This window comes from Hahella sp. CR1 (assembly GCF_029813005.1).
Classification (GTDB): domain Bacteria; phylum Pseudomonadota; class Gammaproteobacteria; order Pseudomonadales; family Oleiphilaceae; genus Hahella.
In genome coordinates this window covers 518,113-573,489 of the sequence record NZ_JAPELK010000003.1, presented here as the reverse complement: position 1 = coordinate 573,489, position 55,377 = coordinate 518,113, and the positions used below count along the sequence as shown (strand labels likewise).

The window sequence follows — 55,377 nt, the reverse complement described above, 5'->3', positions numbered from 1 at the left end:
TGAATCTTGGGTTTGTCGTGGTGGAGGTGATTTATGGACTTATCGCCGACTCATTGGCGCTGATCACTGATGCAGGGCACAACTTAAGCGATGTGCTGGGTTTACTTCTGGCCTGGGGCGCCTCTTATCTGGCGACGCGTACGCCGACCTCCCGACGTACTTACGGTTTTCGTCGAGGAACGATTCTGGCTTCCCTGTTGAGCGCGATTCTTTTACTGCTGGCATTGGGAGCGATCGCCTGGGAAGCCGCCCACCGAATCAATCAACCTGTCAGGGTGGATGGCGTGACCGTAATTGTCGTGTCGCTCATTGGCGTGGTTATCAATACCGCGACTGCGTTGATGTTTCTGAGTGGTCAAAAGCACGATCTCAATATCAAAGGCGCATTTCTACACATGGCGGCGGATGCCGGCGTTTCATTTGGCGTGGCGGCGGCGGGAGTCGTTATCATGTTTACCGGCTGGTTGTGGCTTGATCCGGTGATCAGTCTGGTCATTGTCGCCATTATCCTGTTTGGAACCTGGGGGCTGTTTCGGGATTCGCTCAATCTCGCCATGGACACAGTGCCTTCTCATATCAACCCTGATGAAGTGGAGGCGTTCTTGCGCAGCTATGCCGGCGTGACGGATATCCACGATCTTCATATCTGGGCGATGAGCACCACGGAAGTTGCGTTAACCGTTCATTTACTTATTCCCCATCAATCTGTGGATGACGCCTTTCTCGGCGAATTGGCGTTTCAATTGAACGAGCGCTTCCGTATTGGCCATAGCACCGTCCAAGTCGAAAGAGGGGACGGAGCGTCCTGTCATTTGGCTCATCCTGGAAGCCTGTAACTCCCCACAGAAATCACCTTTCTATTTTCACTCGTAAGGTCTAGGCCAAAGAGGTTCGCCTACAAGTCCTAGCTTATTTGGGTGATATTCATCCTCTCAGACCAGTGATAAGTTCTTCCGTATCACGACGGCATCCCGACTGCGCGAGTGTTGTTATGTGTTCTTGCGGCAGATTTCCGAGTGCATCCCCCCGTTCACTTAGGTCATCTGCCCGCTTTGAATCATAATATGAAAGCGCTTTCATAAAAGCGGGTGTGACGCACGTCGCAAATTTTTGATTTAAAAGGTTTTTGGTCCTGTACCGCAAGCCTCCCGACGGGGAGGCGTTGTCATTTCGGTTACAGGCTGTGCGCACTGATCAGGAGTCAATCGACCATGAAAAAAACACAATTATTAGTTTGGGGCGCGGTAATCGGCGGTTTATGCGCTGTGACATACCAATTCATGCCAGGCGGGGAAAGCGCGTCGACGACACAGGAGCAACAAGCCGCCGCCGGCGCTCAGAATCCCGCTACAGCGTCGCCTGCGCAATCAGTTCAATCCTCACAACAGGCGGCCTCTAAGTCGGCTCCGGGCGCAGCGAAGTACTCCGAACCGGAGCTCCCCGATTACGCCATGAACAACGAAGAATATCCCTCCATTGAATTTCGCATGACGGAAATTGAAGCACGCCGCGATGGTCGCGCTTTTGATCAGGAAGAAGTCGTACGTGCGATGTGGGAGCCCTCTGCATGGAAGAGCGATGACGGTATCGCCGACCAGCTCGAATTGAGCGATGCGGATCGTTTCGACGGTCGGGAGTTTATTCGCTTCAGCCCGATGAAGCTGGAGTCCCTGATGCCAGGGGATGAGATGGAAGTGCCTGTGCTGCCGCAAAACGCGACTTATCAAATGGTGGTGGATCGGGTGGAGTCCCATGGCGACGGCAACGTCACCTGGTACGGGCATTTGAAGGATTTCGAACAGGATAATCAGGTTTCTTTTACCCGCGGAGAAAATCTTACCTATGGCGGCGTTACCACCCCGGAAGGGCTGTATGTCGTTGAGGCCCGTGGCGACAAAGGATGGATCGTCAATAGCGGCACCTTGTTCAAAGGTGAAGATTTGCACGTTGAAGTACCCGAATTGGCGGATGTGAACAAAGCCGATGAAGGAACGGCGTCTCCGGATCAAAGCACCGGTGGGCCTATCGCTCAATAAGGATAAGTGTTAGCGCCCGGGGTAGGAGGCCAGGTCGCACAGTGGCTGGCTAAAAAAAAACAGACAGAGAGAGTAATAACGATGAAAAGGAAATTAACCGGAAGTATGTCTAAATGGTTGTCCTGCTTGACTCTGGCGGCTGCTCCCCTGGGCGCGCAGGCGGTGACAGTGGATATTATGGTGGTGTACGACGCCTATTCCGCAGGACGCTTTGGCGGCGAACCGGCAACGGCCATTCGTAGCTGGGTAGACCAAGTAAACGCCATGTATCAAAACAGCCAGGTAGACGTACAACTGCGTTTGGTCGGCGCTTTCGCTCATGAAGAAAGCGGTTCCAGCATGGGAGAAGTGCTTGGAAACCTGCGTGTGGATAACTGGGTTATCCAGAAGCGTGAGGAAGTCGGCGCGGATTACGTTACGCAAGTACATAAAACCGGTTCCTGCGGCGTTGCATACGTCGCTGTACATAAGGATTGGGCGTTCAGCGTCACAGGTCCAGATTGCGGGCCTCAGGTACTGGCTCACGAAGTCGGACACACCATGGGTCTTAACCACTCCCGTCGTCAGGGCGATCAAAGCGGATCGCGTTATCGCTACGGCCTCGGCCATGGCGTTGACGGCGCTTTCGGCACCATTATGACGTATGAGTGGTTGTTCAACGCCCCGAAAGTCGCCAAATTCTCCAACCCGAGAGTGCAGTGCAACGGGCTTCCCTGTGGCGTTCCTGCCGGTCAGGCGCAAGAGGCGGATGCGGCTCAGGCGATCAACAATGTGCGTAATGAGATTGCTGCGTTTAAACCGACTAAAACCGACGGCGGCAACACTTCCGGCGACAAAGTGTCTGTATTCCAGCATTACAACTACGCGGGTTACAGCGCTGCGTTGGGCGAAGGCCAGTATCGCCTGAGCGACTTGACCTCCCGCGGCGTTCGCAATGATGATCTGTCCTCAGCCCGCGTGCCTCCCGGCATGGTATTGGAACTGTATCAGCACGATAACTTCGGCGGCGCGAAAACCGTTTATACCTCAGATATATCTGGCTTCCCGCTATCCGGCGTGAATGACACGACTTCCTCGATTATCGTCAAGAAAAGCAGCGGCGGCGGTCAGAGTGGAGCGCAACCAGTTGATAACGGCGTATACATGCTGCAAGCCAAACACTCCAGCAAGTGCGCAGATGTATACGGCGGCAAGCAGGAAGCGGGTACGCCTGTCATTCAGTGGAGCTGTCACCAGGGTAACAACCAGCGCTGGAACTTCACCCATATCAAAGATGGGTACTATGAAGTCAAAGCGGTGCATAGCGGCAAATGTCTGGATGTCTCCAACTCAAGCAGAAGCAACGGCGCCACGGTGCAACAATGGTCCTGTAATGGCAGCGCTGCTCAGCAATGGAAAGCAGTGGACAACGGCGACGGCACGTTCCGTCTGGTGTCTGGCGTAAGCGGCAAAGTGTTTGATGTTAAAGAAGTCTCAACGGCTAGCGGCATGGCTATCCATCAGTGGGACTGGGTTGGCGGCGACAACCAACGCTGGTATTTGAAGCGCGTGAAGTAAGCGTTTTGATATTCAGTTATTGAAGAAATCCCCTGGCGCGCTTTGACTGGCGGCTGGGGGATTTTCGTTATGGAGTGTGCGTTTATCTGATTGTTCGAAATGGGAGTTACTTTCCAATTAGCTGGATGTCCATCGAGTTTGCGAAGGTCGCAAGAGTGGCTTTGCATCCAAACTGAGAAAACAACATGAGGGCGATGTCACTCGCACTGGCCGATTTTAAGCTTGCTGGAATAGTGTAAGGCCAGGGGCTGTTCAGGGCGTGGGTCATTATCAGGGAGTGAATGTTTTGCCTGAGCAGGTTGGGATCATCTGTATCCGCCGCCACAATGCGATCGAGTATTAATTCTGAACCGGTGTTCTGATAGTGGACCTTGTACATGAGAACAGAGGTCCAGCTCCTTACGAAATAAAACCACTCGCCGAAAGCATAAATATCCCATTTCACGTCCATGGACTCGGCTTTCGACACAATTCCTTCGAGCTGTTCTCCGCCATGTCGGTAGTGGATGTCACAAGGAATTTCTTTGCCGCCTTCGATAACTTGGTCAATGTACCGCCTGCCATCGTCGGCACGGCTGGCTACATAGTTTTCCGCGATGGATTTGTCGGCAGTAGTGGCGATAATTTTTAAAGTGATGCAGCGAATATCCAAAATAGGCGCGTCAAATGGATTACCTTCGCCTACTTCGATCCAAACCGGCTGTTCAAGAGAGCGGGTATCCACATGCTCGGCTTCGCTCTTTTTCTCCGGCTGTTTCTTTGTACTTTTGCGTTTAAAGAATTCGAACATTGTTAGTGCGCCTTTTATCCATATTTTAACCAACCAGTACTTGTCATTATAGGTCGATGAGCCTGATTAACGTTTACTCTAAAGCATCACTATCGATCGGGTCTAAGTCGCGTCGTTTTGTCTAAAAAAACGGCAAATACTTATTATTTGTGATTGTCTCCTCAATTTAACGATTTTACTGACTTTTATGTAACGTAAATATTAATAGGCCTATATAGATTTATGTGATTTATTTCATTGTTAATCAATAGCTTGAATTATTCGTAGGCTCTAAGTACTAGCTGCTTTAGGCGATGGTGGTTAAAAGGCTGCAATGATAGATTTTCTGCGCCGTTGACGTTCCGTCGAGTTCTGGTTTGTGATCTATTTTCCGTTTTCCACGCTGCGGAAGTCCTATCCGGATAATAACGAAGTTCGTTATCGGGAAACTCCCATAAATGGAGCAGGAAAGTTGGTATAAAAAATGAAAAACAGCCTCAAAAAAATTCTGGCCGCTGGCGTTCTCGCGACGGCTGCATCCACTTCCCAAGCCGTCACCGTCGATCTGATGGTGGTGTATGATTCTTATACCTCAAGCTACTTCAAAGGCGATGTAAACACCGCTGTGCGTAACTGGGTCAGTCAGGTGAACAATATGTACACCAACAGCCAGATTGACGTGCAATTGCGCCTGGTTGGCGCATACGCCCACGAAGAGACTGGCTCCAACATGACGGAAGTGTTGGGCAACCTGAGAGTGGACTCATGGGTAAACCAGAAGCGTCAGGAAGTGGGCGCGGACTATGTGACTCAATTGCATCGCACCGGCTCTTGCGGCGTGGCTTATGTCGCTGTCGACCGCAACTGGTCATACGGCGTGGTTGGACCAAGCTGCGGACCCACTACGTTGGCGCACGAACTCGGCCACACCATGGGCCTGAACCACTCCCGCCGTCAGGGCGATCAGAGCGGGTCGCGTTATCGTTATGGCCTGGGTCATGGCGTTGATGGCGTATTCGCCACGATCATGACTTATGAGTGGCTGTTCAACGCACCTAAAATCGCCAAATTCTCCAACCCCAACCTGCAATGCAACGGTTTGCCTTGTGGTGTTGCGGCGGGCAACTCCAACGAGGCGGACGCAGCACGCGCTATCAACAACGTGCGTAGCGAAATGGCGGGCTTCATGCCGACAAAGGTCGGCGGCGGCAACCCCGACGGCGGCGATAACAATGGTGGGGACAATAATAACGGCGGCGACAACAACAATGGCGGCTCCAATATTTACACCATGAAAGCCAAAAACTCCGGCAAGTGCGCCGATGTCTACGGCGGCGATCGTCGTGATGGCGCTTCCGTCATCCAGTGGAGCTGTCACGGTGGCAACAATCAGCGCTGGCAGTTTATTCACCTGGGTAACGGCGTTCATCAGATCAAATCTGTGAACAGCGGCAAGTGTCTCGATCTGTTCGGCGCGAGCCAATACAACGGCGCGTATGCGGGTCAGTGGACCTGTAACAACTCCAACAACCAGAAGTGGCAGGCGTTCAAGAACAGCGACGGAACTTATCGTCTGATCGCGGTTCACAGCGGCAAAGCGCTGGACGTTGACGCTGCGGGCGGCACCTACAATGGCGCAAGACTGCGTCAGTGGGATTGGGTTGGCGCTAATAACCAGCGTTGGATTATTACCAGCGCAGGCCAATAAGCTTCATCTGGCTAAGCCTTATAAAAAATCCCCGCGAATGCGGGGATTTTTTTGTCTTAAGCAAAGCAACCCGGTTGATAAACGCTTAGTCCAGAAAGCGCGCCAGAATCAGATCGTTGATTTCCGCCACATGAGTAATCGGCGCCATATGGCCCCAGGGCGTCTGCTTGAATTCAAGGTTGGGCAGATTTTCCTTCAGGCGTTCACTGATGCGTCGGGATGACAGTGGGCTCTTCTCGCCCGCCATTAGGTAGGTGTTGAATGGAAAGCTGGCGTAATCCTGCAGTCGGGTGGGCTCTTCTATTAGCGCCTTGAAGTCCAGCGCCACTTTTCTGATCTGTCCGCTTAGCGCGTTACGAATGTCCGCAGGGTAGCGTTTGAATGCGCCAGGGCCGGACCAGTAATCAATAAACTGCTGAGTCGCTGACATCTCGTCGTTTTGCGCGAGGGTCCGCTCCAATCCTTTTACGACTTCCACAATCTCCAGAAATGCCGGCTCCTCGGGCGATAGCAGATGAAACGCGACCGGCTCGTAGATGGTCAGGCTGAGAATGCGTTCGGGGTATTGCGTCGCAAACCTCAACGCCGTGGCTGCGCCATAGGAGTGACCGACCACATGCAGCGGGGCGTTGTCCTGCTGTTCCTGCTCCAATACAGCGAGGACGCGATCCACTTCGTCCTGTAAGCAGAAGTGCTCCGCCAGATGAGCCGGGTAGGGGGCCTCGCCATATCCCCATAGATCCACCGCCAGGGTGCGGTAGTTTTCCTGCAGTTGGCTGGTGAGCATTTTCCATTGAGCTTTGGAGCTCATTGAGCTGTGCAGGAGCAATATAGGCTGGCCTTCACCGCCAACCTTGTATCCAGTCAAAGACTGCATAGTGACCTCGCAATTTCCACAATGTTTTATATTTATTCAATCTCGGGTTCTATCCATGAAAATTCCGCGTATATTACCTATCTGTAAGGAAATATTGATAGTTAAAACATTATCTCCCGAGTATTACGTGTTACGGTAATTAATACATAGGATTTATTCGGAAGTGCAGGTTTTTAAATGAATTTCCGGATTATTTCCAGATTAGAGGACGCGGTTGAACGCGCTATGAACGGCATAAACATCGTTCCCATGGCGGATATATAACCCATCCCGCCGGCGTTCAGTCCTTGGTTGAGTTCGCAAACCCCAAGGAGGAGAACATGACCGTTTTGCTTCTGTTATTGGCGGCGTTGGCGTTGGCTTATTTCGGCGCTGGCGCGTTGTCCTGGACAGTCCTTTTCACTATCGCCGCTCTGGCTTTCTCGTTCACCGATCCCGGCTTCGCCGGTTTGTTGGTCGTCTGGGGGCTGTTTATTGCGGCGGCGGTGTTGCTTAACTCCTCTTCCATTCGGCGGCGTTATGTCACTGCGCCGATCCTCGCCTGGGTGGGCAAGACGCTGCCGGGGATTTCCGATACCGAGAAAGAAGCCATCGAAGCGGGCACCGTTAGTTGGGACGGCGACTTGTTCACCGGCATGCCCGATTGGAACAAGCTGCTCGCGATGAGCAAACCTACCCTGACCAAAGAAGACAAAGCCTTTATCGACGGACCGGTAGAGCAGTTGTGCGAAATGCTCAACGACTGGGAGATCACGCACCAACGCTATGATCTGAGTCCGGCGACTTGGAAATTCATCAAGGAAAATGGCTTCTTTGGGATGATCATTCCCAAAAAGTATGGCGGGCTGGAGCTATCCGCGCTGGCGCATTCTACTGCGGTGATGAAAGTCGCTACCCGCAGCATCACTGGCGCAGTGACGGTCATGGTGCCCAATTCGTTAGGGCCTGGCGAGCTTCTGCTGCATTACGGCACAGAGGAGCAGAAGGATTATTACTTGCCCCGTCTGGCCAAAGGTGAAGAAATTCCCTGCTTTGCGCTGACGGCGCCCAAGGCGGGTTCAGACGCCGGCGCTATCACCGACAAGGGCATTGTCTGCAAAGGCGAGTGGGAAGGTAAGGAAGTCATTGGTCTGCGTCTGACCTGGAACAAGCGATACATCACCCTGGCGCCGGTTGCCACTGTGTTGGGATTGGCGTTTAAAGTCTATGACCCGGATCATCTGATTGGCGATGAAGTCGAGCGGGGCGTCTCCTGCGCTCTGATTCCCACCAACACTCCGGGCGTAAAAACCGGCGCGCGCCACTTGCCCCTGAACACCGTGTTTATGAATGGGCCGACCTGGGGCGAAGATGTCTTTATTCCCATGGACTTTCTGATCGGCGGCGAGAAATACATCGGTAAAGGCTGGGCGATGTTGATGAACTGTCTCTCCGTGGGACGCGCTATTTCGTTGCCGGCATTGAGCGCCGGGGCTGGCAAACTGTCCAGCCTCACCAGCGGCGCCTATGCCCGTATTCGTGAGCAGTTCAACCTGCCGGTCGGGTACTTCGAGGGCGTTCAGGAAGCCTTGGCGCGAATTGGCGGGCTGACTTATTTAATGGATAGCGCCAGAGTGATGACGGCGGGGTTACTGGATAATCACGAAAAACCTGCGGTGCCTTCTGCCATCTTGAAATATCACAACACTGAAAAAATGCGCGCTGTGGTCGGCGCGGCGATGGACGTGCACGCCGGACGGGGCGTTATCAAGGGGCCGCGCAACTACATCGCGCGGGTGTATCAGGCGATTCCCATCAGTATCACGGTGGAGGGCGCCAATATCCTGACGCGCAGTCTGATGATCTTCGGGCAGGGCGCCATTCGAGCGCACCCTTATCTGTTGCAGGAAATGGAAGCGGCGCAGAATCCGAACAAAGAAAAAGCATTGGATGACTTTGATCATCTCTTCTTCAAGCATGTGCGGCGCAACATGCAGCTCACGGCGCGATCTTTGGTGCTGGCTTTTACTGGCGGCACGGTTGCATCAGCGCCTGAATCGGCGAGGGAAACCAGACCCTATTTCCGTGATATGACGCGTCTGGCGGCGGCGTTTGGTCTGGTCAGCGACGTGACGCTGGCTTCCCTGGGGGGAGAACTGAAGCGGCGCGAGATGATTTCAGGGCGTCTGGGCGACTGTCTAAGCTACCTCTATCTGGGCTCAAGTGTCTTGAAGCGTTTTCATGATGATGGCTGTCCTAAATCGGATGCTCCGCTGATGCACTGGGCGATGCGCTACTGCCAATATGAAATTCAGAATGCGTTGCATGAAGTGCTGCGCAACTATCCGGTGAAGGCGCTGGGTCTGCTGTTGAGACCGCTGGTGTTTCCTTTGGGACGCCACTTCGAGCGCGCTGACGACGCTATTTGCCGTGAGATTGCGGAGATGTTGCTACAACCTTCTGAAGCCCGCGACAGATTGGTGGACGGCGTCTACCGTAACACCCGTCCGGATGATCCGGTAGGTCGAATCGAAAACGCCTTCCTGAAGAAAGTCGGTGTGGCCAACCTGGAGAAACGCATCAAGAAGGCGATTAAAGCCGGAGATATACCGGATGACGATCTATACGCCATGTTGGAGGCGGCGGTGAACAAGAAAATTCTCACTACAGACGAGGCGGAGCGGTATCGCGAAGCGGAGGAAGCGGTGGACGACGCCATTCAGGTCGACCATTTTGACCCTCACGAACTGCCCGTAACGCAATCCGACTAACCTTTCTCCATACCAGGTCCCAGGCCGGCGTACCTTGCGCCGGCTTTTCTCAGGCTTCCGCTATGTCTTGAACGTTATTTTCTTGGATAGTCGCTCTGCGTTTGTTATGAATACCGTTTTCCTGCAACGCAACAGAGAGACGAGTGTGAAAACCTACGAAGATATCCTCGACGCCATGTACGCGTTATACAGCGACGCATTCTCCAATGCGCTTCCCGTCCCAGAGAGCATGAGAAGCTTATGGAGCGAACCTGACAGGCTCGACTGGATTGCGATAGGGCAAGAACAGGAGAACTGGTATCTGAACTTCGCCTGCGGGGAGGCTATCGCCGAGCACACCTCCGTTCGCGGCTATCTGGCCAACGCAGCGGAATACCTGAATAAGGACAGATCCCGCGGTGACGAACTATTGGACATGATCCGCTACGAGCTGATTGACTGGACGCCATTTGCAGAGGAAGACGACGTCAGCGACGACCAGGGAGAAATGAATGAGTTCATCATCTATAGCGCCCTACACTTGGTCGCCGCAAAGCTGCGCAAAGAAAAGTTGCCACAACTCTCCGTCACCTTGGCGGACCCACTGGAAGTGACCGTATTCGATGATATCGAAGCCTCCAACTTCGACGCATCCATACCTCAGTACAATGGCGCAGAACTGACCAGAAAAGACCTGCTGGAAATGTTGCCAACGCTCTGCCGAGAACAACCACACAGAGACTACCTGACGACGCTACTCAAACTTAATCGCAAAAACCGCGAGAAAGCGCTTGCGATTGCTGAGAGGTTTGTTTGATTAGATGTTTGCTACTATCAAAAAGCGCTGGGTAATTGATAGTTGCTAACTACTCCTCATGCAACCAATGCCAACAAATGTCTAAATTAACATGATCCTTTTTTAAAAAGGGATAGGCTTTTTGGTTGCGTTTTTTTCATTTTATTATTGGTCTTGTGTTTTGCTGGTTTATTTTTGTGATACTGTTTGCTTTTCTAAATTTTGGTAACTAATTCTGGATTAGCTATGACGGATAATAAAAGCTTATTTTTGGAAAAGGCAAAAAATAATTCTCACGAATTGTACGTGATGACAGTTGGAGAGTTTCAAGATATTGCTGAAAAAATAAACTCGTATGTCACGTTAGATCGAGTAAAAACTGCAGCAGGTTTCGTTGCGCCTACTAACGACTTAATTACAGTAAAAAAAGTATTTTCGGAGCTGGGGGCTAAAGGAAGGGCAGTAGAAAAAGTAATTAATGGTGAGCGCTATATAATAATAAAGGGATATGCTGGCTTTAGAGATATACTTAAAGGAACAAAATATTTGTCAAGCAGCCCAAGAGTTGTATCTATGGCTATTGGTCGCTTGGGGGTCGAAAAAAGTATTGTTCAGGGTGCTAAGCTTACAATTGTTCTTACGGTCCCAATAAGCGTTATAAAGTATTTGATTGATGAGCAGCGTACGATTTCTAGACTTATTGGCACGGTTGCATCTGATTTGGTAAAGCTAGGGATCTCTAGCGTATTTGCATCTGCTGCCGCCGTAACTGCAGGTACTCTCACTACAATAGCGGTTGGCCCGCTACTGGCGGCGGTAGTAGTTGGGGTGGCAGTATCGCTTTTCTTAGAACATATTGACAATGAGTTTGGTTTGACAGACGCTCTAGTTAAGCTTATTGATGATAGTTATGATAACACTGTTGGTGTGTTAGATCGAATTTTATCAAAATTTGAAAACATATTTGTATGGCAAGCTAAAAATGGAGTTCCTTTGGGGAAGGATGTTTTTTGCTAACATAGAATTTACAAAAAAACAAAGTGTTTTGTTTTTGATTTTTGCTTCTTTGTTTTTTCCATTTTACTACGCTTTCTCTTATGTTAGATATTTTGAAGAGATTAGGGTGGGAGTTGATGTTGTAGTGTTTTCTACGAATATGTATTTTCTTTTTCTTCCTGTTTTTTTTGCCTTATATTATTTGGTTGATGTTTTTTTGAGGCGATTTAATGTCTCTTTAAATATTAGGGGAGCTGGCATTCTTTTTGGTTTTTTTGCTTTCGTTGTTGTTTTTCTAGGTGAGATGGCTGAGAGGGAGGTGCTACTTACTATTCAGGAAAAAGGTTATGTAGAGTGCTATAGCGAGAGTGAACCCGGTTATAGGTCAACAAAATTAGTATTTAAGAAGGATATTTCAGCATGCGGTTCAGATATCTAGGTGCTTTAGCGCTATTCGCAATGTCTTTCGTAGCGAGGGGAGACATCTTGTGCTCAGCAACAGCAGAAAATATCAAAGGGTTTAATGACGACAATGTCTTCAGCAAGGAGGCTGTGCTCGATGGCGTGCAAGGAACCCAGAATGGCCACGTTAAACTTCATAGTGAAGCCGGTTATGAGTTCTGGCTGGTGTCCGCCGCTACAGTAAATAGCAATGGGAAGACGCAGCGTAGTTTTTATACGGAACTGCATTTGCCTACGGGCTTAATAGTGCGCTCTCCCAGTGCGCTTAATTCTGATGAAAAACAGGCTCGAATTGAGTTAATAACCTATCCCCAAAACAGCTACTTATACGACAGTATGCTGCTGTTTACGTGCATGCAGTACTAAATGCGCGACCAATCACCGTTGCCGATAGGGGATCTGGCAGTAGGTGATGCCGTGTTTTGGGCTCAGGCGGTGTTTGGTCAGGAACATGTTGAGTGAGTTCATGGACAGGTTGATGTTGGGCGTCGGCCCAAGATAAATGTGTTCAAGGTAGTGGTTGTCGTTGCTGCGGGTGGTCAGGTTGAACTCGAAGTAGGGCACCAGCATGGAAGCGCCTTCCCGGAACTTCACTGGCGAATTCAGGTAGTCCGTCACGCCAGGGGAGACAATGCGCCATTCCTCCTCTTCCTGAAAGGAGGGGTGTTTCAATATTGCGGCGATGCGCAACAGGTCTGATTCGATCATCTCAAACACGCCATGGTAAGACTGCGATGGCGGAAAATGTGTGGGGCCTGCATGTTCGCCGTGTTGCTCAGCCAGCGCCTCCACCACATCCATCACCTGGCGAATGAGAGTCGTTTGGTCTTGGTGGCTGTAAATGCACTTGCCTACCTGAAACGATTGCTGACTGGCGCACTCCAGAATATGCGCGGCGGGAAAGCCCACGCTGACGCCTTTGCCCATGGAGCTGTAGCCGCGCCACTGACTCAACAGATTGCCGTTGGAGCGAAATGAGGCCCCGAACAGCATATGTCCATTAGTGATGCGATGAGCGATCCAGTCCCGGAACTGGTGCAACAGGCCGGGTTTGGGATGACTGTCGGCGATGCGGCGATCTACTTCGGCGCTGATTAAGTCGGCGGTATGCTTCAACTCGGCGGAGTCGTTCATATAGCGAATATCGCTGGCCCACAGATTACCGCTTTCCACTATGCCCAACAGACCGGAGAACGTGGTGTAGTGGTACAGCGTGTCGACGGGTATGTCTGAGTACAACTTGGCGGTGATGTCCTGAATCATGGCGCTCGCTTCAGTCTTTGTTTTCGTTGCAATGGAATACGTGGGGACGGTGTCCGGGTCAAACCCAGACATTATCCTCCGCCGTTCGCTCTCCGCCAGCGTCGCCGGTATTCGCCACGCCTCTGGGCTCAATCAGCATGGCCCGACACTCGTTCTCTGCGAAAGGCTTATGCTCCACGCCCGCCGGTACGACAAACATTTCTCCCGCCTCCAGTTTCACTTTTCCATCTCGAAATTCAATGCACATCTCACCTTCGATCACCATAAAGACCTCATCCGTGTCTTCATGGCGATGCCACACAAACTCACCCTGGATCTTAACTACCTTGAATTGATAGTCATTCATCTCCGCAATCACCCGCGGCGACCAGCGTTCACTGAACTTGGAGAATTTTTCTTTTAAATTGATGGCGGTATGGTTCATTTTTCACACGCTTGAGTACAGTCATACAATCTTTCAATCTAAGTCGATGTGAGAGTGTGGTCAAATGTGGGATGACCAACGCTGAGTTAAAATCAGCATCAATACAGGAAGAAACTAACTTCGTATGAACGCCTTTTAGACAAGTGGCTGTCTGCTGTCTGAATTTTGTCTGGTGGAGGTGGCGTTATTCGCTCTCGCTCTCAATAGCTTGATTCCCCAGTCAGGTTCCGAAAGGAAATAGGTACCGCGTTCGCTCGCGTCAGGGCGCTATCCAGGACCAGGTGCTTTGCCGTGAAGGCTGAGATATTATCAACGGCATTCTTTTCATGACTTCAAAGGAATAAAAACAATGAATTTTGAAGACTTTAAAAAGTGTGTCTGTGAGGCGAAAAGCGCGCATCCTTTTTGGTTTGATTTTGAGCCGGACGACGCGCCGGACCAGGATAGTCTCATTCGCGCCGAGCAAATGCTGGAAGCCAGGTTGCCGCAGGAATACAAAGACTTTTTGCTGCAGTATGGCGGCGGCTATTTCGCTTTCGGCAATGTCTTTTCCCTGGAGGAAGGCAGCGAGTGGAATCTGATTGATATCAATGCTGAATTCGCCCATCTTCGGGCAGGCCGCGTGTTGATTTCAGAGAACAGCAATGGGGACTTCTTCGGTTTTGATGTGCGGGACGGCGTTTGTCAGTCTGAGCTGTGTTTCTGGGATCACGCGCATGAGTGCTGGCAAAGCAGCGGCTACACGAATCTATTTGAGTACTTGAGTAAAGTCGCTCTCACCAATTAAAGCGGGACAAGGCCAACTTGGCGTTGGCCTCTTGTACCTCTTTTCTACAAACCTGCTACGACAAAACCGCTATAGCGTCGCCTGTGCCAACGCCTGCTCCAGGTCCGCGATGATGTCGTCCTTGTGCTCGATGCCGATGGACAGGCGCACCATATCCGGAGAGACGCCGGCGGCGGCTTGTTCTTTTTCATCCAACTGCCGGTGCGTGGTGGTCGCGGGGTGGCAGGCGAGAGTTTTAGCGTCGCCGATGTTCACTAATCGCTTGACCATCTGCAAGGCGTCGATGAAACGGCCGCCTGCTTCCTTGCCGCCCTTGATGCCGAAACTCAGTACAGAGGAAGGTTTGCCGCCCATGTACTTCTGCGCCAGCTCGTAATAAGGGCTGCTCTCCAGACCGGGATATTTCACCCAGCTGACGCTGGGGTGGGACGCCAGAAATTGACATACCGCCATGGCGTTTTCCACGTGTCTCTCCATCCGCAGCGACAGGGTTTCGACGCCTTGCAGAATCAGGAACGCGTTGAATGGCGACAGGGCAGCGCCCATGTTGCGCAATGGCGCGACTCGCGCGCGACCGATAAAGGCGGCGTCGCCCAGGGCTTCGGTATACACCACGCCGTGGTAGGAGGGATCAGGCTCGTTGAGCTGCGGAAAGCGGGGGTTGTCCTTCCAGGGAAAACGGCCTGAATCTATGATCACGCCGCCGATGGTGGTGCCATGGCCGCCGATGTATTTGGTTAATGAGTGCACCACGATATCGGCGCCGAAATCGAAAGGGCGGCACAACACGGGAGTGGCGACGGTGTTATCGACAATCACTGGTATGCCATGTTTGTGAGCGATTGCGGCGAGGGTTTCAAGGTCGGCCACATTTCCGGCGGGGTTGCCGATGGACTCGCAAAAAACCGCTTTGGTGTTTTCATCGATCAACGCTTCCATGGAGGCGGGATCGTCGCTGTTGAACATGCGCGCGGTGACGCCGGATTGCGGCAGGGTGTGAGCAAACAGGTTGTAGGTGCCGCCATAGAGCTGATTGACGCTGATGATATTGTCGCCGGCGCGGGTCAGCGTTTGAATTGTGGCGGTGATCGCCGCCATACCTGAGGCCATCACCAAGGCCCCGATACCGCCTTCCAGCTGCGCCATACGCTGCTCCAATATGGCGTTGGTCGGGTTCATGATGCGGCTGTAAATATTTCCTTCCACCTTCAGGTCGAACAAATCAGCGCCATGCTGAGTGTTGTCGAAATAATAGGAGGTGGTCTGATAGATCGGCGCCGCGACGGCATGCGTGGTGGGGTCGCCGGCAAAGCCGCCGTGAATGGCGATGGTCTCTTGTTTCATGGATCTCTCCGCTGCGCGTAAGGAATGGGTTTGCTCTGTGCTTGTTCGCGTCAGCCCCCGTAGAGACGGGCTAACTATTTGTATCGTTTAGAGAATCGTTGATATTAACAACGGCCCGCAACAGAGTGTACCGCTCGTTGGCGCAGGTCAATATGCCTGGCGTCTGAATTTGCCTTGCATCCTATTTGAAACTAGCATTGGCCTTGTAGACCTCCTGAAAACGAGCTGGCTGCCGTTTTACGGAGTTTTCCTGGATTTCAATTTCTGGATGACTGGCACGACATGCGTAAACAATCTCTTCACATACTGCTGGTCGTCGTTGGCTGGACTTCCGTTGTGCTTGGCGTCATTGGCATTGTGTTGCCGTTATTGCCCACCACGCCCTTTATTCTGCTCGCGGCCGCCTGCTTCGCGCGTTCTTCGCCGAAATTCCATCACTGGCTGGTGTCTCATCGCCATTTGGGACCAATCGTAAAGAACTTTGAGTCAGGGCGCGGTGTCACCCGCAAGGTGAGATTGCGGGCGTTAATCTGCCTGTGGGTGGGACTCGCCATTTCCATGGTGGTCGTCGGCAAATTATGGAGCCTGATCATGCTCAGCGGCATTGGCGCCTGCACTACCTTATATCTGTGTCGTCTGCCGACCTGTGAAGAGGACGCGGGCGAGCCCGAATCCCAGGTTAACTAACCGGCCGCGAATTACTCGACAACCGGCTCTTCCCATTCTGTATTGAATTGCAGATCCGCCAGACGTGCGTAGAGTTCGCTGTCGCGGATCAGCTCGCTATGGGAGCCTAAAGCTTCCAGGCGACCATGATTCAACACGGCGATGCGGTCCGCATTTTTGACCGTCGCCAGACGATGAGCGATCACCAGCGTAGTGCGCCCTTCCATCAGGCGTTCCAGAGCCTGTTGCACCAGATATTCGCTTTGTGCGTCCAACGCGCTGGTGGCTTCGTCCAACAACAGAATGGGAGCGTCAGTGAGTATGGCGCGGGCGATGGCGATGCGCTGCTTCTGACCGCCGGATAAGCCAAGACCGGCGTCCCCCAGGCGGGTTTTGTAGCCCTGTGGGAGCGCGGCGATAAAATCATGGGCGTTCGCGGCTTTGGCGGCGGCTTCGATTTCCTCCTGCGTGGCGTCTGGTTTGCCGTAGCGTAAATTGTCTTCAATGGAGCCGAAAAACAGGGCTGGCGTTTGTGACACCAGGGCGAAGCAGCGGCGTAAATCTGTAGGCTCAAGCTGTCGAATATCCACGCCTTCCAGACGGATTTCTCCAGCTTTGCAATCAAAAAAGCGTAGCAGCAGGTCAAACAGAGTGGATTTGCCAGCGCCGGATGGGCCGACCAGCGCCAGGGTTTCTCCCGGCGCAACATCCAGATTCAGGTGATCGATGGCGTTGGCGTCCGGCCGCGCCGGGTAGGAGAAACTGACGTCGCGAATAGACAGATTGCCGGGGATCAGCTCAGGAAGACTCTTCACGCCGAACTGCGGCGCAGTGATTTCATTCTTCGACTGCAGCAGCTCCACGATGCGTTCCGCTGCGCCTGCCGCCCGTTGCAATTCGCCGATGACTTCACTGACAGAGCCTACCGCTGCGCCCACTAACACGCTGTAGAACACGAACGCCGCCAGTTCGCCGCCACTGATGCGTCCTTCGATGACATCCAGCCCGCCGATCCACAGCATGGCGCCTACCGCGCCCAGCACCAGAACGATGACAACCGTCACCAGGATGGCGCGTTGCACGATACGCTCCTTGGCGACATTGAAGGCGTCTTCAACGTGCTCTGAAAAGCGTTGTTTATCCAACTTTTGATGGTTGTAGGCATGAACGGTTTTTATCTGTCCAAGCACTTCGCCGATATAAGAGCCGACATCCGCCACTTTATCCTGGCTGCGCCGAGACAAACCGCGCACCCGCCGCCCGAATATCAGAATGGGAGACACCACCAGGGGCACGGAAATCATGACGATGGCGGTGAGCTTTGCATTCGTGATGAACAGCCAGATGATCCCGCCGATCATCATGATGATATTGCGCAGCGCCACCGAGACGGAGGAACCAATAACCGATTGCAGCAGCGTGGTGTCAGCGGTCAGGCGGGACTGAATCTCCAGCCCGCGATTGCTTTCAAAAAAGCCGGGATGCAGCTCAATCAGGTGATCGAACACCTTGCGTCGGATATCCGCCACCACACGCTCGCCGAGCCAGGTTACCCAGTAGTAGCGGGTGAAGGTGCCGAGCGCCAGCGCGACGATCAGACCCAGGAAGATAAGCACATAGCGGGACAGCATCTGCTCAGACTGCGTCGCCAGGCCCTGATCGATAAGCAGTCGCACGCCTTGTCCAATGGACAGAGTGATGCCGGCGGTGAAAAACAGCGCGCAGAGTGCGAATACAATTTGTCGTTTGTAAGGAAGAATAAACTCAAACGTAGCTTTGAGCGCCCCGATGCGGGCTGTAGAAACGTCTTGCTGCATGGGCGGACCGTTGTGGGGTGGTCGGATAAAGGGTTGAAGTTATTTATGGAGGGAAAGTTGGGAAATTTAAAGAGGGAAAGTGGAAAAAGAGACGCTGATTACAGAATAAAGAAGGTGGAGGGGGAGAGAAGGGCGACGTTATGAACATCGCCCTCGGCGCTCTTAGTCAGTGCGCTTGGTGACTTCCAACAGGTGGTAGCCGAACTGAGTCTTGACTGGACCCTGAACAGTGCCGACTTCCGCACTGAAAACCACTTGATCGAATTCTTTAACCATTTGACCTGGGCCGAATTCACCCAGCTCGCCGCCATTGCGGCCGGAGGGGCACTGAGAGTGTTCTTTGGCCAGAGCGGCGAAATCCGCTCCGTCTTCGATCTGCTTTTTCAGATCGTTACACTGATCTTCGCTGTTTACCAGGATGTGACGCGCGCTAGCCCGTGCCATGGCAGTCTCCTCATATTTACGTGGGTTTAAACGGGCGCATTAAAGCACAGGAAATGCCTGAATGCGAGGCTAAACGCCTGCGGCCTCATTTTGCCGATTTAAATAGGCGTTAACCCGGCATTAACCACTTGATTCCTAGCCTTTCGCTTTCTTATTCGGCGAATACGCTTTGCCGTACAGGAGCGATAAAACCACGTAACTAAGGAAACTGATATGCACAGTATTATTATTTGGGTATTGGCGGCGACGCTGATGACCGGTGATGTCGAGGCGGCGGAAGTCGTTAAGTTGAAGCAGGGCGCTTACGCAATTTCTGAAGCGGGCGTCACCAGCCTGGCGCTGCTCTCCGAGGATGGTGTGTTAATAACCGATCCCGCCAATCCTGAAAGAGCGAAGGTCCTGCAAGCCGAAATCGCCAGGCTGACTTCTCGCCCGGTGACCCGCATCGTCCTATCCCATGAGCATTTGGACCATGTCGGCGGTACGGAGGTGTTTCCCGGCGCGGAAGTAATTTGTCACATTTCCTGCAAAGCCGTTTTTGATCTGGATGTCACTGGCGCTGCTCCGAAAAAGGTGCATGCGGTATTCGATGACCGACATAGTTTCCGGTTTGGCGGACGCAAAGTGACGCTGATTCACGTTGGGCCTGCAGACGGCTTCGCATCAACCATCATTCACCTGCCCGAAGACGGTATTGTCTACAGCGCGGATCTATATGCAGACCGGTACATTATCCCCGGCGTATGGATGGACAACGACAATTATCTGGGCGTGCGAAAAGCCCTCAAACTGATGCAGGACCTGAAACCACAGATCGCGGTCAATGCACACTCAACCTCCACCTCCGTGCAGGCCCTGCAGGAAAACGTAACCTTCGGGGAAGATCTCTTTCAACTGGTCTCTGCGCAGATTAACAGAATCATGACCACCAAAGGCCCCGTAGCGGTCATGGACAATATCCCCCGCTGGTCGCAAGAACTGAAACTGAACCAATACAAAGACTGGAGCAACTACGCCACGGAATTCCCAGCTCATGTGCGCCGTATGGCGTTGTCTATTTATCATGGCGGGTGATATCAGGCTTTGATTGAGCTTTGCAGGGATGCAATGCTTGGAGTAGGTGTGTAGTAGTTGGGTGACTGTCCCATTTGGCGTAGTCCAATCAGAGAATTGTCTGGGTGGCTAAATAAAATACAATTTCGCGGTTTGTATCTTTTTGTACACCGTTCGCTTTTCTTCCCAGAGCCGCTATTTCCGAGATTGGCCCGGAATTGAAGTATCACAAGGGATGTATCCGGCATGCTTTATCACTTAGTCGCTATGTTGCGCCTGATTTTTACGTTTGGTGGTCGTTAATGGCGGCTAAACCCTATTTGCAGCAACTCAGATGGCGCAGTCCGCAATTCTGCTACTACTATGCGATTCTTGATTGCGCGATCGATACTCGACTTTATCCAGCCATTAAGCGTAGTGGCTGCCAGCATTCCAGCCTGTTTTGGCCACACGCAAGTGAAACGTTGTTATCCGCCTCGCCTCATGTTGTAACGTTAACGAGCCGTTTCGCTTCATGGGTATTTGAGCAGGGATGGGGAAAAGGGTGGGGCATATACCTCGCTTCCGATAAATCTTTACAAGAAATTGTCCGCCACTTTCGACGAATTTCAAAAGTACGTGGACCCAATCATGAGAATTGGTATTTTCGCTATTACGACCCTCGCATTCTGCGTGAGTTTCTTCCCACATGTGACGAGGGGCAGCTCGAAAAACTGATGGGTGAGATTGGCGAGTTTTGGATGGAAGACGAAGATACGAATTTCTGGCTTAAATTTGAACGGGATCGAACTGAAGTTATAACAAGTCGGACTCCTGTTATCGAGGATGACGAGCTCACGCGCTCCCTTTCCGCGCCGACCAATGTGCAGCGGCAGCATGTAGAATATTTCTCAGGTTCTACATTTAAAATCAGGCGGGACCAAGTAGAGAGGTTACGTAGCTCTGTCTATAAGTCTTTCATTCGCACCTTGGCTACCGACTTTCGCGAAGCCTACCCGCAAAGGTTACAGCACTACTCAGAACTTGAGCTGCGCAGCCGCATAAGCGACGCCCTTATTCAGTTTAAGCGCTTGGGCCTGCAGGCGCGTCGTGACGCCTATTACTACATAAAAACTTGCGTTTTTCTGGGATGGGATTTCCTGGATAAACCAGACGCCCAGTGGATCAAACGGGATTTTCTGGAAAAACGAACATTAGGCTCCATCAGCGACAGATTTAAGGCATTTTACGACTACTGGCGCAACGCAAATATGCAAATAGAGGACTTGGCTTCATGAGTGGAAAGAGCGATGCAATAGATGCCAAGGCGGAGAGCCAGTCGGGCAATGTGGATGACTTGGCGGGCGCCTGCCCTTTGCAAAAAGCCTTGGAGGATAAACATACTCTCGACTTGTTATGTGAACTGCAAAACTCACAGCCTGCTGCAGGTCTGCCGTATAAAGTGACAGTAGTTGCAGATGGCTCTGTACACACAGGCGTTTTAGGCAGCGATGGCGCAGCTAAGCTCTCAGATCTGCCTGCCAGTGAGGTTGAAGCCGAGTTTGGCGAGGCGCCGGATGAAGCTGCTATATCCGCAGCTAGAGGTCAGATTGCTTCAGCGCTTGAGGGAATTCTTAAAGAAGAGAGGGAAGATGCTGCCAAGAGGGATGAGGCGTTTTCGAAACTGAATATTCTTCAGAAGAAAGCAGAATTGGAGAATCGTGTTGTAAAGGGCGTTTTTGATGCTGGCGTTGGAATGTTGGAGTTCCTTGACAACGTACTTGAGCTCGTTAGTCCCACCGAGATGCTCAATCGGGCAATTAAAACCTCATGGGAGTCTTATAACACAGAAACTGATGACTGGAAGTCTGACTTTATAAAGAATTTTGATAAATCTAATCATGACGCTTTAGTTAAAGCATTAGGCTTTGATCCAAATATGGTCACTCCTGAGCTTATAGCAGAGGCTCAGGAAATAGCTTCCTTTGTATACGAAGATGCAGAAACACAGGCTATTTTGGCGTCTTTTGCAAAAGAGTTCGCCACTTCACAACATATTACCGAGCTGGCTGAGTTCGCTGGAGGGGGCGCGTTTGAGATTGTACTGGCCGCTCTATTAGCTTCTGCAACTGGTGGTGTGGGGGCGGCAGGGATGGCTGTCAGTAAAGTGCGCTTAATGCCAAAACTCGCCAAGCTTGGTGAGTTACTCCGTAATCTAGCCAAACAGCTTAAGAAAAAGTACCGCTTTATCAAAAAGAAAGGCAGTACAAACGGCTCTGTCGAAGCTAAGCTTAATAAACCCGAGTCTGTCGAAGCTGCTGCGCCACTAAATAGGGAACTGAATCTATCAAGGGAACAGCTGTCCGAGGTTGATAGTTCAGATTCATTGGAGGCATCAATGCTTCCACCTCCCTCCAAAGGAATGATGCAACGAGTAGTCGACTCTATTGCCAAGGGAGATCCAGATTATGTACATAAGCATTGGGGTGACCTTAACAAAAATGAATACGATGCGGTCCGTTCTTATATGTCAAGAACCGATGCTGGGAAAAAGCTATTGGAGGCCCTAGATAAAAGGGAGGTGTTTGTGGATTTTACTGACGAGTATGTAAAAAGCCCTTATATCGCTGGGCAGACTGCAGGTAGATTTGGTAAAGTGTTTTTGAGAAATACTGAAAATGGTTATTATTGGGATCAGTTGGATATAGCTGTAGATGGAATGGAGCGTACGGCTCTCATCGGGCTTCATGAGGGGTTGCATGCTATGGGTGTTGGCGGATCTAGAAGAGCAGAGGCGCTAGTTAGACTTGAAGAGTTGAGAAGTAAAGGAGTTAAGATAGATAGGGCGGCGATTAAACAAGTACTCTCTGATATGGATGATAGCTATGACCATCGGCCTTGGTTATCAGGTGGGCGTTCTAGTAAATATTTTCCAGAATTAAAGTTTTAAGGAGCTGCTGCTTATGAAATCGAAACTTTCAACAGAAATGAAAGAATCTATAAAGAAGAAAACTCAGGTAGCTAAGAATTCAGCTCCTAAAAGAAAGAAGATATGGAAAGTGTGTGATATAGACTCATCAAAAGAGTATTTTTTAGCTTTATTAGAAAATAAAGATGGAGTTAGGGAATACTCCTTGAGAGAGAGCAATGATAAAGATAACTCTCTTCTTTCTGGGGAGTGCTTATATGTTACTGAGAGCATTCCATATGAACTGCTGTTATCCAGAAACCTTGAGGAAATATCAAATACAGTTAAGTTACAGAATGGACTTTCATTTTTATTTGATTCTAATGGTGATTGGATGACCGAGGAGGAATATGATAGCTTTAGAAGTTTAATAGAGTCTAGGACGCAATCTTAAGCTAGAGAATGATCTGATCCTACCCGCCAATGATAGACACCCTGCTAAGCGAGTACTCTACGCTACAGAGGTGAACTATGACCAAACAGAAAACATCAAACTCCAAATCTCGCCAACGTTATTCCGACGAGTACAAGGCGGAAGCCCTGGCGCTAGCTCAACGTATCGGCGTGAGCGCCGCCGCAAGGCAATTGAGTCTGCACGAGTCACAACTTTACAATTGGCGCAGTAAAGCGCGGCTGGCGCAGGATCGTGGCGAAACAGAGCAGCTGGCGCAGGAAAACGTCCGCCTGAAGTGTCAGTTGGCTGAACAGGCGGAAGAGCTTGCCGTGTTAAAAAAGGCGGCGGCATACTTCGCCAAAAGCGTGAAGTGAGGTACGCCTTTATGCACTCCCACACAGGCCTTTCCGCATCACTTGCATGGCGGAACGCTTCAGGTCTCAAGGAGCGGCTACTACGTTTGGCACCATCGGCAGAAAGCCCCTTCTCTGCGACGCCTTGCGCATGGCGTTGTGGCGTCGACGTCAGCCCAAAGGGGTGATCGTCCATTCAGATCGAGGCTCCCAATATTGCTCAGAAGCCTATCAGACGTTGATTCAGGCGCACGGGCTTCGTTGCAGCATGAGCGGCAAAGGCAATTGCTATGACAATGCCTGTGTGGAAGGCTTCTTTCACTCCCTGAAAGTGGAAGCGATTCACGGAGAGCGGTACGCAACCCGACAAGAAATGCGTGAAGCCGTGTTTGAGTATATCGAAGTGGATTACAATCGAACTCGCCTTCACAGTACAAATGGGTATCTCAGCCCAGAGAGTTATGAAGCATCGAAAGTCGCTTAATGACGTGTCTAATCTTTGTGGGTAGGATCAGTCATAAGGATATGGATGTTAAGCTTAAAGGAAGTGAGGGTGTAGTGAAAGTTCCTAATATTCCATCTAAGGTTGAGATTAAGGCGAAAAAGCAATAGGTGAAAGTGTGAGTGACTATAATATTGAGGAAAATATAGAAAAAATAATAGGGGTGACGTTTCCAATTGAAGCGGCGGATAGGTATGGTGACTTTAGGGAGTTGGACTTGAATGATTATGAGGGAGTATTAAGATTGGTGGAGGTTAATAAAACACTGGCGGTATATTTCCTTAAGCGAAAGTTGATTGGGTATAACATAAGCGTAATACTCTATTTCATAGAGTGTGTTGTGTGTAAAGGGCAAAATATAGGAGAATGGGAAAAGGAAAGATCTGGGTGGCTTAAAATTTAAAATAAATGTAAATATAGAGAAAACGAGAATGCTTTTTCATTGTCGCGAATGGCATTAAGAATATTAAATGAGAGGCGGGTTTCACTTTTTAGAAAGCCAAAGATCTGATTTTAAAAAGTAAGTCGTAATTATAAAAGGGGCAGGCAGCAGAATCGTTTTGAGAAGGAGCTCGATAGATGGATGTGGTGCTGACCTGGTTATGATTCATTTTGGTGTCAATTCTTAGGTAATCATAGAATATGTTGAAAGTCGAAAAAATTCTTGAGGAAATGAGAGGGTTGCCTTGTATATCTGACTTAAGGTTACTCCCAGATGATATTGTTGGCGATTTACGCCAGATTTCCAAGAATACCTCTGTTGTTACCATATGCAAGTATTTGAGGCGCTTTTGTGATCAATCTCAGTTAATTCATTTAGAAGAATTTGTTGAGGATGTTATCTGTGAAGGTAAAGATCATAAGGTATGGGGTAATATAGTGAATTTAACAGTCGATCTTCCACTAGATAAGCTCGTTACAATAGGCAGTGATGAGATTGTTGAGTTATTAGTGGGTGATGGAAATGTTTCTGATATTGTACGTGTATCACCTAAAAAAGCTCGAATTTATAGTCCTGTTTCTTCAGATGGAGCTCTGATTTATACAAAAAAAGACCATGATTATCGCGAGCTTCCACCGAAAGGTCTTGTAATAGTTGGTGATAAAGCTGTTGAGCCTGTATCGGACATAAATATAGCCTACCGAAGAAACCTTGCGGCTCGGCTGTACAATAAGATTTCTGGATCTGGTTCTTTTGATAAAGTGCTTACCGGTTTGGATTTACTCAGATTTTCGTTTCCTGGCATAGACGACAGGGCATTCTCTATTGATGCAGTAAAGGCCGCCAACGGACTAATGACCGAGATTCGTGAAGGTCTGGGAGAAAATGATATTGCTGGTTTCACTGCGACGGACGCTCAATATAGGTAATCCTGTTTAAGGTGTGAGTTTGGCGCTCCAAGCTTTTAATCCCCTCACGGATTAGGCTGGGATGAGCTCTGAGATGGCCTGGAAGTTGTTCGAAAAAGCCTTTTAGCGCATAGGGTTGGCTAATCTGAATCTGACAGACCCGCTGTGAGAGACTAATAGCTGGGCCAATTTGCTTTTCCCCCTATCGCCATCTAAGAATAGGGTGTGCGTAAGCATGCGTGGTCGCTCAGGATGATGGCGACGGCCTCGGTTATGACAAGAACACATCACAAAGAGATTGGCTCTCCCTTATGAAACGGATCTATTTCATTTCTCTTTTGGCGGCGTCTCTGTCGCTGAATGCATGTCATGCGGATGTTGAGTTGAAGGCGGACGCCACCAAAGCGAAAGCGGCTCTGGTGGGCGTTTGGCAGGGCGACGGCAGTGCGGATGATGAGGGCAATTATTCGGGCCTGGAGGAGTATTGGAAAATCACGCGGACAGCGGATGGTCGTTTTGAACAGGAATATCTGTCCATGGATATGTCTGCGAAAAAGTACACGCTGGTGCTTGAGAAAGGCGCATGGGATTACGAAGGCGGCATGTATCTGGAGACGCATGACGACGGCAAGTCCAACTCGTTCCGGGTGATTTCCATTACCGAGAATACCTTTCAATATAATTTCCCGCAGGACAGTGATGACTTCTTTATTGAAGAAGGCAAAGCCGACAGCGGTTTTGAGTTGATCAAGCCGCCGTCGGAGTTCGCCAAAGCGGATTAAGCCGGCTCGACATAACTCTCGCGCCAGGACTTCAGGCCCAGCAGCTTCTCGCCAAGCGGCGTTAGCTGGGCTTGCGGATAGCGCGTTTTCTCCCACTCTCTGGGATCGCCGGGAAATGCGAATCCCTGCGGAGGCGTGTGCTCACGCCATGAGGTCACTCGCCACTGCCGCATCTCCTCATCGGACTCATTCGCCGGCGCCATAGAGATGTACTGGGCCATACGCACCCGGTCAGACTGGTTGGGGCGAATGCCATGGGCCAACAGGCTGTTGAAGATAAGCAGGTCGCCCGCGCGCATATTAATAAACTCCGGCTCATAGCCTGTCAGATCGGGAACCCAGGGATCGCGCCCGGCGGGCTGGTTTTGTTTCCACTTCTCAAAATCGTGAAAAAGTTGTGGTACACACTGAAAGCCGCCGCAATGCTTGTCCGTATCGGACAGGGCCAGCACGCCTTGCACGCCAATAGGAGGCGGGTTCATTGTCGAGTCTGCATCCCAATGAATGAACCCGCTGAATTGACGTCCGTCGCGGTTTGGCGTGTTCAGGTTGGCGCGGTCAATGGTGACCCATAAATCTTCGCGGTCCCATATATCTACGAATGCGTCATAAACACGCTGCGTCTGACGGCTGTCCCATAGCGTCTGATGGTGGTAGCACTCCACCATTCCGCTGTTGTTGAGTTCCTTCATTTCATGCTGACGCAATTGCGGTTTACTCCAGGTGGCGGCGTCCTTCGGGTCCATTTCCGTAAACTCCCAAAGCAATGACTGCACCGCTTGCACCTGTTTTGCATCCACTGCATTGGGGATGATGATGTACCCCCAGGTGCGCCAGAACGCAAAATCAGATTCACTGAGCACGCGTAAAGGAAGCTGTTTGCGGATATCTTTCAACTGCACGCCGCCGGGATCGGAAACGCTGCGATTACCGGGAGCTTTATACTCATAACGCTGGTTCATATTGTTATCTCCTGTTCTTGCCTGCGCTGATGCTGATTGGGAACAGGATTATTCTGCTTGGCGTAACCGGGGGCAGGTTGTGGAAATAGGGCGGAGAATGATACTTTTCGGTCATTCTTATAGATTCTGTAGCCAGAATAGTATGACTCTGATGAGGGTTTTGCGATGATGGCCAGACAATTCAGCGGTGCGGCGAAAGGCTATGAAAGCGCTATATGAAAAAGTCAGATATCCAGAAGACGCGTCCTGGCGCTTTTTTCTGCGTCAACTGGACGAACTGCCCTTTCAGTGGCATTACCATCCTGAATACGAGCTTACCTACACCCTGAACAGCGCCGGTCAGCGTTATGTGGGCGATCATGTGGATCGCTATGAATCCGGCGATCTGGTGTTGATAGGTCCTAATCTGCCCCATAGCTGGCGCTCCTCACAGCGTCCTGACGAAAAAGCGCCGCATACGGTGTATGTGTTGTGGTTCAATCAGCAGTGGGTGGATCGCTTGTTGGAGAGCTTTCCCGAGTATAGCGATCTGGGCGAGATACTGAGACAAAGTCGACGTGGTTTGCGTTTTCGGCCAACTGACTACACAGCGGTGGATCGACTGTTTACAGGGCTTCCAGAGCAAGACCCGCGGCGCCGTCTGCTTACGCTGCTTTCATTGTTGGGAGATCTGGCGCAGACGCCTTATCGTCCGCTGGCGTCGGCGAATTTTTATTCCGGCGTCACCAATCGGCGGGAACAGGATATTCTGGACGGCATGTTGGACGCTGCTCATCAGGCGTTCGCTGATAAGCTGACGGTCGAAGACATGGCGCGACGGCACAACATGAGCGTCAGTAAGTTCAGCCGTTTTTTCAGCAAGCATATGAATCAAAGCTTTAATCAGTATTTGACCCAGATTCGCCTGGGGCAGGCCTGTTCAAAATTAATCAACAGCGAAGCGCCGATAGCGCTCATCGCGGAACAGACCGGGTTTAATAATCTTTCCAACTTCAACCGTCTGTTCAAGAAGCATAAAGGCGTGACTCCGCAGGGGTTTCGCAAAAGTTTTATTGCAGCGGGGCAATGGCGTGCGTATAGCATTTGATCTGGATGACACCTTGATTCCCACCACGGGCCCCTTTGCGGTCGGAGAGCGTCGACTAGGGCCGCCGGCAGGATTATGGTTCCGTGAAGCCTTGCGCACAGGTGCACCGGCGCTCATGCAAACACTGGCCAAAGACCATGAAATCTGGATATATACCACCTCTCTGCGTAAACCCTGGCTCGTCAAGGCCTGGTTTCGTTTATGGGGCGTCAGAATAGGGGAGGTGGTTAATCAGGATGATCATCGTGAAGCCGTCGCCGCTAATCAGCGTTATTCTCGCTTCAGCAAGGCTCCCAGGCTGTTTGGCATTGATCTGATGATTGACGACTTGCCCGGTGTGGGAATTGAATGTGAGCGTCAGGGGTGTCGCTCTGTAATCGTCGCTCCTGACGATCCGGGGTGGGTGGAAAAGGTACTGGTCAGTGTCCAATAGTGTCATTGAACCGTGCACTGAAAGAATCTGGATAGAATAAATAATAAACAGGCGGTTATAACTATGAAGGTATTGGAGACAGAGCGTTTAACGCTCCGTTGGCTGCGACTGGAGGATGACCATTTCATTCTGGCGCTGTTGAACGACCCATCATGGATACGTTTTATCGGCGACCGTGGGATAAGAACGCTGGAGGGCGCGCGTCAGTATATCCAAAAGGGTCCGTTGGCGATGTATGAAAGGGAAGGGTTCGGTCTCTATCTGGTTGAGCTTAAGCAGGATGGCGCTCCAGTAGGAATGTGCGGATTGATCAAGCGCGAAGGGCTGGACGATGTGGATATCGGGTTCGCGTTCATGCCGCAATTTCGTTCGCAGGGATACGCCTACGAGGCGGCCAAGGCGGTGCTGGATTTTGGCGCGACTAAACTGGGTATGAGCCGCATTGTCGGCATTGTGGACCAGAGCAACGCCAGCTCAATTCGGCTTTTAGAGAAGATCGGTATGGCGATGGAGAAGACCACCCGACTTCCCAATGACGATGTTGATTTGTTTTTGTATGGGGTTAACTTTACCTGAGACGTCCAGTGCTCCTGTCTGTCTCAAGTAAGCTGGCGACATAACTCCAGCCAGTTTTCGATACCGGCGCTGCGGTACTTTTCTTTATGCAGAATAAAGTAGAAGCGGCGCTGGAAATTTCGATGCGGCGCTTCCAGCGGCGCCAGACTGCCGCGCTTGAAGGCGTCCACCAGGGTTACCCGCGAGAGGCAACCAATACCCAGGTTGGCCTCTACAGCCCGCTTTATCGCCTCGGTGTGCTGTAACTCAATGGACACTTTCAGGTCAGGAAGAATGCCGTGCATCGCCCACTCGAACGCTTGTCGGGTTCCCGAACCCCGCTCTCTTAATATCCAACTGGCGCGCACCAGATCTGCGTCGCTCAGGACTTTCTTTTGCGCCAGCGGGTGGTCGGGCGCGCAGAAGATTTTCAGTTCATCGTCGCGCCAGGGGATCACTTCCAGCTCATTGTGATTGATTTCCCCTTCCACCAAGCCCACATCTAATTCAAAATTAAGCACCTTGCCTGCGATAGTGGTGGTGTTGGCCACCTCCAGGGATACCTTGGCGCCGGGATGTTGCTGCATGAAATCCGCCATGATGCTGACCGCCAGATAATTACCGATGGACAGCGTGGCGCCCACTTTCAGTGATCCGATATCCGTATGCTGTTGAAAGTCCAATTCCAGGTCGCGAGCGCGCTCTATCAGCGCTTCCACCCGGGGACGCAGCATGCGCCCCAGTTCGTTGAGCTGGAGGCTTTTGCCGATGCGGTCGAACAATTGAATATTGAATTGGGACTCCAGATTGCGCAGCGCGTCACTGGCGGCGGATTGAGACATGGACAGGCTTTTGGCGGCCTGGGTGATGTTCTCAAAGTGAGCGGCGGCCAGAAATATTTCCAATTGTCGCAGGGTGTAGTGCATTATCGATAAATCCGATAAGAGTTATTGAATAATCCTGTTTTACAGATAGATTATACTCGGGTTAAATATCGATCAATGAAAACTTTAGCGCCTTTATCAGGAGTCAATGCAGATTATGTCAGGAATGCGTAAAGAAACGGTCACCAGCGTGCGTCATTGGAACGACACTCTGTTTAGCTTTACCACCAGTCGCGATCCGTCTTTCCGTTTTAAAAACGGACATTTTATTATGATTGGCCTGGAGCAAGACAGCGGCCGTCCGCTGATGCGCGCCTACAGCATCGCCAGCGCCAACTACGAAGAAGAACTGGAATTCTTCAGCATCAAAGTGCCAGACGGTCCTTTGACTTCCCGTTTGCAGAAAATCAGCGTCGGCGATGAGATCATCATGAGCCGCAAGCCCACTGGCACTCTGGTCGTGGACCATCTGTTGCCGGGGCGCAATTTATACCTGATCAGCACCGGCACCGGCCTGGCTCCATTCATGAGCATTATCAAAGACCCGGAAACCTATGAGCGCTTTGATAAAGTCATTCTAACCCATGGCGTGCGTTATGTTTCCGAGCTGGCTTATCAGGAGCTGATTCGCGACGAACTGCCGCAGAACGAATTCTTCGGTGAACTCGTGCAGGAAAAACTGATTTATTACCCCACCGTTACCCGTGAAGATTACCCCACACAGGGCCGTATCACAGACTTGATGGAAAGCGGCAAGCTGTTTTCCGACATCGGTCTGCCGGAGATGGACCCTGAATATGATCGTTTCATGGTGTGCGGCAGCCCCAGCATGTTGAAAGACACCTGCTCCATCCTTGATTCCCGCGGCTTCACTGAAGCCCGTCAAGGTGATCTTGGACACTATGTTATCGAGCGGGCGTTCGTCGAAAGCTGATCCATCCCCTTAGAAAAGCGATTTACGCAGCCTTCGGGCTGCGCCTTATTAGCCGCTCCGTACGTTAGTCCGGTTCTGCTATAGGGGCCGTCTGTTAGTGACCGCAGACGGCCCCGCCTTTTTCTGCACGCTATATTTTCCTTCCTACACACGTCTATCTGCACTGTTTAGCGCTGTTCATTCCGTCTGCGCATGCGATTGTGGGCGCTTAGATGTGCTTTCTCACGTCTGTGCCCATTGGACTCACTCGCTTCACCCATAATTGCAGTGGGTTTGTAAGCTTTACATGTGATCGCCTCGACTTGTCTCCTCCATTAACGCCTTATTTTTAAATTAATTCATTGATAAATAAGATAAAAAATAAAGTTGGTCCAAGTTCTGATTATTACCTGTTGAGTTCGGAAACAAGTAAGGAGAAAGGATATGTTGTATTGGTCAATTGTATTTTTTGTCGTAGCGCTGGTAGCAGGCGTACTTGGATTCACCGGCATTGCAGCAGCGACTGCCGATATTGCACAGATTCTGTTCGTTATCTTCCTGGTGCTTTTCGTAATCAGCATCATCGCCGGAGGATTCCGCAGAAACCGATTATAGAGCTGTAATTGAGATCCAGAGGAAAGGCAGCGGTAGGACGCCGCCAATGAAACAAAACAACTGTTAGGAAACGAGGAGATGACAATGACTACATTCACCAACCTGTTGAAAGCAATGGTTATAGCCGCCCCGTTAGCTTTTTCACTGACCGCTTGTGATGCGGGCGATGGCGAAGCGGAGCAAATCGGCGAAGAGGTGGATAGAGCTCTGAACGACGCCGGCAATAGCATTGAAGACGCATGTGAAAGCGTTAAAGAGGGCGTCAACGCAAGAGACCAGGATTGTTAAGAGCCCTTGACGTAGTAAAGAGTCCTGGCGGAGTGGGGCCGCCGATGAACTCGTAAGAGAGCTGATCGGCGGCCCTTTTTTATGGTTGTAAAACGGATATGGAATAACGGAATTTTCAGGAGGCGCAACCTTGGCGCTATAAATGGTAACCACTATGCAAGTAGCTGAAATCAAAAGACATAACGTTCCTACGGTAGAGCGTAAGCTAGTGATGCTGGTTAACCTCGGCTCCGGCAAGGGACGTTCCGGAGACTCAATGGAGCAACTGGAGTCAGCGCCAGCCAGTGTGAGAGATCGAATATTGTCTACGCACAGCATTCGTCAGGGCATCGGTCTGCAGGAAACTATTCGCAGGGCGGCGCAGGAAGCAAAGGAGAACCAGGCTGTGCTGGTTGTGGTTGGCGGAGACGGCACGATTAACGCCGCCTTACCCCACATTCTGGAGCATCGGGTGACCTTCGCTGTTGTTCCCGGCGGCACTTTCAACCTGTTCGCGAAAGAACATAAGTTGCCGGAGAACTTTGCGGAGGCCTTGGACATTGCGCTCAATGGCGTGGTTAAGGCGATTCCTTTGTACCAGGTCAACGACATACTGTTCGCGGTAAACGCCAGTCTGGGACTGTATCCCCGCATTATTCAGGCGCGTGAGTCGCATCAAAAACGGTTTGGACGCTTTCGCTGGGTGGCGTTTTTGTCCGGCATATGGACCTGTCTGACTCAGGCCAGGCCACAGCGAATGAAATTAACCTCAGAAGGATTCTCCCGCGCCATTAATACGCCGCTGCTGTTTAGCACCATCAGTCGTATGCAGTTGGAGCTGTTAAACCTGCAGGATGAGAAAGCGGCGGATGATCAGGGTTTTGTCGCCATTGTGCTTAAAGCCAAGGAGCGTCTGCAGTTGATGAAGCTGCTGGGGCGCATGGCGTTGGGCATGCCGGAGAGCCCGGAGTACTATGAACATATAGTCTGTCGAGAGCTGCAAATTGACTCTCACCGCAAGTCGCTGCGGGTTGTAGTGGACGGTGAGATTCGTAATGTCTCTACGCCCGTGAGGATGCGGGCGCTGCCAAGCGCCGCTCTATTCGTGGCTCTGCCAGACCCAGATAAAAACGTCAATTGATTCGTTATGCAGATTATTCAGCTGTCTGATCTCCATTTCGGTACGGAGGACTGGAATGTACAGGAAGCATTGGTGCAGGCTCTCAATGACATGCGCCCGGAGTTGCTTCTGTTCTCCGGCGATATTACCCAGCGCGCCACACGCCTTCAGTTTGCCGCTGCACGGAACTTTTTAGAGAGAATTCAGGCTGATCATGTTTTAGCCGTACCGGGAAATCATGATATCCCTCTGTTTAATCTTTGGACCCGTTTGACGGCGCCATATAAAAAATATTGTGAAATTTTTGGGGCGAATCTGGAGCCGGAATTTGAGAATAATCTGGCGCTGGTCGTGGGTGTAAACACCACCCATAAGTATCGCCATGTGGATGGAGAGATCAGTCCGCAAAGAGCTGACGCCGTGGCCCGTCGGTTGGCCTCCGCGCCAGACAAGCTGCGGGTTGTGGTCGCGCACCACCCTTGTCAGGTAGTGTTGCCGTCCGATCAGAAAAACCTGCTCATTGGTCGCGAATATGCGTTGAAAGCCTGGATCGAAGCAGGGGTGGATCTGGTGCTTGGCGGCCACATTCACTATCCCTTCATTTTGCCTTTACGGGAGAGCTTCCCGGAGGCTCCATCGGGTGTTTTCGTCATGCAGGCGGGGACGGCGACGTCGACCCGTGTGCGCAGCGGAAAACCTAATTCTTTCAATCGTATAGTTGTTAAGCGAGACCGTCGTTTAACGCTCCTTGAGCGCTGGGATTATGACGCTGCGACAGGGCGTTTTCGCGTCGCTTTGAAGTTTTCCCCCTGGGCTAACGAACCTTCCCGCCAGGTGCAGGCGACCTCCTGTTGAATCAGCTAATATAGATAGTATTCATACAACCGCTTATAATGGCGCCCGTTATAAAGCCGGCCCCGGTTTTTAATATCTATCTGGTAAGACCGCTGAATCTTAAGGAGTAGAACCAAGTGACGTCTGTATTACCACGCTGGACTTGGTGTTGCATCTTGTCCCTGTGGGTGACGATGACCCAGGCGAGCCCGATCGCAGGCTTGCCGTCGCAATTATTGGAGTGGGCCGCCGCCGGCCAGCCATTATCTTTTCCCTCTCAGCAAAAAATGCTGCATCCCGCCGAAGTTCGGCAGATTTACGACATGAGTTTATACAAGCCCGTTTGGTTTGCGGATGAAACCCTGACGGAGCGCGCCTATGCATTAGTGAGGACGCTTGAGCATACCGATCAGGAAGGCTTGCCGTCGCAAAGATATCACACTGCGGTTTTGTCAGAGCTGTTGGGACAATACCGGGCGGGACCTGAAACATTCGGGCGCGCGTTTGAGTTGGAGCTGCTGCTGACCGACGCTATGGTGGCGCTGTCCAGTGACCGTCTGACCGGCCGCTTTGACCCCAGGTCGATCGATTCCGTCTGGCGTGAAGAGCGCACTAGCGGCGAGCTGGCTCCTCGTCTGTATCAGGCGATTGCCGAGGATCGTCTGCTGGAGGACATGGGCGCCATGGTGCCGACGCCGGAAGTTTACCAGGGCCTGTCGCAACTGCTGACGGATCTGCGCGAAACGGAAGCCCAGGGCGGTTGGCCTATGGTGTCTTACGGTCCGACGCTGCGACCCGGCCAGTCCGATTCGCGAGTCATTGAATTGCGCCGTCGCTTAATCGCCAGCGGCGACATGGAACGGCCGATGATTGATACCTCCGCGGGGGATGATGAGACCCTTTTTGACGAAGCCCTGGTAAAAGCCGTCCGCTTTTTCCAAGAGCGTCATGGCCTGAAGCCTGACGCTATCGTCGGAAAAGAGACTCTGGCGATGCTGAATACGCCAATTTCCGAGCGTATCGAACAGGTGCGCAGTAATCTGGAACGTCGCCGCTGGACCCCAACGAATCTGGGCGACCGTTATGTGGTGGTGAATATCGCCGATTACCGCCTGGATCTGGTGGATCACGGCCGCACCGAACTGAGTATGCGTGTAGTGGTGGGTAAGCCATATCGTCGTACGCCTGCTTTCAGTGGGTTGATGACTTATCTGGTGGTGAACCCGCTGTGGGAAGTCCCCACCCAGATCGCGGAAGAAGATATGCTGGAGCGTTTTATCGAAGACCCGGAATTTATCAGCAAAATGGGCTTCAGGGTATACAAAGGCTGGGGACGGGAAGAGGCCGCCCTGGACCCTGAAACTATCAACTGGGAAGAAGTCAAAGGCGGCAAGTTTCCCTATCGCCTGCAACAGGCGGCGGGCCCCATGAATGCGTTAGGGCGTATCAAGTTTATGTTTCCCAATGAATTTAATGTGTATCTTCACGATACGCCAAGCAGAAGCTTGTTCTACAAATCACAGCGAGCCTTCAGCTCAGGCTGTATCCGTCTGGAGCGGCCCCTGGAATTGGCTGCAGCCTTGATCGGCAGTAAGAAAAGAACCGGCATCGAGCTGGACAAAATACTTGCGTCGGGGGAGCCGACCACACTGCGTTTACCGAGCCCGGTTCCAGTGCATCTGCAATATTGGACCGCCTGGATGGATGACTCCGGCGTGGCGCAATTCCGTAAGGATGTATACGGAAGAGACGCCCGACTGCAAATGGCGTTTGAAGGCAAAACGCTAGCGCCGGAGGATAATGAATGGTTAGAGCACTAACGGTCATTGCGCTCTGTCTGCTGATGACCCGTGCTTTTGGATTTGAACCCGGTAAAGTCGACTTCAGTATCAGTTTCAAAGGCGAAACCAGTGATTATCGGGTTATGTCCGTATTTTTGCAGGCGTCAGAAGAATTTGTCTTCAAAATTAATCTGCCGGAGAGCGAGCAGATTGAAATAAGCGGCCAGGGCGATGTCGTCAAGGAGCCCGGCGATCGTTATCGCTGGACCGCTCCTGCGCATCCTGGGGTGAGTCGTTTGACTATTCGCAGGTCTTCCACCGGGGCGCAGATAACCCTAAACCTGTTTGTGTTGGTGCCGGCGAACCAAGTCGAAGAGGGGATGCTGAGTGGCTATCAGATAGGTCATTATCCCAGTGAGGCCTACCTCAACCAGGCGATCTATCTTCCGCCTCCCGGCTACCTCGAAGTCACCAAGGATATGCTGGATATCGAGCTGACGCCCAATTACCGTTTGGAGCAGTTTCTATGTCGGCAACCCTCGGAGTTCCCCAAGTTTCTGGTGCTGCGGGAAAAGCTGCTGCTTAAGCTGGAGTATTTGACGGAGCAGGTGAATGCCGCAGGTGTGCCGGTTTCTTCTTTCGTTATTATGAGCGGCTTTCGCACCCCGTACTACAACACATCCATTCGCAACGCGATGTATAGTCGTCATCAATGGGGCGGGGCGGCGGATGTCTTTATCGACGAGGACCCCAAAGACGGCAAAATGGACGACCTTAACAAGGACGGCAAAGTCGACAAAGATGACGCGGAGTATCTGGCGCAGCTGATTGAGAAATTTGCTGAAACGCCGGAGTACAAATCCTTCATCGGCGGGTTGGGCGTATATTCCGCTAATAGTTATCACGGTCCATTTATTCATGTGGATGTGCGGGGAGCCATGGTCCGGTGGTAAGCCGGGTTCAGTGTTGTTATTCCGCGTTGAACTCCCTGAAGTAGACCTGCTTGCTATCCTTACACTGGCGAAAAAAAGCCCGAAGCCGTGAGGCTTCGGGCCCTGCTGATGTCCATGCGCATGGAGTGCGATGAATTAGTTGATCATCAACTTGTTTTCAACGGAATCCACGTCGTCAACATTGCTGGCCAGTTTTTCCGCCAGATCCTTCTCTGCTTCTGAATCCACCGCGCCATTTAGCGTTACCACACGGCCTTCTGTATCCACATCAATATCAAGACCGGCGACGGACTCGTTGGCCAGCAGCTTCATTTTCACCTTAGCGGTAATAGTGGCGTCAGCCACGGAGCTTTTAAAGCTGTCGTTATCCGCGTTTTCCTTTTTGGCGGGCGTGGAGGCTACCTGCAATTGGTTATCCACATCCTTAACGCCTTCTACGCTCAGAGCGATCTGTTCCGCCAGCTCTTTTTCCACTTCGGAACTGACTGTTCCCACCAGCGTCGCGTTGGAGCCATTCACGGAAGCGTCAATCTCGAACGTGCTCAGGTTTTCGTTGAACAGAATGGCGGTTTCAATCTTGCCTTCAGTCCAACCGTCCTTGAAATACTTCTTCGCATCCTGGCTCATTTCTTCCGCTTTCTGACCGACAGTTTCTTCCTTCTTAACTTTGTCGCCTGCCGCGTAAGCAGGGGCCACGGTCATAGCGCCAGCCAGAGTCGCAGCGATCAGAGCAGCATAAGCAGGTTTCTTGATAAAAATTTTTGGCGTTTTCATAACGATCTCCTTTTCTATCTTTTAAAGTCCCGGATCTCTATCGAGACCGGGTAACAGGTCTCTATGCCTCGTTGTCACTTAAGAGATAGCTAGAAGCGTGCCAAGTTATTTTTACCGAATTTAGCGCTTTTTATGCGCATTTTGGCGTAAATTTGTACGTTTTTTCCGTTTGGCTGGTAATCTTGGGTAAAAGGCTTGCAGAACTTACAAAGTATTGGGTTTGCCTGATTTACAGTGCCGGGCGGCCTTTTCAGGTCTGTTTGGTTTAATTTGGGTCGGTGTCGAGGTTTGGTGTGGCTTTGATGGACCTGTGCACGCTGGTCTTTTCTGCGTACGAAAAATCGTCACTGCTGCTATATTTGCTGATAATAACCATAAGCGAAAAACGCCCTCTGGTATGACCCTTCCACATAATAATCAGCGGAAAACCAAGCGCTACTGTAAACCTTTCTCATGTATAGGAAGCTCTTGCTGGCCGCGTTGTTTTGATCGAGGTAGGGCCAAGAAGCTTTTCTATCGCCTCATTGCGGTATTTATATGCCTGGACATCCTCAACGTCGCAGAGGCCGCGCAGCGCCAGGTGGTACTGGCCGCGACTGAGTATCCTCCTTATTACGGCGAGCATTTAGAGAGTAAGGGATTTATCTCGGAGATCATCTCTACGGCCTTTCAACGAGTCGGGTATGACGTGGAGGTAAAATTTTTGCCCTGGAAAAGAGCTTATGGCATGGCGCAGGCTGGTGATTTTGATGGGGTCTACACTGGGTGGTATCGCAAAAACCGGGAGCAGTGGTTTGAGTTTTCAGATCCTCTTCCAGCCAATGAGTTGGGTTTCTATGCTCTCAGGGAGCGTAATATTTCTTATGTCGTACTGAATGATTTACAGCCATACAAAATAGGCGTGGTGCGGGGATACGTGAATCCGCCTGAGTTTGAACAGGCCAGATTGAATACCATTGAAGTCACCGAAGACCGCCAGAATATCCTTAGCCTTTCCCGTGGTTGGATTGATCTTGTGCTGATTGATAAGTTTATGGGGCAGTATATTATCAACACGGAATTTCCCGATTCCGTCAACAAGTTCATCTGGCTAGACCCTCCGATCAAAGTGGAAAACCAATACCTGATGTTTTCCAAGAAAGCGAAGAATTTTTTGAAAACCTCACAGGACTTCAATCATGGCTTAAAGCAACTGGCGCAAGAAGGTAAGATTGACGCGATTATTACCAAACACAGGTCGCTGTGGGTAACCTCAAAAGGAAAGTGAAAGGTGTTCGCGGATGTCCTGCATAATGATTAAGTAGATCGTATGTCTGAAATAAAACCAAATAAAATAAAGGCCAATAAAGAGCTTTGGCCTGAAGCTGTTAAAAACTCTCATGACTTTCATGACCCACTATTTGATTTTTATTACGACATTCAGTACGTGTGCCGGAAATGTAAGAAGGAGGCTGTCTGGTCTGCGGAACAACAAAAGCACGAGGCAGAAGTACTGAAAAGTGTATTACGGAAAAGTTCTCTGTGAGCCCTGCTATAAAAAATATAATTCACTGAAAGGAAGGATTCGTGAGTATGAGCGGCTGTGGCTGCTGGAGACGGAGTCCAGTAAGGCTCATGCAGAGTATATAGCGAAATGGCTCGCCGATATTCAGGAGTTTAAGACATACACAGATAAATATAATCGGGGTATGGAGCATAAATTGCGCAGATTGTTGGAAGTAAATCAATAAAATTAACGCGAGCTACAACATGAGCAACCAGTATGAAGTTGTAACGATTGAAAACGATGTCCTCATTGTGGGCGTAGAAGGTTGTGATGATGGATATATGCTCTGGCAGAGAGGGTTGACTGAGGATACTGGTTCCGAGGATGGAATCTATTTTGAGTTTGATGACCAAATTAATGGCGATTTTAACTGCATAAAGAAATGCGTGGTCGGCAACGATGGTATTCGTGTGGCGATGACAGATGGTAAATCGATGTACTTTTACTTCAAGGAAGGCTTCAACAGGTTCGAGGAATTGAAATCGGGCTTATTACAAATCTATCAAGGCAGTGAAGACATTCTTGAGTTTCATTTCTGAGGTGGGCCGTCCTCATATCTCTGAATTAGCGGCGCAAGAGGACGGCTATTATTTTGAATTGCTCCCTGCATGCTGGTTTAAGCTGCCGAAGACTCCACCTCTTCAGTACGAGTGCTGATAATCTGATCAAGCTGCAAGCCGCCTTTCGCCGCAAAATCCAGTGTGCGAATCGGGAAGGGGATGAGGATGTCGGCTTCGTCCAGCGCTTTCTTCACGGCCACGACGCCTTTGTGCTGGGCGGTCATGAAGTCCACTTTTCCGGTGGGATAATCGATCCAATACCACACAACCAAATTGATGCTGCTGTCGCCGAAGCCGGTGGCGAATACCTGGGTTTCCGTGCCGTTGCGGTTGAAATTCAGAGCATCGATGGCTTTGGTGATGGCCTTGGCGGCTTTGTCGATGTCGTCGGCGTAAGAAATGCCGACCTGGATTTCCAGGCGGCGTTGACGGGTGGTGGAGAAGTTCGTCAGTTTGTTGGTGAAGACGGCTTTATTGGGAAGAATGACCCGTTGTCCTGAAAACGTCAGTATATGGGTATTGCGCAGATTAATCGCTTCTACAGTACCCATAATGTCTGCCGTCGCCACGATGTCTCCCACCCGAAATGGCTTGCGAACGCCCATGAATATCCCGGCGATAAAGTTCTCGGTGAGGTCCTGAAACGCAAAGCCCAACGCCAGACCAATGATCCCGGCCCCGGCGAGGAGTGAGGTGACGGTGCCTTGCAATCCCACAAAGCCCAGTGAGACGAAGACGCCGATTGCAACCAATACAATATGCACGATGGTGGAAAGCAGATTGGCGACTTCCACTGAATCCAACGAACGCACAAGCACCCGCTGGGTGAGGTTGGATACGGCTTTGGCTATGTATAAAAACAGGAAGAAAAACACCAGGGCCACGATGGCGCTAGGCAGGTTGGCCAGTGCGGTTTCCGCCCATTCCTGAATGGAAGACCAGACAATGTCGACGGCTTTTTCAAATTCTATTATGTCCATTGCTTAATCCTTAATCTGTTCATACAACAAATACGACGATGTGGGCGAACCCTCTCTACGTCTGAGTATCTGGAACTGGTAACGCAGAAATCGTGCCGGCTTTACCCTCGGGCGGCGTAGCGCTCCACCGTCCTCTCATAAAAAAAGGCCACCGAAGTGGCCAAAAAAAGGAAGGTAGGATAAATGTGGAGGGTATCGTTTGGGTGGGATAGGGCGAGGATTACTCCTCGAGAAGGCTGCCCAACATCCAGACAGCCTGTTCGTGGGAAGTCAGTCTATTGACCATAAGGTCCTCCGTCGCAAAGTCCTCGGCCTTTTGCGCCGCGGCGATACACTTTCTACAGCTTGCGACTGTGCCCTCATGGGCGGAAATCAATTCTTTAATCAAAGCCGTCGCTGTCCGCTCTTCTTTGGGGTAAATCGTGGAAAATTCCGCCATGCGGGACAGGGTGCCGGGAGCTTTGTAGCCGATGGCGCGCATGCGCTCGGCGATATCGTCGATGGTTTCGGCGAGCTCTTTGTATTGCTTCTCAAACAACTCATGCAGTGCGAAGAAACTCATGCCCCGGACGTTCCAGTGGGCGTATTGGGTGTAGAGGTACAGGCTGTAAGTGTCGGCGAGCACGCGCGCCAGTTTGTCGGCGACTGAGTCCGCCTTGTTCTCTTTAATGCCCATATCGGGGGATGTAGCAGTCAGGTCGAGTTTTTTAGCGTGCTGATTCATAACCTCTCCTAGGTTTAGTTGCTTTCCCTGAATACAGCAGAAACCGGGCCAGGTTTTGAAAATATTTTAAAATTGCTTATATATCAAATTGTTATGTGTGTATAAGGACATTGGGAGAGTAAGTTTTGTTCAGAAGAGAGAACACTGCGACTGCAAGTTTTGCAATGGCTTTGCAAAACTTTCTCTAAGGAGGGTGATTCAGGCTCATTGGCGTCGCCCCGAGCCTGAATCGAGGAAAGCTATTCGGGTTTATTTTGCTCAAATTGTTTGAGCTGGCTTTCGCTCGCAGGTTTCTGATGTTTGGCTTTCCACTCATCGTAAGGCATGCCGTACACGATTTCCCTGGCTGCGGCGTCTTCCACCTGTTCTCCTCGTTCTTCCGCCGCGGCGCGATACCATTTGCTCAGGCAGTTGCGACAGAAGCCGGCGAGGTTCATTAAATCGATATTCTGAACCTCAGTGTTGTCCTGCAGATGTTTGACCAGTCGGCGAAACACCGCTGCTTCAATTTCGGTTTGGGTTTTAGAGTCCATAATTCAGCCTTGTTCTCAGTGAAATAAAACGTACTTGCCAACGCCCCATTTGCTTGGCCTCCATCGAAATGGCGGTTCAGCAAGTCATTGGCAAGTTCAGCCGCAGATCAATATCCATTAGATAAACCACGGTTTGCAGAAAATATGCGCGGACAAATAGCGGACAAGCAGAAGAAAGCTATGTGTCCTCAGGGTTGATAGTGTAAACGATTGATTCCGCTGCGTTGAGAGCTGACGAAGCAAGATCGCGGTCCCAGTGTATTATGGCGCGTCGCTGTCAGCATTGGGCGGCGGTTGAAAGCCTTCCGGCGTTTTGCCCTGAATGTGATAGGCGAAGGCGATAATTTCCGCGATAACGCGATACAGCAACTCAGGTATTTCATCGCCGAGATCCAGTTGCGCCAGAGAACGCACCAACTCTGGATTCTCATACAAGGGAACGCCATGCTCCCGGGCGATGGCGATGATCTCCTCCGCGAGGTCCGCTTCGCCTTTGGCGGAAACCTTGGGCGCTTGTTTGCCATCGTAAAACAGGGCAATGGCCTGCTGGACGTCGTTTTGAGACGTTTCCTGGGAGTGATTGTCTTGCGTGTCCTGTTGTTTTTTTGTCATGCGCGTTCGTCGATCAGTTGGCGGGAAATCGGTGCGGAAGGCGTTGGCGGCGCGCCTTTACGCACCGCCAGGTCGCCCACTTCAAGGCCCCAGTCTTGCAGACCTTTGCGCAGACGCGGCAACTCTTCCGTGACCAGTCCCAGAGTCTTTTGCTCCACCGCCCAGAATGTGGCGGACACCGTTCCTTCCGTATACAGGACCTGGCTTTGCATGGGGCCGAGTCCCTCCAGGTCGAAGGCGAGTACGATTTTCCAGCGGCTTTTCTTGTTGTCTTTAGCGCCGTTGCGCTGCTCTTTTTCAAAGCGCATCTGAATGCTATCCATGCGTGGAGCGGCGACAGGCACCTCCACAAACCACACTTGCGCCCCGGTTTGGTCAGGCCCCGCGCTGAGATTTTGTTGCAAGGCGTTCAATTGGTGACTATGCAGACGTGCGGTGGCCTGCGCCAGAGCGCGCAACATTTCGCCGGCGTCCAAGTTGGCGGGCAGGGGAGGCCGTCCGCCTTCGCGTCCCATTGGCGGCGGAAATTGCAGTGGATGTCCACCGGTCGCCATGCCAGGTTGCTCCGCTGTCTGTCGGGTTAGCCAGCTAACCAGTTGTTCCCAGTTGGCGGGAAGCGGGCTATCAGGAAGACGATTGAGTTGCGCCAGCGTGGCGCCCAGCGCTACCGTCAGCAATGCCTTGATGTCCTGGGGCGCGACGCTCAACAGGCGTGGCTCAGCGCCAGAGGGTGTGACGGATTTGTCGGGCGTCGCTGCGCGGTTTTCCGCCAGCGTTCGTAGTAAATGACGCTCCAGCCCCGCGCCGGATTGCTGAATCGCCTGTTTCAGCCCCCCAGCTTCGCTGACTCGCGGCGGCGTTGGTAGCGCCTGGTTCAGTTTATCGAGCGTTTGCGCGAGGTCTCTCGGCAACCGCGTATCAGAGGACAGTCGCACTAACGCCTCCAGATTACGGCGAAGATCTCCCTGTAAGGGCAGCCACTTGGACAACGTTTGTAATGTCGTGGCGAGCAGCGCCTGCGCGGGCTCTGTTTGCGGCGGAGCCAGAGCGTCGACGACTTTCAGGCCCAATGCGGTGACCTGTAGTTGCAGCACCTTGCCGACCAGCCAGTCCTGAGGAAGTTGCGCCATGCGGATGTCAGTTTGCAGTGGCTGCGGCAAGCCTTCAGCGCTCATTATCAAACGCCAGGACGGCGTGGCGGAGGCTTGCGCGTTGGGGGTAGGACTGGACGTTGTAGGACTGGGAGAAGGAGAGATATCGGTGATGCGAGCGGAGAATAGGTTGCCGACTTTCTGCACGATAGCGGACAGTTCCGCCTGTATCTTAGGAGGGAGAGAGCTGGTGCGAGTGGGCGCCGCCGCGGCGTCGGGCTGAACTTTCATCGCTTTTTAACATTTCTCCCACAATAAAATGATCTTAATCAGGGCTATGCACTGACCATCCGGGGAAAGCTGGGCTATAATGCGCCCGTTTTTACAAAGCTTAAGCGCGAGCGGGCCACTTTTCTAACTCTTTTCCGTTATTGTTGACGACTTTTCGGAAAAAGCGCCAATTTGTTATTCTTGCGCCGCTTTATTTCCGGTTGTTCCGCGTTGTTCTGCACGCCAGAGGCGCACACAAGAGGCTGCTTTAGTAATTATGACAGGTCAAACTCCTCTGCTTGAGGCCAAGAATCTCCAGTGCGAGCGAGATGACCGTATCCTGTTCGAAAACCTGTCCTTCTCCGTCGATCCCGGGGACGTCGTGCAGATTGAAGGCCCCAACGGGGCTGGAAAAACCACCTTACTCAAACTTCTATGCGGACTGGCTCCATTGCGTCAGGGCGAGTTGTTCTGGCGTGGCGAACGTATGTCGCAGGCGCGCCCACAGTTTCTTTCCTCACTGCTGTACCTGGGCCATAAAACCGGCGTTAAGGAGTTGTTGACCCCGCTGGAAAATCTCCGCGCCTGGTGCGCTCAACGTGAAGACGTGAATGAAGAGCGCATGATGGCGGCATTAGAAACGGTCGGCCTCGCTGGCTATGAATATTCACCCTGCAATAGTTTATCCGCTGGCCAACAGCGGCGGGCCGCCCTGGCGCGCTTGCATGTCTCCTCTGCGCCTTTATGGGTGTTGGATGAAGCTTTCACAGCCATCGATAAAAAAGGGGTGGCCCAGCTGGAAGCGTTGCTGCGTGAAAAAGCCAACATCGGCGGCGCGGTGATTTTGACTACTCACCACAGTTTGCATTTATCCGGCGAAGTGCGTCGCATTCAATTGGGGGCTGCGTCTTGACGGAAGTAGGCGTATGGGCGGGCTTTTGCGCCGTAGTGAAACGGGATTTGATGCTGGCGTTCAGACGTCCTCAAGAGCTGGCCAATCCGCTGGTGTTCTTTGTGATGGCGGTAAGCCTGTTTCCGCTTGGCGTCTCACCGGAAAAGAGCTTTTTGGCCCCGGCGGCGGCGGGCGTGGTCTGGGTGGCGTCGCTGCTGGCGACCTTGCTTTCTCTGGATGCCTTGTTTCGGGCGGATCATGAAGACGGATCGCTGGAGCAGTTGACCCTGGCGCCTCAGCCTCTGTTTATTCTGGTTCTGGCGAAAGTCTTCGCGCACTGGCTGACGACAGGGCTGCCCTTGATATTGCTGAGCCCGGTGCTGGCGCTGATGCTGCATGTGGATGAAAGCTTGCTCGGCGTTCTGATGCTGTCGCTATTGGTGGGCACGCCGGTTCTCAGTCTGATTGGCGCCATTGGCGCGGCCCTGACTGTGGGGTTGCGCGTAGGCGGGGTTTTGATTTCATTGTTGGTGCTGCCCCTGTATATTCCCGTGCTGATCTTCGGAACCGGTATGGTGCAGAGCGCAGCGGCCGGTATGGATTACACCGCCACGCTGGCTATGTTGGGCGCGATACTGGCGCTGTCGCTGACGTTGGCGCCATTCGCCGCGGCGGCTGCGCTTAAAATCAGCGTCTCCAACTGAGACAATAAAACAGGCTGGCGCGACGCCTTGTATAGGCGATGCGGCGGCGGACTGAATGGCTTGGATACAGATAACAGAAGCGATTATGTGGGAAGCATTTAAACAGTGGTTTCACCGGTGGGGATCGCCCAAATGGTTTTACGAGCGCAGCTTGGTGTGGTCGTTCTGGCTGGGTTGGGGCGCCATGATCCTGTTGCCTATTGGTATTGTCTGGGGCCTGGCGTTTGCGCCTCAGGACTACCAGCAGGGCAATAGCTTCCGCATTATCTATCTACACGTGCCCGCCGCCATCCTGGCGCAGTCCTGTTATATGATCATGGCGGTCGCCGGCTTTGTCAGTCTGGTCTGGCGCATGAAAATGGCGGATGTGGTGTTGAAATGCGCGGCGCCGATTGGCGCGTCTTTTTGTTTTCTCGCTTTATTTACCGGCGCGGTCTGGGGCAAACCGACCTGGGGTACTTGGTGGGAGTGGGATGCGCGCCTCACTGCTATGTTGATTTTACTGTTCCTGTATTTTGGCGTTATTGCTTTGGAAGCCGCTATCGAAGACAAGATCACCGCAGGCAGAGCCGCGGCGGTGCTGAGTCTGGTAGGCGTGGTGAATATTCCCATCATCAAATACTCCGTAGAGTGGTGGCGCACCCTGCATCAGCCCGCCACCTTCAAACTGACGGAAAAGCCCGATATGCCAGTGGAAATGTGGGCGCCGTTGCTGGTGATGGTGATAGGGGTCTACTGCTTCTTCGGCTATTCGCTTTTCTTACGAAGTCGTAATGAGATAATCGAACGCGAACGCCGTACCCTATGGGTCCGCGAGCTCTTGGCGAAAGAGGGGAAAGTATGAACTTCGAAAGCCTCAATGAATTTTTCGCAATGGGCGGCCATGGTCTATACGTCTGGTTGGCCTACGGCGCGGGTGGACTGGTGTTCCTGTATAACCTGGCTGCGCCGAAACTAAAACGCGGCAGCCTCGTCAAAAGATTGTCCCAGCAGTATAGAAGGGAGAAGGCGTCCCAATGAATCCCAAGCGCAAGCAGCGTTTAATTATCGTGTCATTCCTGGTGATCGGCGTCAGCGCGACGGTCGGTTTGATCATGACCGCGCTCAGCAACAACGTGAATCACTTTTATAACCCTACCGAAGTGGTGCAAGGCGCCGCTCCTATCGATAAAAGCATTCGCGTGGGCGGCATGGTGGTTGACGGCAGCGTGAACAGAGATGGGAAATCCCTGGCGGTCGCTTTCACCGTGACGGATTACAACAACAACGTTAATGTCAAATACACCGGCATCCTGCCAGACCTCTTCAGAGAGGGGCAGGGCATCGTCGCCACCGGCAAACTGGACGCTCAAGGCGTTTTCCAGGCGGAGGAAGTGCTGGCCAAGCACGACGAAAAATACATGCCGCCGCAAGTGCAGCGCGCGCTCGACAAGGCGCAGGACGCCGCGCCCGCACAGACTTACTGAAGGAATGACGTATGATTGCTGAGCTGGGTCACTTCGCACTGATTTTAAGTTTTTGCTTCGCTATCCTGTTGGCGTTTGTGCCTATCACCGGCGCCTGGATTGGCGACCGACTTTGGATGCGCTTGTCTCGCCCTCTCGCGGGCGCCCAGTTTCTGATGGCGATTGTGGCGTTCGCCGCATTGACCGCCAGCTTTTTGCGGGACGACTTCAGCGTCCGCTACGTGGCGGGCCACTCCAACAGCCTGCTGCCCTGGTATTACAAATTCAGCGCCGTGTGGGGCGGCCATGAAGGCTCACTGTTATTGTGGGCGCTGATTTTGACTGGCTGGACCGCCGCCGTGGCCAAGTTCAGCAAGCAGTTGCCGCTGGAAATGGTGGCGCGCGTACTGGGCGTCATGGGCATGATCAGCATCGGCTTTATGTTGTTCATCCTGATGACCTCCAATCCCTTCTTACGTTACCTGCCGAATTCGCCGCAGGATGGCGCTGACCTGAACCCATTGTTGCAGGATTTCGGGCTGATTGTGCACCCGCCCATGCTGTATATGGGCTATGTCGGTTTCTCCGTCGCTTTCGCCTTTGCGGTGGCTGCGCTGATGGGCGGTCGTCTGGACGCAGCCTGGGCGCGTTGGTCGCGTCCCTGGACGACGGTGGCCTGGGCCTTCTTGACTCTAGGCATCGCCTTGGGCAGCTGGTGGGCCTACTACGAACTGGGCTGGGGCGGCTGGTGGTTCTGGGACCCGGTTGAGAACGCGTCCTTTATGCCCTGGTTGGCGGGAACGGCTTTGATTCACTCTCTGGCGGCGACGGAAAAGCGTGGCGTTTTCAAGAGCTGGACGGTTTTGCTGGCGATATTCGCCTTCTCACTCAGTCTGCTGGGCACCTTCCTGGTCCGCTCCGGCATTCTGACCTCGGTGCATGCGTTCGCCGCAGACCCTGAACGGGGCCGCTTCGTGCTCATGATGCTGGGCGTGGTCATTGGCGGCTCACTGCTGCTGTACGCCCTGCGCGCGCCCGTGGTGAAAAGCCGCATTGGTTTCAGTGAAACCTCCCGGGAAGTGTTCCTGCTGGTCAACAACATCATTCTGGTGGTCGCTATGCTGACCGTGTTAATCGGTACGCTGGCCCCGCTGGTGGCGGAATGGATGGATAAAGAAATTTCCGTCGGCGCACCCTATTTCAATTTGATGTTCTCCCTGTTGGTTCCCTTGTTGGTCATCGTGATGGGTGTGGGCATGTACAGTCACTGGAAGGACACCAAGGCGGCGCAGCTACTCGGTCCTGTCCCTATGTTTCTGGTGATCAGCGCCGTTACCTCCGTTGTGGTTCCCTGGATGTACGGGGAAATTCATTTGATGGCGGTTATTGGCGTCTTCATCGCTGTTTGGCTGTTTGCAGCGACCCTGCGCGACGCGTGGCTCAAAAGCGCCTCCTCGCAGGGACGTATGCGCGGCTGGCTGCGCACCTCGCGGAGCTACAAAGGCATGGTGCTGGGGCATCTGGGCCTGGCGGTGACTATCGTCGGCGCGACCATGGTGTCGCAATACACCGTGGAGCGGGACGTGCGTTTGGCTCCAGGGCAGTCGGTTGAGCTGTCGGGCTTCACCTTCCGTTTTGATGAAGAAACCCAGCGTCGCGGCCCTAACTTTATCGGCGATCGCGCCACAGTCTCAATTCTCGACAGTGACGGCGACGTGCTGCATGTTCTGCATCCGGAAAAACGCCGCTATCAGGTATCCGGTAATATTATGACGGAAGCAGGCATCGATCCGGGCCTGTTCCGGGATCTCTACGTTTCTCTGGGCGAGTCTCTGGAAGATGAGTCCTGGACCATGCGCGTCCAATATAAGCCTTTCGTGCGCTGGCTGTGGCTGGGGGGCGTGTTTATGGCCTGGGGCGGCTTCCTGGCGGTGGCGGACAGACGTTATCGCATCAAGCTGAAACGCAAACTGTCAACGGCGGAAGCCATGGATAGCAGCGACGCACAGGCGCAACCTCGTGGCGACGCCGATGCGCTCGGAGGACAGCAGGCGTGATGAAGCGGTTATTCTTATTTGTTCCTCTGCTGGCCTTTGTTGCGGTAGTCATTCTGTTTAATCAGAACATGGACAACGATCCCTCCAAGCTGGAGTTGGCGCGCAAGGATCAGCCTGTGCCGACATTTAAGCTGGGCGAACTGTACAACCCTGGCCGGGAGCTGACTCCTGCGGATCTTAAGGGCGAGCCCATGCTGCTCAACGTCTGGGCGACCTGGTGTCCTTCCTGTCGGGTCGAGCACCCTTATTTGCTTAAATTGGCCAAGGAATACAATGTTCCGATCATTGGCTTGAACTACAAAGATGATCGCGATGCGGCGAAGAAGTGGCTTGAGACGCTGCAGGACCCTTATCGCTTTGTGATTTTCGACCAGGAAGGACGTTTGGGTCTGGATCTGGGCGTGTATGGCGCGCCTGAGACCTATGTGATCGACGCCGCTGGGGTGATTCGTTATCGCCATGTGGGCGTAGTAAACGAAAAAGTCTGGCGGGAGACCCTGGCGCCGATGCTGCGCAATTTGAAGATGGCGAACGCCAATGCGGTTGAGGAGCCTGGTTCATGATCGCGCAAAGATTACTGATCTGCCTGACTGCGCTGTGGATGTCCTCTGCCGCCTGGGCGATTGATGATTACCAGTTCAGCAGTGACGAAGGTCGCGAGCGCTATCAGACACTGACTTACGAGCTGCGCTGTCCCCTGTGTCAAAACCAGAATATCTCCGACTCCACGGCACCCATCGCCAAAGATTTGCGTCGTGAAGTGCATCGAATGATTGAAGAAGGGAAGAGCGATGACGACATCGTTGACTTCATGGTGGCTCGTTATGGCGATTTCGTGTTGTATCGGCCGCGGCTGAATGCGCAAACCGCCGCTTTGTGGTTGGGACCGGTGACGGTGGTGACCCTGGGCTTATCTATTTTGTTGTACGTCGCTCGTCGCAGACGTCGCTCTCTGGGAGAGTCTGCTGAATTGAGCGATGAAGAGCAGGCGCGCTTGCGGGCCTTATTGCAGCAAACCTCTTCCGAAGAATCTGAGCAGAAATAACAGGCATTCCGAATGACAGTATTCTGGCTGGCTATCGTCCTTCTGGCGGTTTTGGCGATAGCGATCATCGCCGTTCCTTTGTTGTCCATCCTGAAATCCGGTCCGCAGGGCGCTGGCGCGCGTCGCGATACCGCCAACGTGGCGTTGTTTGAAGACCGTCTGACGGAGCTGCGTGCGGAGCTGAAAGCCGGACAAATCAGCGATGCGGAGTTTCATGATCTGCATATTGAGTTGGAAAAGTCACTGTTGAACGACGCGGAGCCGGGCGCGCAGAATACCGCGTACCGCAGTAGCCGCATGCGCCAGATTCTGGTGCTGGTGCTGGTAGTTGTGGGAGTGCCGGTGACGGCGCTGGTGATGTATCAGCAGGTTGGCGATTATAAAGGCCTGCGTCAGGTGGAGTGGATGAAAGAGACTCGCCTGCAATTGGCTCTGGCTGGCAATGATCCGGAAGAGATTTTGCGCCGCTTGCGCGATCGTCTTTTGGAGCAGCCGGACCATGTGGAAGGCTGGGCGCTATTGGGGCGCTCCTTGATGACCATGCAGCGCTACGCGGAAGCGGAAGAAGCGTTTCGTCACCTGGCGGAGTTGCTTGCGGCGGAAGGCGAAAACCCCGCCGGCGCTCACGGATTGCGCGCACAGGCGCTGTTCTTCAAGGAAGGACGTTTGAGCGCTCCGGTCAGGGCGGCTCTGGAGCAGGCCCTGAAAACCGACCCCAACGAAGGGAGTTCACTGAGTATTCTTGGCGTGGCGGCGTTCCAGGAGCAACGTTACGCCGAAGCCGCTAAGTTCTGGCGTCGCATTATTGAACTGAATCCAAATGACCCTAACGCCGCTGCGATTCGCAATGGCGTAGCGAGAGCGGAGCAACTGGCGGCGGAGCAGGCGAATCAGCAGCCCGCGCAGGCGGCGGGCGGAGCCAGTCTGCAGCTGCAAGTCAGTCTGGGTGAAAGTCTGAATGGTCAGGCTGAGCCTGGCGACACTGTATTTATCCTTGCGCGCCCAGCGGATGGTACGCGTATGCCGTTGGCGGTGGTGCGTAAAACCGTGGGCGAGTTGCCTGTCAGCGTCACATTAGATGACTCCATGGCCATGGGGCCGATGGCGAAGCTGTCCTCCGCTGAAACGGTGGAAGTGGTGGCGCGGGTGTCCAAATCCGGTTCGCCGCAACCTCAGCCAGGCGACCTGCAGGGCGTCGTAGGCCCAATCCAACTGCGCGCGCAAAACGAGCCGCTCAATCTGGTGATTGACCAGCTGGTGCAATAGCTCATGCGCCGGCGGCGTTACTCACTAAGTAGCGCCGCCTTGATTTCCTCCATCCGCTCCCGATTGACGCCGAAATCCCGATAGCCCAGCCGGGACGCCGAGCGCAGATGTATCACGCCTGTCTGCCGATCTAATAGAAACTCTACATCGTCCACAAAGCGGAATACGAATGATGTGGCTTCCGCGCGGATATAATCGGGCTTGCGTTGGGTGATGCGGATATTGCCGGCATTTTCCAAAACAGTGGGCAGCCGTTCCCACATCTGCGTCGCCTTGTCGTTGTAAAGGGGTGTAATGAAATGCTCCGCGTCGTTGGGATCGCTGAAGCTGCTGACGCAGTTAGGGCTTTCGGGGCAGGGCGTCAGGCGTCCGTCATGGGCCCCGAGTCCTGCCGGGGGCGTGCTGCCGCAGGCGCTGAGGCCTGCGGCGATAACAAAGATTGTCCATTTTGCTGTGTTGCTCATCGCTCCTTCTCCGCTGCGCACTGGCGCAGACCTTGATTAAGGCGTGAAATACAGCTGTAAGATCAGTCGCCTTGTGCGTTGAATGCCTGACCAGTAACGCCAATGCTGTCTTTACCCATCAGGTAAAGATAGACGTTCATGATCTCTTCAGGCGTTGGGTTTTTCGTGGCGTCTTCCGCCGGATAGGCCAGCGCGCGCATGGCGGTGCGGGTGGCGCCGGGATTGACGCTGTTGACGCGAATGCGTTTGTCGGCGTCATCCAGTTCGTCCGCCAGCACCTGCATCATGCCTTCAACGGCGAATTTGGAGACCGCGTAAGCGCCCCAGTAGGCTTTGCCTTTGCGGCCGACGCTGGAGGAAGTGAAAACGATCGAAGCGTCTTCGGACTCGCGGATCACCGGCATCAGGGAGCGGGTCAGCAGAAAAGGCGCCATGGCGTTTACCTGAATTACGCGGGCCCAGCTGTCCGGGTCATAGTGCTCCAGCGGGGTGCGGTGGCCCAGAATGGCGGCGTTATGCAGCAGTCCGTCGAGTCGGCCGAATTCTTCACGGATGGCGTTGGCCAGATCGTCATAATCCTTCGCCACCGCGCCTTCCAGATTGACGGGAAAAATCGCGGGTTTCGGGCCGCCTTCCGCTTCGATTTCGTCGTAGACGTCTTCCAGCTTTTTGGTGGTGCGGCCGCTGAGAATGATGGTGGCGCCGTGTCGGGCGAAGGTCTTCGCCGCCGCGCGGCCGATCCCAGCGCCCGCGCCTGTGATCAGGATGACGCGGTCGTGCAGAAGGTCGGCGGGGGCTTGATAAGAATACATAATGCGTGTTTTCTCTCGTCGTGATCTGTCTTTAATGTGCAGTGACTTTCGATTATAACGCCCGAGGGGAAATCAAAGCACTTGTTTCAGCAGGGCGGCGACTTCCTCCACAGAGTGCGCCACGTGGTCCGCATTCCAGGCCAGGGCTGCCTCGGGCTCATCCAGATAGCCGTAAGCGGCGGCGATGGTGAGCATGCCTGCATTGGCGCCCGCCTGAATGTCGCGTATATGATCGCCGACATACCAGCATTTCTGCGGGTCGCAGTCAGCCAGGCGCGAAGCCAGCAACATGGGCTCGGGGTCCGGCTTGGTGCGGGAGACATCGTCAGGGCACACCAGTGCAGCCATGCGGGAGCTAAGCCCTAACGCTTCCAGCAGCGCTTCGCTGTACAGTCTGGGTTTGTTGGTGATGACCCCCCAGTGAATTCCTTGGCCTTCCATCAACGTCAGTAGCGCTTCAAAGCCTGTGAACAGGCGGCTGTCGACGGCGATGTGGCGCAGATACAGGTCCAGCAGCTCCTGACGCAGCGGCTCAAAATCGGCGTCCGTCTCTTCCATGGCGAAAGACAGCTTCACCATGGCGCGGGCTCCATCGGACACCGTTTTACGCACGGCTTCGTACGCCATGTCAGGCATGCCGCGTTGACTGCGTTGCATGTTCATCACCCGAAAGAAGTCGGGGGCGGTGTCGATCAGGGTGCCGTCGAGATCGAAGAACACGGCCTCCGGACGGTAAAGTCGCGTATCCGTCATCAGGCGTCCTTGAGCGGTTTGACCGCGTGCATGAGATAGTTGACGTCTACGTCGTCGCCCAGCTTGTATTCTTTCAGTAACGGGTTGTAGGTCATGCCTCGCATTTCACACAGATCGAGATCAGTGCGACGCAACCAGGCCGCCAGCTCGTTGGGCTTGATGAACTTCTTCCATTCGTGAGTGCCTCGCGGCAGCATTTTCAGCACGTATTCCGCGCCGACGATGGCGAATAGAAAGGACTTGGGATTGCGATTGATGGTGGAGAAGAACAGGTCAGCGCCGGGTTTGGCGACGCGAGCGCAGGCGGCGATGACTGAGGCGGGATCGGGAACATGCTCCAGCATTTCCATGCAGGTCACCACATCGAAAGACTCCGCTTCGGCTTCCGCCAGCTCCTCGATAGTAGTGCGGCGATAATCCACGCTGACGCCAGACTCCAGTCCGTGCAGACGCGCCACGGACAACGGCGCTTCGCCCATATCGATGCCGACCACATGTGCGCCGCGACGCGCCATGCTCTCGCTGAGAATGCCGCCGCCGCAGCCTACGTCCAACACTCTTTTGCCGGGCAGGGCGGCGCGCTCGTCAATAAAGTCGAGTCGCAGCGGGTTGATCTCATGCAGGGGTTTGAATTCGCTTTCCGCATCCCACCAGCGATGGGCCAGATCCTCAAACTTTTTCACTTCACTCAGATCGACGTTCTCAACGGGAGTCATGTATCCGTTTCCTCTGAATTGGTCGGAAGGGGCCGTGATGCGGCCCCACGCGTTCGCTTCGGCGGGCTATTTTAATTGGCTTCGGCGGTGTTGGCGATTCTCTCGCGCCAGGCGTCAACCTTTGTCCGTAGCTCGCGGACGTCCATATTGATCAGCTTCTGCTCTTTCACCTGGGCCACGCCGGAAGTCCAGACATGGCTGACCTGGCTGGATTTGGTGGAATAAGCCAAATGCGAAGCGACGTGATACACCGGTTGTACTTCGATGCCGCTCAGGTCTACCGCCATAATGTCCGCCCACTTGCCAGCTTCCAGAGAGCCTGTGACGGACTCCATGCCCAGCGCCTTCGCGCCGTTGATGGTGGCGATTTCCAGCGCCTGGAATGCGCTGACGGCGGCGGCGTCCTGCGCCACGGCTTTCGCCAGCATCGCGGCGGTTTGCAGCTCACCCAGCATGTCCAGGTCGTTGTTGCTGGCGGCGCCGTCGGTGCCGAGAGCCACGTTCACGCCAGCTTTCAGCAGACGGTCCAGAGGACAGAAACCACTGGCCAGCTTCAGGTTGGATTCCGGGCAGTGAACCACATGCGCGCCGGTTTCCTGCAGAATCTCCAGATCGCGATCGTTAATCTGGGTCATGTGTACGCATTGCGTGTTCGGCGTCAGCAGGCCCAGCTCGTGAAGACGTTCGGTCGGACGCTTGCCGGTTTTCTCCAGGCCTTCCTGCACTTCGCCGGCGGTTTCGTGAAGGTGAACCTGTACAGGCATATCCAGCTGGTTGGCAAGCGTCACCACCTGTTCGAACTTGTCGTCGGAGACGGTGTAAGGAGCATGGGGACCGAAGCCGATGCGAACCAGATCGCTGTGCTTGTATTCGTCGTGCAGGGCCAGACCTTTGTGGATGGACTCTTCCGCTGTCGCCGCGCCGGGAACCGGGAAATCGATGACCGGGAACACAATCTGGCAACGCATGCCGAGACGGGTGGCTTCTTCGGCCACGGCATCCGGATAGAAATACATGTCGCTGAAAGTGGTGGTGCCGCCCAACAGCATTTCCGCCATGGCCAGTTTGGAGCCGTCGCGAACGAATTCGTCGCTGACCCATTTGCCTTCCGCAGGCCAGATATGGTGGCTCAGCCACTCCATCAAAGGCAGGTCGTCCGCCATCCCGCGGAACAGGGACATGGCCAAGTGGCCGTGGGTGTTGATCAGGCCGGGCGCCACGACATGGTTGGGCAGGTCGACTGTTTCTTTGGCGGCGAAACGCGCTGTCGCCTCGGCGGCGTCGCAAACGCCTACAATTTTGCCTTCGGATACGGCGACGGAGGCGTTTTCAAGAACGACTCCTGCTGGTCTGACGGGGATAACCCAACGCGCATTTATCAATAAATCAACGCTTTCTTGAGCCACAGCTACACTTCCTATATCTATTCAAAATCAGCGCCCAAGTATACCTATAATACAAGGGGATAAGTAGGGCGCAGGGCTTAAATGACGTATAATGCCGGCCCGGACCAGCAGATTTTCGCCCGGTTCCGTTTTCTGACCATTTGATCAACTTATTGGGGCGCGCCACATGTCGCAATCTTCCGTTTCCGCCATTCGCTGGGCGAACAATCAACTTATTCTGCTAGATCAACGCAAACTGCCGCTGCAGGAAGCGTATGTTCACTGCGT

General features: G+C 52.7%; 61 protein-coding genes and 1 pseudogene (2 of these 62 cut by a window edge). 42 read left to right on the top strand and 20 right to left on the bottom strand.

Annotated elements, in window-relative coordinates:
- From ONV78_RS10570 to ONV78_RS10560, 3 genes are all read left to right on the top strand, one after another.
- Positions 1-836 carry the 3' portion of a cation diffusion facilitator family transporter gene (locus tag ONV78_RS10570; protein WP_279503110.1) on the top strand. Its footprint begins 121 nt before the window's first position, so the window shows 836 of its 957 coding nt (coding positions 122-957); its start codon lies off the left edge, out of view; it ends in the stop codon at positions 834-836.
- A 375-nt stretch (positions 837-1,211) separates the two neighbouring features.
- Positions 1,212-2,036 (top strand): hypothetical protein, encoded by an 825-nt coding sequence (locus ONV78_RS10565; RefSeq protein WP_279503109.1) that lies wholly within the window; start codon positions 1,212-1,214, stop codon positions 2,034-2,036.
- 105 nt (positions 2,037-2,141) lie between these two features.
- The gene (locus ONV78_RS10560) at positions 2,142-3,593 is read left to right on the top strand and encodes an RICIN domain-containing protein (RefSeq protein ID WP_279503108.1); all 1,452 of its coding nucleotides are present in this window, start codon (positions 2,142-2,144) and stop codon (positions 3,591-3,593) included.
- Between the two features lie 106 nt (positions 3,594-3,699).
- Here ONV78_RS10560 and ONV78_RS10555 read toward each other — a convergent pair whose 3' ends face one another.
- Positions 3,700-4,383, bottom strand: a complete 684-nt coding sequence (locus tag ONV78_RS10555) for a hypothetical protein (protein WP_279503107.1) — start codon at positions 4,381-4,383, stop codon at positions 3,700-3,702.
- Between the two features lie 463 nt (positions 4,384-4,846).
- Between ONV78_RS10555 and ONV78_RS10550 the strand changes: the two genes are divergently transcribed.
- Positions 4,847-6,070 carry an RICIN domain-containing protein gene (locus ONV78_RS10550; RefSeq protein ID WP_216737438.1) on the top strand — a complete coding sequence of 408 codons (1,224 nt, stop codon included), beginning with the start codon at positions 4,847-4,849 and terminating at the stop codon, positions 6,068-6,070.
- A gap of 85 nt (positions 6,071-6,155) precedes the next feature.
- On the opposite strand, the gene ONV78_RS10545 is transcribed toward ONV78_RS10550, so the two are convergent.
- A complete protein-coding gene (locus ONV78_RS10545) occupies positions 6,156-6,947 on the bottom strand; it encodes an alpha/beta hydrolase (RefSeq protein WP_279503106.1) in 792 nt (263 codons plus the stop codon).
- Positions 6,948-7,267: 320 nt separating this feature from the next.
- On the opposite strand from ONV78_RS10545, the gene ONV78_RS10540 reads away from it, so the two are divergent.
- From ONV78_RS10540 to ONV78_RS10520, 5 genes are all read left to right on the top strand, one after another.
- Entirely contained in the window at positions 7,268-9,697 is a 2,430-nt protein-coding gene (locus ONV78_RS10540; RefSeq protein WP_279503105.1) for an acyl-CoA dehydrogenase, read from the top strand.
- 145 nt (positions 9,698-9,842) lie between these two features.
- Positions 9,843-10,493, top strand: coding sequence for a hypothetical protein (locus ONV78_RS10535; protein WP_279503104.1), 651 nt, complete (start codon positions 9,843-9,845; stop codon positions 10,491-10,493).
- A 225-nt stretch (positions 10,494-10,718) separates the two neighbouring features.
- Entirely contained in the window at positions 10,719-11,489 is a 771-nt protein-coding gene (locus tag ONV78_RS10530) for a hypothetical protein (RefSeq protein WP_279503103.1), read from the top strand.
- Positions 11,455-11,907, top strand: coding sequence for a hypothetical protein (locus ONV78_RS10525; RefSeq protein ID WP_279503102.1), 453 nt, complete (start codon positions 11,455-11,457; stop codon positions 11,905-11,907). Before ONV78_RS10530 ends, ONV78_RS10525 begins: the two co-directional genes overlap by 35 nt.
- A 47-nt stretch (positions 11,908-11,954) precedes the next feature.
- Positions 11,955-12,296: a hypothetical protein gene (locus tag ONV78_RS10520; protein WP_279503101.1), complete on the top strand. Its 342-nt coding sequence runs from the start codon at positions 11,955-11,957 to the stop codon at positions 12,294-12,296.
- A 12-nt stretch (positions 12,297-12,308) separates the two neighbouring features.
- Here the strand turns inward: ONV78_RS10520 and ONV78_RS10515 are convergent, their stop codons facing one another.
- Positions 12,309-13,265 (bottom strand): DUF2971 domain-containing protein, encoded by a 957-nt coding sequence (locus ONV78_RS10515; protein WP_279503100.1) that lies wholly within the window; start codon positions 13,263-13,265, stop codon positions 12,309-12,311.
- Positions 13,252-13,617 carry a cupin domain-containing protein gene (locus ONV78_RS10510; protein WP_216737443.1) on the bottom strand — a complete coding sequence of 122 codons (366 nt, stop codon included), beginning with the start codon at positions 13,615-13,617 and terminating at the stop codon, positions 13,252-13,254. Before ONV78_RS10510 ends, ONV78_RS10515 begins: the two co-directional genes overlap by 14 nt.
- Before the next feature lie 349 nt (positions 13,618-13,966).
- Between ONV78_RS10510 and ONV78_RS10505 the strand changes: the two genes are divergently transcribed.
- The gene (locus ONV78_RS10505; RefSeq protein ID WP_279503099.1) at positions 13,967-14,404 is read left to right on the top strand and encodes an SMI1/KNR4 family protein; all 438 of its coding nucleotides are present in this window, start codon (positions 13,967-13,969) and stop codon (positions 14,402-14,404) included.
- A gap of 69 nt (positions 14,405-14,473) precedes the next feature.
- Here ONV78_RS10505 and ONV78_RS10500 read toward each other — a convergent pair whose 3' ends face one another.
- Positions 14,474-15,748, bottom strand: coding sequence for an aminotransferase class I/II-fold pyridoxal phosphate-dependent enzyme (locus tag ONV78_RS10500; RefSeq protein WP_279503098.1), 1,275 nt, complete (start codon positions 15,746-15,748; stop codon positions 14,474-14,476).
- A gap of 282 nt (positions 15,749-16,030) precedes the next feature.
- On the opposite strand from ONV78_RS10500, the gene ONV78_RS10495 reads away from it, so the two are divergent.
- Entirely contained in the window at positions 16,031-16,435 is a 405-nt protein-coding gene (locus ONV78_RS10495; RefSeq protein WP_279503097.1) for a YbaN family protein, read from the top strand.
- A gap of 11 nt (positions 16,436-16,446) precedes the next feature.
- Here ONV78_RS10495 and ONV78_RS10490 read toward each other — a convergent pair whose 3' ends face one another.
- Together ONV78_RS10490 and ONV78_RS10485 are read right to left on the bottom strand one after the other, a co-directional pair.
- Positions 16,447-18,231, bottom strand: a complete 1,785-nt coding sequence (locus tag ONV78_RS10490; protein ID WP_216737449.1) for an ABC transporter transmembrane domain-containing protein — start codon at positions 18,229-18,231, stop codon at positions 16,447-16,449.
- A 162-nt stretch (positions 18,232-18,393) separates the two neighbouring features.
- Entirely contained in the window at positions 18,394-18,675 is a 282-nt protein-coding gene (locus ONV78_RS10485; protein ID WP_011398176.1) for a peptidylprolyl isomerase, read from the bottom strand.
- A 213-nt stretch (positions 18,676-18,888) separates the two neighbouring features.
- Between ONV78_RS10485 and ONV78_RS10480 the strand changes: the two genes are divergently transcribed.
- From ONV78_RS10480 to ONV78_RS10445, 8 genes and pseudogenes are all read left to right on the top strand, one after another.
- Entirely contained in the window at positions 18,889-19,749 is an 861-nt protein-coding gene (locus tag ONV78_RS10480) for an MBL fold metallo-hydrolase (RefSeq protein WP_279503096.1), read from the top strand.
- Positions 19,750-20,030: 281 nt separating this feature from the next.
- Positions 20,031-21,005, top strand: coding sequence for a DUF4123 domain-containing protein (locus ONV78_RS10475; protein ID WP_279503095.1), 975 nt, complete (start codon positions 20,031-20,033; stop codon positions 21,003-21,005).
- On the top strand, positions 21,002-22,657 hold the full coding sequence (locus tag ONV78_RS10470) for a hypothetical protein (protein WP_279503094.1): 1,656 nt from the start codon (positions 21,002-21,004) through the stop codon (positions 22,655-22,657). The genes ONV78_RS10475 and ONV78_RS10470 overlap by 4 nt, the downstream gene beginning before the upstream one ends.
- Positions 22,658-22,670: 13 nt before the next feature.
- A complete protein-coding gene (locus ONV78_RS10465) occupies positions 22,671-23,069 on the top strand; it encodes a hypothetical protein (RefSeq protein ID WP_279503093.1) in 399 nt (132 codons plus the stop codon).
- A gap of 77 nt (positions 23,070-23,146) precedes the next feature.
- A pseudogene (locus ONV78_RS10460) lies at positions 23,147-23,906 on the top strand (IS3 family transposase).
- Positions 23,907-24,042: 136 nt separating this feature from the next.
- A complete protein-coding gene (locus ONV78_RS10455) occupies positions 24,043-24,327 on the top strand; it encodes a hypothetical protein (RefSeq protein ID WP_279503092.1) in 285 nt (94 codons plus the stop codon).
- Positions 24,328-24,566: 239 nt separating this feature from the next.
- The gene (locus ONV78_RS10450; protein ID WP_279503091.1) at positions 24,567-25,295 is read left to right on the top strand and encodes a hypothetical protein; all 729 of its coding nucleotides are present in this window, start codon (positions 24,567-24,569) and stop codon (positions 25,293-25,295) included.
- Positions 25,296-25,585: 290 nt separating this feature from the next.
- Positions 25,586-26,056 (top strand): lipocalin family protein, encoded by a 471-nt coding sequence (locus ONV78_RS10445; protein ID WP_279503090.1) that lies wholly within the window; start codon positions 25,586-25,588, stop codon positions 26,054-26,056.
- Here ONV78_RS10445 and ONV78_RS10440 read toward each other — a convergent pair.
- Positions 26,053-27,018 (bottom strand): phytanoyl-CoA dioxygenase family protein, encoded by a 966-nt coding sequence (locus ONV78_RS10440; protein ID WP_279503089.1) that lies wholly within the window; start codon positions 27,016-27,018, stop codon positions 26,053-26,055. The two genes, ONV78_RS10445 and ONV78_RS10440, sit on opposite strands and share 4 nt — an antisense overlap.
- Before the next feature lie 202 nt (positions 27,019-27,220).
- Between ONV78_RS10440 and ONV78_RS10435 the strand changes: the two genes are divergently transcribed.
- The 3 genes from ONV78_RS10435 to ONV78_RS10425 all read left to right on the top strand — a co-directional run bounded on the left by ONV78_RS10435 (position 27,221) and on the right by ONV78_RS10425 (position 29,114).
- The gene (locus tag ONV78_RS10435; RefSeq protein ID WP_279503088.1) at positions 27,221-28,105 is read left to right on the top strand and encodes an AraC family transcriptional regulator; all 885 of its coding nucleotides are present in this window, start codon (positions 27,221-27,223) and stop codon (positions 28,103-28,105) included.
- Positions 28,089-28,538 carry a hypothetical protein gene (locus ONV78_RS10430; protein WP_279503087.1) on the top strand — a complete coding sequence of 150 codons (450 nt, stop codon included), beginning with the start codon at positions 28,089-28,091 and terminating at the stop codon, positions 28,536-28,538. The genes ONV78_RS10435 and ONV78_RS10430 overlap by 17 nt, the downstream gene beginning before the upstream one ends.
- Positions 28,539-28,601: 63 nt before the next feature.
- The gene (locus ONV78_RS10425) at positions 28,602-29,114 is read left to right on the top strand and encodes a GNAT family N-acetyltransferase (RefSeq protein WP_279503086.1); all 513 of its coding nucleotides are present in this window, start codon (positions 28,602-28,604) and stop codon (positions 29,112-29,114) included.
- A 23-nt stretch (positions 29,115-29,137) separates the two neighbouring features.
- On the opposite strand, the gene ONV78_RS10420 is transcribed toward ONV78_RS10425, so the two are convergent.
- The gene (locus ONV78_RS10420) at positions 29,138-30,019 is read right to left on the bottom strand and encodes a LysR family transcriptional regulator (RefSeq protein WP_279503085.1); all 882 of its coding nucleotides are present in this window, start codon (positions 30,017-30,019) and stop codon (positions 29,138-29,140) included.
- Positions 30,020-30,134: 115 nt separating this feature from the next.
- Here ONV78_RS10420 and ONV78_RS10415 point away from each other — a divergent pair, with 115 nt between their 5' ends.
- The 7 genes from ONV78_RS10415 (at position 30,135) to ONV78_RS10385 (ending at position 36,460) form a co-directional block, all read left to right on the top strand.
- Positions 30,135-30,911, top strand: a complete 777-nt coding sequence (locus ONV78_RS10415; protein WP_127974537.1) for a ferredoxin--NADP reductase — start codon at positions 30,135-30,137, stop codon at positions 30,909-30,911.
- A gap of 423 nt (positions 30,912-31,334) precedes the next feature.
- On the top strand, positions 31,335-31,505 hold the full coding sequence (locus ONV78_RS10410; protein ID WP_011398159.1) for a DUF1328 domain-containing protein: 171 nt from the start codon (positions 31,335-31,337) through the stop codon (positions 31,503-31,505).
- Between the two features lie 84 nt (positions 31,506-31,589).
- Complete coding sequence (locus tag ONV78_RS10405) at positions 31,590-31,793, top strand: hypothetical protein (RefSeq protein ID WP_279503084.1); 204 nt, start codon at positions 31,590-31,592, stop codon at positions 31,791-31,793.
- A 154-nt stretch (positions 31,794-31,947) separates the two neighbouring features.
- Complete coding sequence (locus tag ONV78_RS10400; protein WP_279503083.1) at positions 31,948-32,913, top strand: diacylglycerol kinase family protein; 966 nt, start codon at positions 31,948-31,950, stop codon at positions 32,911-32,913.
- Between the two features lie 6 nt (positions 32,914-32,919).
- Complete coding sequence (locus ONV78_RS10395; protein ID WP_279503082.1) at positions 32,920-33,747, top strand: metallophosphoesterase; 828 nt, start codon at positions 32,920-32,922, stop codon at positions 33,745-33,747.
- 116 nt (positions 33,748-33,863) lie between these two features.
- The gene (locus ONV78_RS10390) at positions 33,864-35,546 is read left to right on the top strand and encodes a L,D-transpeptidase family protein (protein WP_279503081.1); all 1,683 of its coding nucleotides are present in this window, start codon (positions 33,864-33,866) and stop codon (positions 35,544-35,546) included.
- Complete coding sequence (locus ONV78_RS10385; protein ID WP_279503080.1) at positions 35,531-36,460, top strand: hypothetical protein; 930 nt, start codon at positions 35,531-35,533, stop codon at positions 36,458-36,460. The genes ONV78_RS10390 and ONV78_RS10385 overlap by 16 nt, the downstream gene beginning before the upstream one ends.
- A 135-nt stretch (positions 36,461-36,595) precedes the next feature.
- On the opposite strand, the gene ONV78_RS10380 is transcribed toward ONV78_RS10385, so the two are convergent.
- Positions 36,596-37,234 (bottom strand): BON domain-containing protein, encoded by a 639-nt coding sequence (locus tag ONV78_RS10380; protein ID WP_279503079.1) that lies wholly within the window; start codon positions 37,232-37,234, stop codon positions 36,596-36,598.
- 220 nt (positions 37,235-37,454) lie between these two features.
- Here ONV78_RS10380 and ONV78_RS10375 point away from each other — a divergent pair, with 220 nt between their 5' ends.
- The 3 genes from ONV78_RS10375 (at position 37,455) to ONV78_RS10365 (ending at position 39,319) form a co-directional block, all read left to right on the top strand.
- Entirely contained in the window at positions 37,455-38,501 is a 1,047-nt protein-coding gene (locus tag ONV78_RS10375) for a transporter substrate-binding domain-containing protein (protein WP_279503078.1), read from the top strand.
- A 42-nt stretch (positions 38,502-38,543) separates the two neighbouring features.
- The gene (locus tag ONV78_RS10370) at positions 38,544-38,759 is read left to right on the top strand and encodes a zinc-ribbon domain containing protein (protein ID WP_279503077.1); all 216 of its coding nucleotides are present in this window, start codon (positions 38,544-38,546) and stop codon (positions 38,757-38,759) included.
- Between the two features lie 224 nt (positions 38,760-38,983).
- A complete protein-coding gene (locus ONV78_RS10365) occupies positions 38,984-39,319 on the top strand; it encodes a hypothetical protein (RefSeq protein ID WP_279503076.1) in 336 nt (111 codons plus the stop codon).
- A gap of 77 nt (positions 39,320-39,396) precedes the next feature.
- Here the strand turns inward: ONV78_RS10365 and ONV78_RS10360 are convergent, their stop codons facing one another.
- The 5 genes from ONV78_RS10360 to ONV78_RS10340 all read right to left on the bottom strand — a co-directional run bounded on the left by ONV78_RS10360 (position 39,397) and on the right by ONV78_RS10340 (position 43,571).
- Entirely contained in the window at positions 39,397-40,320 is a 924-nt protein-coding gene (locus tag ONV78_RS10360) for a mechanosensitive ion channel family protein (RefSeq protein WP_279503075.1), read from the bottom strand.
- A 220-nt stretch (positions 40,321-40,540) separates the two neighbouring features.
- Positions 40,541-41,044: a DNA starvation/stationary phase protection protein gene (locus ONV78_RS10355; RefSeq protein ID WP_279503074.1), complete on the bottom strand. Its 504-nt coding sequence runs from the start codon at positions 41,042-41,044 to the stop codon at positions 40,541-40,543.
- A 239-nt stretch (positions 41,045-41,283) separates the two neighbouring features.
- On the bottom strand, positions 41,284-41,577 hold the full coding sequence (locus ONV78_RS10350) for a DUF1244 domain-containing protein (RefSeq protein ID WP_279503073.1): 294 nt from the start codon (positions 41,575-41,577) through the stop codon (positions 41,284-41,286).
- Positions 41,578-41,838: 261 nt separating this feature from the next.
- Positions 41,839-42,189, bottom strand: a complete 351-nt coding sequence (locus tag ONV78_RS10345) for an EscU/YscU/HrcU family type III secretion system export apparatus switch protein (protein ID WP_279503072.1) — start codon at positions 42,187-42,189, stop codon at positions 41,839-41,841.
- On the bottom strand, positions 42,186-43,571 hold the full coding sequence (locus tag ONV78_RS10340) for a flagellar hook-length control protein FliK (protein WP_279503071.1): 1,386 nt from the start codon (positions 43,569-43,571) through the stop codon (positions 42,186-42,188). Before ONV78_RS10340 ends, ONV78_RS10345 begins: the two co-directional genes overlap by 4 nt.
- 256 nt (positions 43,572-43,827) lie before the next feature.
- On the opposite strand from ONV78_RS10340, the gene ccmA reads away from it, so the two are divergent.
- The 9 genes from ccmA to ccmI all read left to right on the top strand — a co-directional run bounded on the left by ccmA (position 43,828) and on the right by ccmI (position 50,959).
- Complete coding sequence (ccmA, locus tag ONV78_RS10335; RefSeq protein WP_279503070.1) at positions 43,828-44,463, top strand: cytochrome c biogenesis heme-transporting ATPase CcmA; 636 nt, start codon at positions 43,828-43,830, stop codon at positions 44,461-44,463.
- The gene (gene ccmB / locus ONV78_RS10330) at positions 44,460-45,146 is read left to right on the top strand and encodes a heme exporter protein CcmB (protein ID WP_279503068.1); all 687 of its coding nucleotides are present in this window, start codon (positions 44,460-44,462) and stop codon (positions 45,144-45,146) included. Before ccmA ends, ccmB begins: the two co-directional genes overlap by 4 nt.
- A gap of 85 nt (positions 45,147-45,231) precedes the next feature.
- Positions 45,232-45,990 carry a heme ABC transporter permease gene (locus ONV78_RS10325; protein WP_216739671.1) on the top strand — a complete coding sequence of 253 codons (759 nt, stop codon included), beginning with the start codon at positions 45,232-45,234 and terminating at the stop codon, positions 45,988-45,990.
- Positions 45,987-46,166 carry a heme exporter protein CcmD gene (gene ccmD, locus ONV78_RS10320; protein WP_216739670.1) on the top strand — a complete coding sequence of 60 codons (180 nt, stop codon included), beginning with the start codon at positions 45,987-45,989 and terminating at the stop codon, positions 46,164-46,166. The genes ONV78_RS10325 and ccmD overlap by 4 nt, the downstream gene beginning before the upstream one ends.
- Positions 46,163-46,612 carry a cytochrome c maturation protein CcmE gene (gene ccmE, locus ONV78_RS10315; RefSeq protein WP_216739669.1) on the top strand — a complete coding sequence of 150 codons (450 nt, stop codon included), beginning with the start codon at positions 46,163-46,165 and terminating at the stop codon, positions 46,610-46,612. Before ccmD ends, ccmE begins: the two co-directional genes overlap by 4 nt.
- A gap of 11 nt (positions 46,613-46,623) precedes the next feature.
- Positions 46,624-48,648: a heme lyase CcmF/NrfE family subunit gene (locus ONV78_RS10310; protein ID WP_279503064.1), complete on the top strand. Its 2,025-nt coding sequence runs from the start codon at positions 46,624-46,626 to the stop codon at positions 48,646-48,648.
- Positions 48,648-49,211 (top strand): DsbE family thiol:disulfide interchange protein, encoded by a 564-nt coding sequence (locus ONV78_RS10305; protein WP_216739681.1) that lies wholly within the window; start codon positions 48,648-48,650, stop codon positions 49,209-49,211. Before ONV78_RS10310 ends, ONV78_RS10305 begins: the two co-directional genes overlap by 1 nt.
- A complete protein-coding gene (locus tag ONV78_RS10300; RefSeq protein WP_279503063.1) occupies positions 49,208-49,693 on the top strand; it encodes a cytochrome c-type biogenesis protein CcmH in 486 nt (161 codons plus the stop codon). Before ONV78_RS10305 ends, ONV78_RS10300 begins: the two co-directional genes overlap by 4 nt.
- A gap of 12 nt (positions 49,694-49,705) precedes the next feature.
- Entirely contained in the window at positions 49,706-50,959 is a 1,254-nt protein-coding gene (ccmI, locus tag ONV78_RS10295; RefSeq protein WP_279503062.1) for a c-type cytochrome biogenesis protein CcmI, read from the top strand.
- A gap of 17 nt (positions 50,960-50,976) precedes the next feature.
- Here ccmI and ONV78_RS10290 read toward each other — a convergent pair whose 3' ends face one another.
- The 5 genes from ONV78_RS10290 to ONV78_RS10270 form a co-directional block, all read right to left on the bottom strand.
- Positions 50,977-51,423, bottom strand: coding sequence for a DUF1499 domain-containing protein (locus ONV78_RS10290; protein WP_216739665.1), 447 nt, complete (start codon positions 51,421-51,423; stop codon positions 50,977-50,979).
- A 62-nt stretch (positions 51,424-51,485) separates the two neighbouring features.
- The gene (locus ONV78_RS10285) at positions 51,486-52,235 is read right to left on the bottom strand and encodes a YciK family oxidoreductase (RefSeq protein WP_279503061.1); all 750 of its coding nucleotides are present in this window, start codon (positions 52,233-52,235) and stop codon (positions 51,486-51,488) included.
- Positions 52,236-52,307: 72 nt separating this feature from the next.
- Entirely contained in the window at positions 52,308-52,988 is a 681-nt protein-coding gene (locus tag ONV78_RS10280) for an HAD-IA family hydrolase (protein WP_279503060.1), read from the bottom strand.
- Positions 52,988-53,704 (bottom strand): bifunctional 2-polyprenyl-6-hydroxyphenol methylase/3-demethylubiquinol 3-O-methyltransferase UbiG, encoded by a 717-nt coding sequence (gene ubiG, locus ONV78_RS10275; protein ID WP_279503059.1) that lies wholly within the window; start codon positions 53,702-53,704, stop codon positions 52,988-52,990. Before ubiG ends, ONV78_RS10280 begins: the two co-directional genes overlap by 1 nt.
- Positions 53,705-53,775: 71 nt before the next feature.
- Positions 53,776-55,110, bottom strand: a complete 1,335-nt coding sequence (locus tag ONV78_RS10270) for a TRZ/ATZ family hydrolase (protein WP_279503058.1) — start codon at positions 55,108-55,110, stop codon at positions 53,776-53,778.
- Between the two features lie 166 nt (positions 55,111-55,276).
- Between ONV78_RS10270 and mtnA the strand changes: the two genes are divergently transcribed.
- A protein-coding gene (gene mtnA / locus ONV78_RS10265; protein WP_279503057.1) for an S-methyl-5-thioribose-1-phosphate isomerase crosses the window boundary here: on the top strand, positions 55,277-55,377 show its start. It continues 925 nt past the right edge of the window; 101 of the gene's 1,026 nt are visible here — the first part of the coding sequence; it begins with the start codon at positions 55,277-55,279; its stop codon lies off the right edge, out of view.

Coding starts and splice junctions, on each gene's coding strand:
- ONV78_RS10565 (WP_279503109.1), top strand. CDS start 1,212: ATGAAAAAAACACAATTATTAGTTTGGGGCGCGGTAATCGGCGGTTTA.
- ONV78_RS10560 (WP_279503108.1), top strand. CDS start 2,142: ATGTCTAAATGGTTGTCCTGCTTGACTCTGGCGGCTGCTCCCCTGGGC.
- ONV78_RS10555 (WP_279503107.1), bottom strand. CDS start 4,383: ATGTTCGAATTCTTTAAACGCAAAAGTACAAAGAAACAGCCGGAGAAA.
- ONV78_RS10550 (WP_216737438.1), top strand. CDS start 4,847: ATGAAAAACAGCCTCAAAAAAATTCTGGCCGCTGGCGTTCTCGCGACG.
- ONV78_RS10545 (WP_279503106.1), bottom strand. CDS start 6,947: ATGCAGTCTTTGACTGGATACAAGGTTGGCGGTGAAGGCCAGCCTATA.
- ONV78_RS10540 (WP_279503105.1), top strand. CDS start 7,268: ATGACCGTTTTGCTTCTGTTATTGGCGGCGTTGGCGTTGGCTTATTTC.
- ONV78_RS10530 (WP_279503103.1), top strand. CDS start 10,719: ATGACGGATAATAAAAGCTTATTTTTGGAAAAGGCAAAAAATAATTCT.
- ONV78_RS10525 (WP_279503102.1), top strand. CDS start 11,455: ATGGAGTTCCTTTGGGGAAGGATGTTTTTTGCTAACATAGAATTTACA.
- ONV78_RS10515 (WP_279503100.1), bottom strand. CDS start 13,265: ATGTCTGGGTTTGACCCGGACACCGTCCCCACGTATTCCATTGCAACG.
- ONV78_RS10510 (WP_216737443.1), bottom strand. CDS start 13,617: ATGAACCATACCGCCATCAATTTAAAAGAAAAATTCTCCAAGTTCAGT.
- ONV78_RS10505 (WP_279503099.1), top strand. CDS start 13,967: ATGAATTTTGAAGACTTTAAAAAGTGTGTCTGTGAGGCGAAAAGCGCG.
- ONV78_RS10500 (WP_279503098.1), bottom strand. CDS start 15,748: ATGAAACAAGAGACCATCGCCATTCACGGCGGCTTTGCCGGCGACCCC.
- ONV78_RS10495 (WP_279503097.1), top strand. CDS start 16,031: ATGCGTAAACAATCTCTTCACATACTGCTGGTCGTCGTTGGCTGGACT.
- ONV78_RS10490 (WP_216737449.1), bottom strand. CDS start 18,231: ATGCAGCAAGACGTTTCTACAGCCCGCATCGGGGCGCTCAAAGCTACG.
- ONV78_RS10485 (WP_011398176.1), bottom strand. CDS start 18,675: ATGGCACGGGCTAGCGCGCGTCACATCCTGGTAAACAGCGAAGATCAG.
- ONV78_RS10480 (WP_279503096.1), top strand. CDS start 18,889: ATGCACAGTATTATTATTTGGGTATTGGCGGCGACGCTGATGACCGGT.
- ONV78_RS10475 (WP_279503095.1), top strand. CDS start 20,031: ATGGCGGCTAAACCCTATTTGCAGCAACTCAGATGGCGCAGTCCGCAA.
- ONV78_RS10470 (WP_279503094.1), top strand. CDS start 21,002: ATGAGTGGAAAGAGCGATGCAATAGATGCCAAGGCGGAGAGCCAGTCG.
- ONV78_RS10465 (WP_279503093.1), top strand. CDS start 22,671: ATGAAATCGAAACTTTCAACAGAAATGAAAGAATCTATAAAGAAGAAA.
- ONV78_RS10450 (WP_279503091.1), top strand. CDS start 24,567: ATGTTGAAAGTCGAAAAAATTCTTGAGGAAATGAGAGGGTTGCCTTGT.
- ONV78_RS10445 (WP_279503090.1), top strand. CDS start 25,586: ATGAAACGGATCTATTTCATTTCTCTTTTGGCGGCGTCTCTGTCGCTG.
- ONV78_RS10440 (WP_279503089.1), bottom strand. CDS start 27,018: ATGAACCAGCGTTATGAGTATAAAGCTCCCGGTAATCGCAGCGTTTCC.
- ONV78_RS10435 (WP_279503088.1), top strand. CDS start 27,221: ATGAAAGCGCTATATGAAAAAGTCAGATATCCAGAAGACGCGTCCTGG.
- ONV78_RS10425 (WP_279503086.1), top strand. CDS start 28,602: ATGAAGGTATTGGAGACAGAGCGTTTAACGCTCCGTTGGCTGCGACTG.
- ONV78_RS10420 (WP_279503085.1), bottom strand. CDS start 30,019: ATGCACTACACCCTGCGACAATTGGAAATATTTCTGGCCGCCGCTCAC.
- ONV78_RS10415 (WP_127974537.1), top strand. CDS start 30,135: ATGTCAGGAATGCGTAAAGAAACGGTCACCAGCGTGCGTCATTGGAAC.
- ONV78_RS10410 (WP_011398159.1), top strand. CDS start 31,335: ATGTTGTATTGGTCAATTGTATTTTTTGTCGTAGCGCTGGTAGCAGGC.
- ONV78_RS10405 (WP_279503084.1), top strand. CDS start 31,590: ATGACTACATTCACCAACCTGTTGAAAGCAATGGTTATAGCCGCCCCG.
- ONV78_RS10400 (WP_279503083.1), top strand. CDS start 31,948: ATGCAAGTAGCTGAAATCAAAAGACATAACGTTCCTACGGTAGAGCGT.
- ONV78_RS10395 (WP_279503082.1), top strand. CDS start 32,920: ATGCAGATTATTCAGCTGTCTGATCTCCATTTCGGTACGGAGGACTGG.
- ONV78_RS10385 (WP_279503080.1), top strand. CDS start 35,531: ATGGTTAGAGCACTAACGGTCATTGCGCTCTGTCTGCTGATGACCCGT.
- ONV78_RS10380 (WP_279503079.1), bottom strand. CDS start 37,234: ATGAAAACGCCAAAAATTTTTATCAAGAAACCTGCTTATGCTGCTCTG.
- ONV78_RS10370 (WP_279503077.1), top strand. CDS start 38,544: ATGTCTGAAATAAAACCAAATAAAATAAAGGCCAATAAAGAGCTTTGG.
- ONV78_RS10365 (WP_279503076.1), top strand. CDS start 38,984: ATGAGCAACCAGTATGAAGTTGTAACGATTGAAAACGATGTCCTCATT.
- ONV78_RS10360 (WP_279503075.1), bottom strand. CDS start 40,320: ATGGACATAATAGAATTTGAAAAAGCCGTCGACATTGTCTGGTCTTCC.
- ONV78_RS10355 (WP_279503074.1), bottom strand. CDS start 41,044: ATGAATCAGCACGCTAAAAAACTCGACCTGACTGCTACATCCCCCGAT.
- ONV78_RS10350 (WP_279503073.1), bottom strand. CDS start 41,577: ATGGACTCTAAAACCCAAACCGAAATTGAAGCAGCGGTGTTTCGCCGA.
- ONV78_RS10345 (WP_279503072.1), bottom strand. CDS start 42,189: ATGACAAAAAAACAACAGGACACGCAAGACAATCACTCCCAGGAAACG.
- ONV78_RS10340 (WP_279503071.1), bottom strand. CDS start 43,571: ATGAAAGTTCAGCCCGACGCCGCGGCGGCGCCCACTCGCACCAGCTCT.
- ccmA (WP_279503070.1), top strand. CDS start 43,828: ATGACAGGTCAAACTCCTCTGCTTGAGGCCAAGAATCTCCAGTGCGAG.
- ONV78_RS10325 (WP_216739671.1), top strand. CDS start 45,232: ATGTGGGAAGCATTTAAACAGTGGTTTCACCGGTGGGGATCGCCCAAA.
- ccmD (WP_216739670.1), top strand. CDS start 45,987: ATGAACTTCGAAAGCCTCAATGAATTTTTCGCAATGGGCGGCCATGGT.
- ccmE (WP_216739669.1), top strand. CDS start 46,163: ATGAATCCCAAGCGCAAGCAGCGTTTAATTATCGTGTCATTCCTGGTG.
- ONV78_RS10310 (WP_279503064.1), top strand. CDS start 46,624: ATGATTGCTGAGCTGGGTCACTTCGCACTGATTTTAAGTTTTTGCTTC.
- ONV78_RS10305 (WP_216739681.1), top strand. CDS start 48,648: ATGAAGCGGTTATTCTTATTTGTTCCTCTGCTGGCCTTTGTTGCGGTA.
- ONV78_RS10300 (WP_279503063.1), top strand. CDS start 49,208: ATGATCGCGCAAAGATTACTGATCTGCCTGACTGCGCTGTGGATGTCC.
- ccmI (WP_279503062.1), top strand. CDS start 49,706: ATGACAGTATTCTGGCTGGCTATCGTCCTTCTGGCGGTTTTGGCGATA.
- ONV78_RS10290 (WP_216739665.1), bottom strand. CDS start 51,423: ATGAGCAACACAGCAAAATGGACAATCTTTGTTATCGCCGCAGGCCTC.
- ONV78_RS10285 (WP_279503061.1), bottom strand. CDS start 52,235: ATGTATTCTTATCAAGCCCCCGCCGACCTTCTGCACGACCGCGTCATC.
- ONV78_RS10280 (WP_279503060.1), bottom strand. CDS start 52,988: ATGACGGATACGCGACTTTACCGTCCGGAGGCCGTGTTCTTCGATCTC.
- ubiG (WP_279503059.1), bottom strand. CDS start 53,704: ATGACTCCCGTTGAGAACGTCGATCTGAGTGAAGTGAAAAAGTTTGAG.